We start from the raw sequence: 55164 nt of genomic DNA on the forward strand, positions 1-55164 counted from the left end.
TGCGGCCCGTGTGACCGGAGATATCCGTATCGACGGCGAAGACATCTATGACAAACGTGTCGATCCGGTGCAGCTCCGCGCCAAGGTCGGCATGGTGTTTCAAAAGCCAAACCCATTCCCCAAGTCGATCTATGACAACGTGGCTTACGGCCCGCGCATTCACGGGCTGGCCCGCAACAAGGCCGATCTTGACGACATCGTTGAACAGGCGCTGCGCCGTGGGGCGATCTGGAACGAGGTGAAGGACCGTCTGCACGCGCCGGGTACTGGCCTGTCTGGGGGACAACAGCAGCGTCTGTGCATTGCCCGCGCCGTGGCGACGGAGCCGGAAGTGCTGTTGATGGACGAACCATGCTCGGCTCTTGATCCGATCGCCACCGCGCAAGTCGAGGAATTGATAGACGAATTGCGCCAAAACTACTCCGTCGTGATCGTCACACACTCCATGCAACAAGCCGCGCGGGTGAGCCAAAAGACTGCCTTCTTCCACCTCGGCAACCTTGTGGAATTTGGCGACACCGACGACATCTTCACGCGCCCCCAAGACCCGCGCACCGAAAGCTACATCACCGGCCGTATTGGATAATATCATGTCAGATCAACACATTGCATCAGCATTCGACCGCGATCTGGAAGCCGTTCAGGCACAGATCCTCAAAATGGGCGGGCTGGTCGAAGACGCCATTCGCCGCGGCGCGCAATCGCTTGAAACCCGCGACGAAGAGCTCGCCAATGAGGTGCGGGCAGGGGACAAGGCCATCGACGGGCTGGAAGAACAGATCAACGAAAGCGCCGCTCGCGTCATCGCTTTGCGCGCGCCAACGGCGATTGACCTGCGTCTGACACTAAGCGTCATCAAGATTAGCGCCAACCTCGAACGTATTGGTGACTATGCGAAAAACATGGCCAAGCGCACTAGCGTTCTGAACCAAATGGAACCCGTCAGCGACAGCACCGGCGCAATCCGCCGCATGGCTGGCGCAGTTGAGGCGATGCTGAAAGACGCGCTTGATGCTTATATCCAGCGCGACGCTGAACTCGCGCGCGATGTGATCACCCGCGACGAAGATGTCGACCAGATGTACAACGCGCTGTTCCGCGAATTCCTTACCTTCATGATGGAAGACCCGCGCAGCATCACCGCCTGTATGCACTTGCATTTCATCGCCAAGAACGTTGAGCGTATGGGCGATCATGTGACCTCCATTGCCGAACAGGTCGTCTATCTGGTGACCGGTGAAACGCCCGAGGAAGATCGCCCCAAAGCCGACCGCACCTCGATCACCACGAAGGACTGAGAAGATGGACGTAACACGGCCACAGGTTTTGCTGGTAGAAGACGAGCCCGCGCAACGTGAAGTTTTGGCCTATAACCTCGAAGCCGAAGGCTTTGAGGTGCGCCGAGCCGAAGATGGCGAAGAAGCGATGCTTCTGGTGTCAGAAGCCGCGCCCGATCTGGTGATCCTCGATTGGATGATGCCCTTGATGAGCGGCATCGAAGTCTGCCGCCAGTTGAAGTCGCGGGAAAGCACGCGGCATATCCCGGTCATCATGCTCTCGGCGCGATCCGAAGAAGTGGACACCGTTCGAGGCCTCGAAACCGGTGCGGACGATTATGTGATCAAGCCATACAATCTGCGTGAACTCATGGCGCGTGTACGGACGCAACTACGCCGAACCCGGCCAGCGGCCGCAGGCGCGCTTCTCAGCTTTGATGACATACAGCTCGATCCAGAACGTCACCGTGTGAGCCGTGCGGGCAGCGAGTTAAAGTTGGGACCGACTGAGTACCGATTGCTGACAACGTTGCTGGAAAAACCCGGCCGGGTGTTCAGCCGTGATCAATTGCTCGATCATGTTTGGGGCCGCGATATCTATGTTGATACGCGCACGGTCGATGTCCATATCGCACGGCTACGCAAAGCATTGACCCGCGAAGGCGGTGGCGATCCGATCAGAACCGTACGTGGCGCGGGATACGCCTTAGGTTAAGCGATTTGGCGTATTTGCCTATGGGAAATATTTACATAATACTGATTATAAGTATCGTCCCATATTTTATATGGCCCCGTGTTGCGATCTTCTCGCCACAGTAGCACCTCATTGCTAGCTGACGCTGGACAGCGCCAGTTTCGCTCCGTTAACACTGTTTAGACGGTATTTAGCGAGTGATTATGGCCTCTGTACTTATTTTGAACGGCCCAAACCTGAACCTTTTAGGCACAAGGCAGCCCGAGGTATACGGGAAAACGACTTTGGCGGAAGTCGAAGCCCTTTGTGCAGCGGAAGCTGCGCGGCTTGGTTTGGATATGCAATTTGCGCAATCCAATCATGAAGGTGCGCTGATCGATCTGATCCATCAGGCGCGCGGTAAGCATGATGGCATTGTCCTAAACGCTGGCGCGTATACCCATACGTCAATCGCCCTGATGGACGCCATCGCCTCGGTCGAGCTGCCGGTGGTAGAAGTGCATCTGAGCAATATTCACGCCCGCGAAAGCTATCGCCATACGTCTTACATCGCAGCTGTTGCCTTGGGACAAATCTGCGGCTTTGGCGCGCATGGCTATGTTCTGGCCCTTCAAGCCCTTCAACAACGCGTTGTAAGCTGATGAATTTGCGCGACTATCTTCACCAGGTCGCGCATAGCCCGACGATCGAGGAACTCTGGGATGCCCATTCGCGGCAGATGGCTGACTACGGGTTTGATCGGCTTATCTACGGCTTTACGCGCTACCGAACCCCGACGTCGCTGGGCGATCCGGCGGATTTTGTAATCCTCAGCAATCATAGCTCCAAGTATCTTAACGGCTACCTGCACAGCGGGCTCTATCTGCATGCCCCGATGGTGCGTTGGGCGCTTAACAACGAAGGTGCCTGTAGCTGGGATTCATTGACCACTTCGGTCCGAGATGGCCGGACGGACGCAGAAAACCGCGTGATCGAATTCAACCGCAATATGGATGTCATCGCGGGCTATACAATCAGTTTTCGATCTATCTCGGCTCGGTCTAAGGGGGCCATTGCCCTTACGGCCAAAAGTGGGATGACCCAGCGGGATGTTGACGCGATCTGGTCGGAACATGGTGCGGATATTCAACTGATGAACGAGATCGCACATCTGAAAATCCTGTCCCTGCCCTATAGCAGCCCAAATCGAAGCCTCACACGACGTCAGTTGGAAGTGCTTGAGTGGGTCGGCGACGGCAAGACAACGCAGGACATCGCCCTTTTAATGGGTCTCACCTCAGCCACAGTGGAAAAGCACCTTCGCCTCGCGCGGGAAGCGCTTTCCGTGGAGACAACAGCACAGGCGGTTTTGAAGGCTGCATTCGCGAACCAGATGTTTGTCATGGATCCCTAATATATTAGGGTATGGAATACCTTACTGGAACCCAGAGTCGTAGATCGCCATGGTCCGCCAGTATCGCGGGTGTTCGCACCTGAGGTATGACGGGCCGTTAACCCTTGTAATACCAAGGCTCTTTTCGGGCCGCCGGTCTCAGTCAGGTATATTTCACCTGGCTGGCCGGGTTCTTTACTCTTTCCTCGTGAACGCTCAACGCGCCGCGATATAGCGTGCTAGTTCGGCTGGTGTTGTTTCATTGGTCGCAAAACGAAAAAGGCGGCGCATCGAAATGCGCCGCCTTTTTATCATTATAGCAGAAAGGCTTAGCCTTTTGCTGCTTTGGCCACCTCGGCGGCGAAGTCTTCTTTGACAACTTCGATGCCTTCGCCAACTTCAAGACGCACAAAACCAGTGATGGTTGCACCAACTTCTTCTGCGGCCTTGCCTACGGAGAGGTCAGGATTCACGACGAAGGATTGGTTCAGCAATGTCACTTCGGACATGTACTTCTGCATCCGGCCCACGATCATCTTTTCGATCACGGCTTCGGGCTTGCCGCTTTCACGGGCGATGTCGATCTGAACTTGCTTTTCTTTCTCGACAACGGCCGGGTCAAGGTCAGCTTCGGACAGCGACGCCGGGTTCACAGCGGCGATGTGCATCGCGACCTGCTTGCCGAACTCTTCGTTGCCACCGTTCATGGCGACCAGAACGCCGATCTTGCCCATGCCGGGCGCAGCTGCGTTGTGCACGTAGGAGACAACAGTCTCGCCATCAATGCTCTGCATACGGCGCAGGGACATGTTCTCACCGATTTTGGCGATCGCGTCGGTCAGCGTGGTTTCAACGGTCTTGCCATTGATCTCAGCCGCTTTCAGCGCTTCAACATCATCAACTTTCAGCGCTGCATCGGCGATGTTGCTGACCATGGACTGGAACTCGGCGTTTTTACCGACGAAATCGGTTTCGGAGTTCACTTCAACCGCGACACCGTGACCGCCTTCAACTTTAACGGCCACAAGACCTTCGGCTGCTGTACGGCCGGATTTTTTGGCCGCTTTGGCGAGACCTTTGGTGCGCAGCCAGTCAACGGCGGCTTCCATGTCGCCATTGCTTTCGGTCAACGCCTTCTTGGCGTCCATCATGCCTGCGCCGGTGCTGTCGCGCAGTTCCTTGACCATGGATGCTGTGATTGCCATCTCTTGGTTCTCCTTTGGAAATCGGGGGCAGGCCCAAGGCCCGCATCTGGTGGAAATCGGGGCAGGTTACCCTGCCCCGTGTTTCAGGTCCGTGACGCTTAGCCTTCGGCTTTTGCGACGGTCTCTTTCTTGGATTCGATGTCCAGCGGCGCGTCTTTGCCCATGGCATCGTCATGCAGAGTTTCTTCCGAAGCGTTGCCGATTTCGACGCCGGTGCTTTCGCCTGCGGTCATGGCTTCTTCTTCGGGTGCTTCTTCCATGGCGCCAAGGTCAACGCCTGCCGCACCCAGCTGAGCGGACATGCCGTCAAGTGCCGCACGGGCTGCTAGATCGCAGTAAAGCGAGATGGCGCGGGCCGCGTCGTCGTTGCCGGGAATGATGTAGTCGATGCCGTCGGGCGAGCAGTTGGTGTCAACCACGGCCACAACTGGGATGCCCAGTTTGTTGGCTTCGGCAATCGCCAATGCTTCTTTTTTCACGTCGATGACGAACAGAAGGTCAGGACGACCGCCCATTTCGCGGATACCGCCCAGCGATGCTTCCAGTTTGAACTGGTCGCGTTCCATGCCAAGACGCTCTTTCTTGGTCAGGCCTTCAAAGCCACGCTCGGACTGCTCGTCGATGCTCTTCAGACGGTTGATCGACTGCGAAACGGTCTGCCAGTTGGTCAGCGTACCGCCGAGCCAACGGTGGTTCATGTAATACTGTGCGCATTTCTCTGCGGCTTCGGCGATCGGCTGGGCAGCCTGACGCTTGGTGCCGACGAAGAGAACGCTGCCGCCTTTGGCGACGGTGTCACGGATCACTTTCAGCGCATCGTCCAGCATGGGAACGGTTTGCGTGAGGTCCATGATGTGGATGCCGTTGCGTGCGCCGTAGATGTACGGGCCCATGCGGGGGTTCCAGCGCTGTGTCTGGTGACCAAAGTGTACGCCTGCTTCAAGCAATTGGCGCATGGAGAACTCAGGAAGAGCCATGTCTTTATACCTTTCCGGTTTAGCCTCATCGGGGGTATGACAGCGACATGCTGCCAACCGGCGGACGTTCTGGGATTTCTCCCCAAAAGGCCCAACCCCGACTGCGGGTTCAAGTGGGGCGCGTATATGCCAGCATGCGTCGCAGCGCAAGGGGCTTATTGCGGGCCCGACCGGGGGTCTGCGTGCCCTGCCCGCACGATCGCTTCGCAGCGCTGCGCGAGCACCTTGCGTCCGGTGAAATCCGCCACGGGCAGCGGCGAATGATACACCACTTCGACCGCACCCTGCTGCCGCGCGGCCAGCGTCGTCAGCAAATGCACCCCGAAGGACATATCCCCCCACCATCCATAGAACCGCGCATCTTCGCCCTGTGGCGCGTGGTAGACAACGCTCACCGGCTGGACCGCAATCTCGTTCCGCAGTTCGGTATCGAAGAAGGCTTCAAAGAGCGTTGTCTTGAAGGGCAGCACTTGCAGACCATCGGTGCTGGTACCCTCGGGGAAGAACAACAGCTTATGCCCTGCCAACAAGCGCGTCCGGAAGACCTCTGTCTGGCTGCGCGCCTCGGCCCGGTCGCGACGGATGAAGACTGTCCCAGTTGCCCGCGCCAACCAGCCGATGCCGGGCCAGCCTGCGACCTCGGATTTGGAGACGAAATAGATCCGCTTGGCCGCGTTCAGCGCAAAGATATCCAGCCAAGACGTATGATTGGCCACCACCGCACCGCGCCGCTCCATCGGCGTGCCTTGCCTGATAAACCGCAGACCCAATATCCAGAACGCCGCGCGGCACACGGTCTGGGTTATATAAGGCGTAATGGGCCGGTGCAGCCCAAAGATTGGCCGCTCGATCAGTCGAAACGTCAGTAGAACAACCAAACCGCCAAAGACCAGTAGCGCCAAGGTTGTCCCGCGCAGAGCCACACACAGCATCCCTGTGAGGGTCAGGCGCAACTTTGGCGGCGGCTGATCGCTGTCCCACGTCGTGGTCATACAGCGCCGCCGTTATAAATCCGAGACTGGCGCGCATTCATCTGGTTCGTATCAAGGATCAGGCAGACATCCGTGGTGTTAAATGCGCGGTCGATATAAGCGCCCTGCCCCACACAACCGCCAAGACGTAGGTAGGCTTTGATCAGGCTCGGCACCGCGAGCATGGCTTTGCGACGGTCGAGATCGGCCTCTGAGATCAAATCCATCGGCGCAAATTCTCGGGCGCAGACGCGCAACTCCGAAGGTGCGAGATGCCGATGATGCAAGAGTGAGAGAGGCTCTGCCAAAGCTGCCGTATCCGTGCCATGAAAGCTCGCAACACCGAACAGGACCTCAATCTCATGCTCTGCCACATAGCGTGCCAAGGCCCCCCAGAGATGATGCATCGCAGCACCACCGCGGTAAGCCGGGTCAAGACAGGACCGCCCCAATTCCAACAGCTTACGCCCCGATTGTTTCAGCGGTGACAGGTCGTATTCCGCCTCCGAATAGAACCCGCCTGCCCGCTCGGCCATATCGCCACGCATCACGCGGTAGACCCCAGCTAGCTTGCCGTTTCGCAGATCCGTCAACAGTAGATGATCAAAGAACGGATCAAACCGGTCCCGCTCAAGCCGTGCCGCGTGGTCGACCATCGCGCCACCGCCGCTCAGCTCTTGGACAAAGACCTCATAGCGCAGCCGTTGCGCGGCCTGCACATCGGCGTCCGTTTGCGCCAGTCTGACCTGAAATTCTGCTGCAACGCCCCGCGGCATCGGCCAATCCTGTGCCTGAAAACAAGTTCTCCGCCTGATAGGCAATCAGCCCCAAAGGCGCAACACTTGCCAGATCAACCATCAGCCGTTACTCTATTTTAAGTTGCAAGATGCAATATTTTTTCCACTCTTAAGGATTTGGAAAGGGTCATCACTCATCAAAGACTGGCATTAGTTCTAAGCGAGAGCTGTCTATGACCACCTTACCTTGGTCGCGAAAGTTGACCGTTACCTTGCCCCCGATGTTGCTTTGCACTTGGCCTATACCCCAGTCGGGGTGTTGCGGATGCATGACCAACATGCCCGGGCTAAGCAGCGCATTCAGATCATCCATGATGTTTCCAATCTTTCAGGGAGGCCATGATGGGCCAGTATAACCTCGACCTGCCTGCGCTTATCGGCAGCCGTATTTGCCACGACTTGATATCGCCAATTGGCGCTATCAACAACGGACTTGAATTGTTAAATATGGCGGGCACCGGGGCCGCCTCGGGGCCAGAGCTAGAGTTGATCGGCCAAAGCGTCGAAAGCGCCTCTGCGCGGATACGATTTTTCCGCATCGCCTTTGGGGCCGCTGGTGATCAGACCATGGGTCAGGGTGAGGTGACGTCGATCCTACGTGACCTATACACTGCCACACGTATCGAGGTTGATTGGCAAATTACAGTATCTCAGTCACGCAACGATGTGCGAATGGCATTCCTTGCACTGCTGTGTATTGAGACGGCTTTGCACCATGGCGGGCGCATCACCGTCACCCAGCGGGAGGGCGAATGGCGGCTGCAGGCCGAGGCTGACAAGATCGCACTTGAGGATGATCTTTGGTCACTTCTATCGCAAGCAGATCAAGACAAGCAGCTTCAGCCCGCGCAGGTACAGTTTGCGTTACTGCCGATCCTCGCTCAGGCGCAGGGAAAAGAGGTCCGCCTACACAGCGCGAATACCGTTTTGACCCTGTCTTTCTAGGTTTCAGCTGCGGACCGTACCGTCACCACGCACAAGATACTTAAAGCTGGTCAACTGCGCCGCGCCAACCGGGCCACGGGCATGCAACTTACCTGTCGCGATGCCGATCTCTGCACCCATGCCAAACTCTCCGCCATCGGCGAACTGGGTAGAGGCATTGTGCATCAAGATCGCGGAATCCAATCCATTAAAGAACTCCGCAGCGGTTTTAGCATTCTCGGTCAAAATACAATCGGTATGTCCCGACCCATATCGGCGAATATGTTCCATGGCAGCCTGTGCGTCTGGCACCGTCCGCGCGGCGACGATCATATCAAGATATTCTTGGCCCCAGTCCGCATCGGTCGCCGGAACAGTGCCAGCAATACTCTGTAGCCCAGCATCTGCGCGCACTTCGACACCTGCGTCGATCAGGGCGCGGATCACACCATTGCCAATAGATTTTGCAATATCTTGATGGATCAGCAGGCATTCCGCCGCGCCACAGATCCCAGTGCGCCGCGTCTTGGCGTTCAACACAACCTTAAGCGCTTTTTCCGGATCGGCCTCAGCGTCGATGTAGATGTGCACAATCCCCTCGAGATGCGCAAAGACCGGCACCCGCGCTTCGCGCTGCACCAAGCCGACCAGCCCCTTGCCGCCACGCGGCACGATCACATCAATGGTTTCGGTCATGGTGAGCATCTCACGCACAGCGGCACGGTCGCGCGTCGGCACCAGTTGCACCGCATCTTCCGGCATCCCCGCATCCCGCAGCCCCTGCTGCAAACAGCGATGGATGGCACGGGAGGAATGAAAACTCTCGGATCCGCCGCGCAAGATCACCGCGTTCCCGGCCTTGAGGCAAAGTGCGCCCGCATCGGCCGTCACATTCGGACGCGATTCATAGATAACACCGATCACCCCCAAGGGCGTGCGGACGCGCTGAATGTTCAACCCAGTCGGCTGGTCCCATTCCGCGATCACCTCGCCCACCGGGTCAGTTTGCTCTGCGACTGAACGCAGCCCATCGACCATGCCGCGGATGCGGCCTTCGTCCAGCATCAAACGGTCCATCATCGCATCGGTCAGACCCTTCTCGCGCCCGAAGTCGAGATCTTTTGCATTGGCAGCGATAATTTCAGCGCGCTCTTTCCAAACGGCTTCGGCGGCACCGATCAATGCTGCGTGCTTGCGCTCCGCACTGGCGGTCGCCAGTTGCGCCGCAGCCGCCCGGGCACGCGCTCCGATATCGGCCATCAATTCAGGAATATTATCTATCTTTTTCATGGCCTTATGCCCCTGTCTTGATCTTATTCGCGCCTATAGCGCCATATCATCCCTGTGGATTAGTGCCGCGCGTCCCGGATAGCCCAAAACCGCTTCTATATCCGCGCTCTTATGGCCTTTGATCTGTTCAATCTCTGCTGCGGAATATCGGCTCAGACCACAGCCAACCGCATGCCCCGCAAGGTCATACATTGTAATACTGTCACCGCGCTCAAAGCGCCCTTTGACTGCCGTCACCCCTGCGGGCAACAACGACGTCCCCCGCGCCAAGGCAGCAACCGCACCGGCGTCGAGCGTTACACCGCCGCGAGGTTTCATCGCAGCAATCCAGCGCTTGCGTGCGGCCTGCGGATCGCTTTGGGCAGTGAACCACGTGGCATTCCCGCCCGTTTCCAATGCGGTAAGCGGGCGGAGGACAAAACCATCGGTGATCGCCATCGCACAACCTGCCGCAGTTGCGGTCCGGGCTGCCATCACCTTGGTCTTCATGCCCCCTTTAGACAGGCCCGACCCGGCATCTCCTGCCATCGCCTCAATCTCAGGCGTGATGCTGTCGATGACGTCATAGCGTTTCGCGCTTGGATCTTGCGTTGGATTCGCGCTGTAAAAACCGTCTACATCAGACAGAAGGATCAACTGATCCGCCCCCACCGTCACAGCGATCTGAGCGGCGAGCCGGTCGTTGTCACCAAAGCGAATTTCGTCGGTCGCGACTGTGTCGTTCTCGTTCACGATCGGCACCACCCCAAACGAAAGCAACTGCTCCAGTGTTGCGCGGCTGTTTAGATAGCGGCGGCGGTTAGCGCTGTCTTCCAAGGTGACCAAGACCTGCGCAGTCGTAATCTCATGCGGGGCCAGCACCTCTTCGTACGCGCGGGCAAGTCGAATTTGTCCAACTGCAGCGGCTGCTTGAGCCTGTTCCAATGCCAAGACGGTCGACGGTAACCCCAGAACGCCACGGCCAAGCGCGATAGAGCCTGACGACACCAGCACAACATCGCAGCCCAAGCCCTTGAGCCACAATACATCTTGCGCCAGCCCGACAAGCCAATCGCGACGCAATGCGCCGCTGTCGCGGTCCACCAAAAGGGCGGAACCGATCTTGATGACGGCACGGCGGGCGGTGCTTAGGGTTGCCAAGTCTCTTCTTCCTCAGAGGTGCGGAAACGCAGGCGGTCATTGTCGATATTCTGGCGCAGGGTGCGTAGCACCTCGATGACGCCCTCACCGGCCACGCCTGACATCATCATGACGTCGCCACCGCAGGATTTTTGCAATTCTTTTAAACGGGTTGCACGCTCTTCTTCATCCAATGCATCAACCTTGTTGAGCACTGTGACCCGCGGTTTCTCGGCCAGATCGCCGCCATAGGCCTCCAGCTCGCCGATGATCGTGTGATAATCTTCGGCCACAGTCTCGGATGTGCCGTCGATCAGGTGCAACAACACCGCGCAACGCTCTACATGGCCTAGGAAAAGATCGCCCAGCCCACGCCCTTCGGAGGCCCCTTCGATAAGGCCGGGAATATCCGCAACGACGAATTCAGTGTTATCGACGCCAACCACCCCAAGGTTCGGGTGCAGCGTGGTGAATGGGTAATCTGCGATTTTGGGCCGCGCGTTGGACGTGGCTGCCAAAAAGGTTGATTTCCCGGCATTCGGCAGGCCCAGAAGACCCACGTCAGCGATCAATTTCAACCGCAGCCAAAGCGTGCGTTCAACACCCTCTTGGCCGGGGTTTGCCCGACGGGGCGCTTGGTTCGTGGCGGATTTAAAGTGCAGGTTGCCCCAGCCGCCATTGCCGCCGCGCGCAAGCTGAACGCGCTGGCCCAGCTCTGTCAGATCGGCGATGACCGTCTCTTGATCCTCGTCGAGGATCTCGGTGCCCACGGGCACGCGCAGGATGATGTCGTCGCCATCCTTGCCGGTTCGCTGTTTGCCCATACCGGGTTGACCGTTTTTGGCAAAGAAGTGTTGCTGATAGCGAAAGTCGATCAGCGTGTTCAGCCCATCCACCGCCTCAGCCCAGACCGAGCCGCCCGTGCCGCCGTCGCCGCCGTCAGGCCCACCATATTCGATGTATTTCTCGCGCCGGAACGACACGCAGCCGCCCCCACCGCCACCGGATCGGATGTAGACTTTGCACAGGTCGAGAAACTTCATGGTCTTGCCTTTCAGGCACGGGAAACGGTCCTACAGCTTGCGGCTATAGGTCCATGTGGGTACGGCAGCATCGCGGGCCAAGCAATAGGTTTCCGCGTCGCCGAGATAGACAAACCCTGCATTGGTCAGCACCTTGGCCGAGGCCGGGTTGTCGTGAAAAACAGAGGCAAAGAGTGCGTCATTGCCCAATGGGTTGGCATCCACCAAAGCCTGCACCGCGTCAGAGGCCAGATGGGTGTTCCAGAAAGCAGGCGCGACCCAATAGCCGACTTCGGACTGGTTGCGGTCCAACCGGGTCAGGGAGATCACGCCCATCACTTCGGAACTCTCTGCGCGGGTGCCGTCCATGACCCAGACGTCCTCTTCACGGTCAGCAGACATGGCACGGGTGATATAGGCCTCAACACTGCCGGGCGGCAGCGGATGCGGGATCGAGGATGTCGCCTTGGCCACCCGCGGGTCGCTGGCGTACATCTCAATCATGCCCATATCCGACCGGCGCACCGGGCGCAGGTCAAAACGCTCTGTCTCAATAACCGGTTGGTTCACAATCGCTTCCAACTGCATTGTCATGCTCCTCCTCCGAACAGACTGAATTGGGGGCCTCTGGCCAGATTGGCCGCCCCTGCCCCGATCAGGCGCAAACGCCGCCCCGAGGCTTTGATACATTCGACATATTCCTCCCTGCCGAATGTAACGACTTTATCAAATTTAGACCCACGCCCTGAAAGGGCGGAAAAGCGGCCTTCCGGGTTTAAGCACCCTAAATCTGAAAACAAACACATGGGACTTATCCCGAAATAAGAAAAGGGACCGGCGGTATCGCCGATCCCTGATTTTTTCAAACCCTGTGGGGTACGGCTTATTCAGCGGCCTCCGCGCGTGGCAGAACCGAAATAAACGTGCGGTTTTTCAGACCCTTGTGGAAGGTCACAGCACCGTCGACGGTTGCGAAGATCGTGTGATCTTTGCCCATGCCAACGCCGTTGGCAGGCCAAAACTTGGTGCCGCGCTGACGCACGATAATGTTGCCAGGGATAACGGCTTCGCCGCCATATTTCTTAACGCCAAGGCGACGACCAGCTGAGTCGCGCCCGTTACGGGATGAACCGCCTGCTTTTTTATGTGCCATCTCGGTCTCTCCTTAGCCTTTGGTCTTTTCTTTGGCCTGATCGACCCAGCCTTCACGCTGGATACGGCCTTTGAAAGACAGTTTCTCGTCAACTTCAGCGATATCCGCTTCGGTCCATGCTGCGATCTGCGCGAAAGATGTGATCCCCGCTTCGTGCAGCTTCTTCTCAAGTGCCGGGCCAACGCCGCTCAGCTCTTTCAGGTCGTCGGAACCCGCGTCGGCTTTCTTCGCCTTGGGTGCGGCTTTTTCGGCCTTCGCTTTGGGCGCGGCGGCCTTCTTGCTTTTGGCTGGCTTTACAGCGTCATCGGATTTGCCGGTGATCGCAGCAACAGCGGCAGCGCTTACGGAGCCGGTACCGATGGCAGCAGCAACGCCCGACTTCTCTGCGCCGGAGGCGAGGATGTCGGTGATCTTGATCAGGGTCAGTTTCTGACGGTGACCTTTGGTACGCTTGGAAGAGTGCTTCCGGCGACGCTTGACGAAGTTGATAACCTTCTCGCCTTTGATCTGGTCAACGACTTCGGCCTGAACGCCTGCATCTTTAACCATAGGCGCGCCGAGCACGGGGCTGTCGCCGCCGAGCATCAGAACTTCGTTGAACTGGACCGTTTCGCCAGCATTGGCCGCAATACGTTCAACCCGTAGCATATCGCCGGATTGCACTTTGTATTGCTTGCCGCCTGTCTTGATGACCGCAAACATGCGTCTTCCTTTTCTGTCATCCGCGTTCTGTGGCCCCCGCTTGGGAGTTGTGGAATGGCTTTCCGGCCAATCCGCCTCGAACAGCGCGCCCATGGGGCGTCATTAAAAATAAATCCCTAAGACGGATTAACCGCCGGGATGCGGGCTTATCTTCGGAATGGGTGGGTAAGTCAAGCAGGTTTTCGAGCGCTGGATCAGCAAAGCTGTCAGAGGTTCTCAGCCACCATGTTCAATGCCACAGCACGGCCCAATGCGTAAGAGATGTCCTCATATGCGTGGCCAAAACCGTCGAAAAGTGCGCGATTCAGGGCACCCCCTGCATCGGTTTCGGAAAATGCGGCATAGCGTTCAATCTCGGCGTCGCTCAAGGGGTGATAGGCCAGCAGCATGTAGGCATGTGCCCAAACAGAGGTGTCCTCGGTCACCGCATCAAGGTCACCGCCAATTTCAGAGAGCAGGTCTTCATCGCTGTCTTCGAGCGCGCCGCCGTCGCGCATACCGCGTAGAAACTGAAAATTGCTATTAAGCGCCGTGCTAACGTTGCGGTCGACCATATCGGCAGATGTAATCAAGCGGCGGATCAAAGCAAGCCGTGGGTCATTATCCCCAGCCAGTACCCCATAGTTTGCCCGCGCGATCTGCTCGACTTCACGCTCGGCAATGGCGGCGCGGGCGGCATTTTCCAACGCGACGATCCGACCGCCCAGATCTGTAGTGTAAAAGTCGATTGCTTCCTCTACCGCGGAAGGGCTCATCGTTTCTTCGAGCGCGCGGCGCACGGCTTCTACCATCCGCTCGGGGTCATGGATGCGCTCGACCTGCAACGTCCAACCCGGACCGCCCTGCCCGCCTAGCATGTCTTGGTTCAACGTTTCTGCATGGGCCTGCCCCTCATCGCTTAGGATCGCTGCCGCTTCGCGCAGCTCCAACAGATCGACGAGAACGGTCATCCGCGCGTCGGCCCAAGCGGGCAGAGCCACAAGCCATAGAAGCGGGGCAAAAATCCATGCGCGCATCAGATATCCTGACTGGGTTGCATCGCCGCAAGGCGAGCGGCTACGGCCTCGAAACGGTTAGCCATGATCTCATATTGAACTGCGTTCATCAGGGTATAAACTTGCTGCATCTTCGGATGCTCCAGCGCATCGGCATAGGCCGCAAGGTCGTCGTCCGAGAAGGATTGATAGGTATAGGCGGCGTTGGCCAGCGCATTCGCGGCAATCTGAGCGCCTAAGTCATCCGCCTGTGCGCGCATCACCTCGCGCAAGTCAGGTTCTTCCATCTGCAATTCGATCACCCCGGCACCGGCAGCGGCGAGTAGGAACCGTATCTGCACCTCCTGAATGGCCCGAACGGATATTTCTTCGACATCGCTGGCAACATTTAACCGCCGCAAGGTCTCTAACCGGGGTGAATCTATCTGCTCTAGCCCCGCAATGATGGCTGCGCCGCTTTCGGCCTTCAGCCCGTCATCCTCTGTCATATGCGCTTTATTTTCTACGTTGACCAAACGCGTACCCAGATCGCTCGCGTAAAAGCTGGCGGCGTGATCCAACAGATCGTCGCTCAGCGTTTCGGCCAATATGTCCAACGCCATGTCATGCATCAACTCGGTGTCGAACACATCCCCAACCAGCCGTGACCATTCCGATCCAAAATCCTCGGTCTGAAGTCCCAGCATCTCGGGTGCAGAATCGGCAGAAAGCCGGATACTATCCAACGCGACGTCAAAGCCGGTCACTTCCAAAAACCGCTCCAGCGCACCGCGATCAGCTGCGCGCAATGGGTTGGCAAACGCGATCAACGCAATGAATGCCATAACGAAGGGGGCGATAATCAGACGATTTTGACGGAACACGGGCTGTCCTTTCGGAGAATTCTAACCTTAAACTTAGGCCTTCCCAGCCCCGGCGCAACGAAAATTCAATAACTTTTGGTTGATGCGCAAAACCCCTCTTGCCACTGCCAGAAAAGGCGACTAAACGGGCCACCCAGACCCCCGCGGAGAGGTGCCGGAGTGGTCGAACGGGGCGGTCTCGAAAACCGTTGAGCCTTCACGGGTTCCCAGGGTTCGAATCCCTGTCTCTCCGCCACTATTACCCTGACAAAGCTTATATCAATGCGGAATTCAGGGCGTAGTGCGCCCGCTTCTCGCGCAGCTTCGAATGGTGAAAAGCGTAATACTATGGCACCATTTTCACTTTCTGGCTGCGCCGATTATCCCCCCTATGGTCGTCGACTGTGTCCACTATCCTATAGTAAGAGCGTTTGACCGCGCCGAGGCGTAGAGCCGCGCTTTACGGCCCCAGCCCCCAGCGGCGCCGGCACCACGTCACTTCTGGAGGAGCACAGGGTGTCGCCACAAGATCAAAAGAACGTCGCCGCCGGGTCAGCCCCTATGGATATGCCGCCGTTCAGGTCGCCCATTATCAGCGGCACGGCAAAGGCATAATGCCAGATCGGAAATCGTACAGCTCACCCCTTGGAGAACTGTTGTTGAAAGGTACGAATGCGTGCTGCATTGACGCCTTGGTCACTGCGCCCCACCCGTGAAACGCCGCGCATGTCCACGCGGCTCCCGTTCTCGGCAGGGGTAACTGAAACGACAATATCGTCGGCGAAATAGAAGACAGATGTGCGCGCCGTGGCCTCGAACCGATGGCGGCTTGGGTCGGTCGCAACGATTTCCCACCTCATTTCGTCTGCCACCTGCAATGCCCGCTCAAAGGCTGCGTCCGTGCTCAGGCCGGTCTCAAGGGGCGCAATATCGGGATAGGCTGTCCCTTGTTGGTCCGCCACTTCCGCACCGCCGTATTCGAGCGTGTTGCGCGCACCCGCGCGGGTGTCATCCAGCACCTCGAAGGCCGGGGGATTGGCGGTATCAGTCGTGATGTCATGGATTGGCGCCGCGCGCGGTTGGGGGTTCACAGTGCTTGAAATCAGGGGAAACAGGACCCCCAGTCCAAGCAGCGCGACCACGCCGCCGATCGCAGCCCAACCCTTTTCGCCCCGGCCAAGATGGATGGCCAAAGCGATCAGCCCCGCGCTGAAGATGCCCACCCCGATTGCGTTGAAGTAGCTCCGGTAAAGCCCGAACCCTATGATCGGTTCCCAAAGCCCCAAGCGCGCTCCGAACAAGATCAGTGTAACGCAAATTAACCCAGCAACGGCGATCAGGGCGGCAATTTTTCCAGTATGTCTCACGTGTTCGGCCTTTCACGACCAGCGTTAATATGTGCTCAATTACTCGGCTGACCAGTCACGGCCGCCCCTGCCCCCGTCGCGATCTTCAACGTGGCCCAAGCCTGCGCCGCTTCATTCGTGGCCGAGGCCGCAGAGATCCTTGCGGCATTGGTGTTTCGGTCGGTTTCCAGCAGGTTCAACAGCGTGATGGCACCGTTTCGATAATTCTCCTGTGCCAATGTCAGCGCCCGGCTATAGTCACTGGCAGCAGTTCTCAACAGCTGCGCCCTCTGCCGCGCCCGCGACAGGTTGGACTGTGCCACCTGAACATCCTCGACCGCTTCGTTGATCGAGGCCCGCCATGCGATCTCGGCCTGTCGGGCGCCAGAGAGTTGCGCGTCACGGCTGGCTTTCAAGAGGCCCTGATTGAATACTGGAAGGGACAATTGCGGCCCGAAACTCCACGCATCTGTGGCGTCCGTACGGCCCACCGTTCCGGACAAGGACAAGGCCGGGTAAATCGCGGCCTCGGCGACGCCCACGTTGGCCACGGCAGCGGCCAAATCGGCTTCGGCGCTGCGCACATCGGGGCGATTGCGAAGCAGGTCCGCCGGTACGCCGGTGCGCGCATCCCCGGGGCTGGAGAGTTGAGGCGCGCCTTTTTGCATTTGTGCCTTGATCGGTCCCGCGGGTTCGTTCAGCAGTGTCGCGATGGCATAGACATTTGCGTCAAACAAGGCGGCGAATTGCGGCAAATCGGCACGCGCCGTCGAAAGCAAGGCCTGCGCTTCGGCCACTTCATATTCGGTGGCCGCGCCCGCATTGAACTGGCTTCGGGTGATGCTCACCGTCTCTTCGCGCGTAGCGATGGCGGTGCGCGTCAAGGCCATCGCCTCTTGGTAATAGCGCGCGTCGGAATAGGCAGCGATAAGTTCGGCCAGCCATGCAAGACGAACAGTCTCTTCCTCCGCCCGGGCGGCAGTAAGCGAGGCAACAGCGGCCTCGCGCTCGCGCCGGATACCACCGAAGAGATCAATCACCAGCGAGGCACCCAAAGACCCGCTTTCGGCAGTGCTCGTACCGCTGGTGCCGTCGCCGCCGGATGTGGTCACTGATCCGGTCAGCGATCCGTCCGCCGCAGCGTTTACCCCGGTTGTGCGCAACTCAGCTTGCGCTTGGCGTATGCGCTCACCCGCGGCAATCACATCAAGGTTCTGGGCAAGGCCACGCATAACAAGACTTGTTAGGTTCGAATCTTTGTAGTTCAGCCACCATTGCTGAGTGGCTACCGCGCCGATCTGCTCTGCATTGCCACCGACAAACCGGGTTTCCATGGCCACTTCGGGGCGCTGGTAATCAGTGCCGACAGCACAGCCCGCAACGAGCAGACCCAGCACGAGATAGTAAGGTTTCACTGAGTTTTCTCCACTCGCTTACGGAAAATTTCTGTTGTTCGGATTACGGCGACGTAGAAGACCGGCACCATCACGATCCCGATGACCGCCGAAAAGATGATCCCGCCGAGCATCCCCGTCCCGACTGATTTTTGCGCATTGGCCCCTGCCCCGGAGGCGAGCACCAGCGGCATGATGCCAAAACCAAAGGCAAGGGAGGTCATTAGGATGGGGCGCAGACGCTGGCGCGCTGCCATGACGGTGGCTTCCAGCAATACTTTGCCTTCCGCCCGAAGGGATTCCGCGAATTCAACGATCAGAATGGCATTTCGCGCCGCAAGGCCGATCGTGGTAAGCAGACCTACCTTGAAATAGACGTCGTTCGACTGTCCGAAATACCACGTTGTCACCAGCGCCCCCAGAATGCCCACGGGCACCGAAAGCATCACCGCAAAGGGCACGGCCCAGCTTTCGTAGAGGGCGGCGAGACAGAGAAAGACGACCAGCGCCGAGATCGTATAGAGAATGGCTTCCTGATCGCCGGACAACCGTTCTTGATAGCTCAGCCCCGTCCAAGCCGAGGCATAAGATCCGTCCAGATCAGCGGTAAGCTGTTCCATCACCTCCATCGCATCGCCCGAACTGATGCCCGCTGCCGCTTCGCCGGAAAGCTCCAGTGCGCGGGTGCCGCCATAGCGCGACAGCTTGGGCGTGATGGTTTCCCATTCGCGGCTGACAAAGGCCGACAGTGGTACCATCTCCGAACTGTCGTTACGCACATACCAATGGTCGATGTCATCAGGCTGCATGCGCCAGTCTGCACCGCCCTGTACAATGACCTCACGCAGGTTGTTGCCCAGAGGGAAGTCGTTGACATAGGTGCCAGAAAACACGGTCGCGAGCATGGTGTTCACGCTCGACAATGACACGCCCAGAGCCTCGGCCTTCTGTTGGTCGATACGCAGCTTCAACGATGGCTCCGTGGCCGCGTCGTTGCCGCGCAGGTTGGTCACGCGACCGTCCGCAAGCCCTGCCGCGACCAGTTTATCTGCGGCATCACTCAATGCTTCCTGACCCGCGCCTGACTGGTCGACGAGGTACATTGCAAAACCTGAAGAGGTACCCAGCCCCGGAATGGCAGGCGGTTGAAGCACAAAGATGCTGCCCAGTCGGGACTGGAAGAACTTGCCATTGGCCCGCATCATCAGATCAGCCGCATCAAGCCCGGGACGCTCTTCGTAGTCCTTGAGCCTGATGAACATCATCCCGTAGTTCTGACCAGAACCCCCAAAGCTGAACCCGACATTGGCAAAGACGCCATCAACCATTTCGGTCTCTTCGGTCAGCAAATACTGCTCGATCTGTTCAATCGTGTTGGCCGTTTGCTGGACTGTCGATCCCTGAGGCAGTTCGATCATGGTCATAAGCACGCCCTGATCTTCGGTCGGCAGGAACGACGACGGCAGACGGTCGTAGACCCAATAGGCTCCAAATCCGACGAGGGCCAATACCACCACCATACGGAAAGGCCGCATGGACAACCGCCCGACAAGCGAAGCATAGCCACCCGTCAGACGGTCAAGCCCGCCATTGAACCAGCGCAGCGGAAGCAGAGGCTTCTTGTCATGGTTCGGTTTGAGAAGCTGCGCACACATCGCAGGCGTAAGGATCAGGGCGACGAAAAGCGACAGCACCATCGCCGAAATGATCGTGACCGAGAACTGTTTGTAGATGACCCCCGTCGACCCATCCATGAAGGCCATCGGCAGGAACACAGCAGAAAGCACCATCACGATCCCGATGAGCGCCGAGGAAATCTCTCCCATACTCTTTTCCGTAGCGGCGACGGCGTCCAACCCCTCTTCTTCCATCACCCGTTCGACGTTCTCGACAACAACAATCGCGTCATCGACCAACAGACCAATGGCCAAGACCAATGCGAACATGGAAAGGGTGTTGATTGACATGCCGAAGGCGGACAAAACGCCAAAGGTTCCCAACAACACCACCGGCACGGCGATGGTCGGGATGATCGTCGCCCGCCAGCTTTGCAAGAAAAGGAAGATGACAAGAAAGACGAGGACAATCGCCTCGATCAACGTTTCATAGACTTGGTCGATGGATTCCTCGACGAAGGGCGAGGTGTCATAGGGATATTCGACCACTACGCCCTCGGGCAACGCGGAAGAAAGATTGCCCACCACGTCCCGCACCGCTTCGGCGGTATCCACCGCATTGGCACCGGTGGAAAGGTTCACCGCAAAGCCCGCCGCCGGATGACCATTAAAGCGGCTTACACTGCCGTAGTCCTCTTCGGCGAGTTCGATTGTGGCAACATCGGCAAGGTAAATGGCCGACCCGTCCGAGTTGGTCTTCAGCAGGATGTTCCGAAAGTCCTCAACCGTTCCAAGCTGGGACTGCGCCGAAAGAGAGACCGTGAACTGCTGGCCTTTCACCACCGGCTGCTCACCCAGACTGCCGACCGTCACGTTTGTGTTCTGCTCGGATACGGCTGAGGTTACGTCAGCGGAGGTCAGTTGATATTGGAACAGCTTTTCGGGATTCAACCAAATGCGCATTGCGTATTCGGTGCCGAAAACATTGATCGACCCCACCCCCGCCGTGCGCTGCACTGCGTCTTCAATCGTGCTGCTCAGCAGGTCGCCCAGTTCAAGCGAGGTATAGCTGCCGTCTTCACTGACCAGCGCTCCGACCATCAGGATCGAGCTGGTCGAGCGGGTCACCGAAACACCCCGGCTTGTCACGGCGTCAGGCAGTTGGGATTCGACCAGTTGCAGTTTATTCTGGACCTGCACCTGCGCCATGTCAGGATCAATACTGTCATCAAAGGTCAGCGATACACTCGCCGCACCTTCGCTGGAGGATGAGGTCATATAGGTGAGCCCGTCCAACCCCGTCAGCCCGTCCTCAATGACAGTGGTGACCGAATTCTCCACCGTTGCGGCTGAGGCCCCGGTATAGGTGGCGGAAATTCGAACGGTGGTGGGCGCGATATCAGGATACTGCGAGATCGGCAGACCCGTCATACTGAAAGCGCCCAGCAACATGGTGGCAATCGCCAGAACCCAAGCAAAAACAGGACGGTGGATGAAGAAACGCGCCATCAATCAATCCTCCGCCGCGGGGGCAGCGATATCCCGAGAAACGCCATCCTCGTCGATCGCCACGGCCACGGGGCTGACTTCTTGCCCTGCGCGGACGGATGAAAGGCCGTCCACGACGAGCCGATCGCCATCGTTCAGCCCCTCACGCACGATCCATGCGTTCTGATAGGTACCGTCATCTTCGAGCGTCACCTGTTCGGCCTTGCCGTCTTCACCGATAACATAAGCAGTCAGTTTACCTGAGTTGCCACGCGTCGCTGCACGCTGCGGAACAAGGTAGGCTTGCATCGTGCCAAGCACGATTTCCCCCCGCACGAACATGCCCGGAAGGATGATGTGATCAGGGTTGTCAAAGGTGAAACGGATGGTCACGGTCCCGGTGGAGGTCGAGACATTGTTGCCCGGTGTGACCAACTGCCCGGTACCGCGGTAGATGTCGCCGTTCTCTAACGTCAATGTCGCTTGAAGGGTGTCGTTTCGTTGCAGATCACCTTCGGCAATGGCGCTGCGCACCGACAGGATACGCGCGCTTGCCTCCATCATATCCACATAGATCGGATCTGAAGTGACGATGCTCGTCAAAGCGTCGGCCTGCCCAGCTGTAGCCAAATCACCCACCGAAACGGTTGATACATCTGCACGTCCGGCGATCGGGCTGGTCATGGTCGTCCACGACAGCTCGGTCTCGGCATATTCAACCGCCGCTTTGTTTGCATCAAGCGTGGCTTTTGCTTCGGCCAGACTGGCACGCGCCGCTTCGACCTCCGCCTCGGTGTAGCCGCGTCCGGCGAGTTGTTCGGCGCGGTCATAGGCCGCCTGCTTCACAGGCAGGTTGGCTTCGGCAGTGGCCAGATTGGCACGGGCTGTCGCGACAGCCGCGAGATAGGAGGCATCGTCGATCCGGAAAAGCGGATCCCCGACTTCAAGCAATTGTCCGGGCGAGTAGAGGATCTCTTCGATCACACCGCCGACACGCGGGCGCACTTCGACGTCTTGAAACGCAACGGCCCGGCCCGGCGTGGTCACAACGCGTGGGATTTCCTGCATCTGCAGGTCGATCACACCTACTTCAAGCGGCCCCGCGGTGGGCATGCCACCGGGAGGGCCGCCCTGCGCGCTCGCCATCGTGGCAGCCCCCGCAAACGCAAGCGCTGCGCCAAACATCTTCCAAACGCCGACTCTCATGTGCTTCTCGATCCTTGACTATCCAGCAGATTTTATGCCTTCTAGGCAGAAGTTGCACAGTACGCAAGGAATTCAGACATGACAGTTTCGTTACGAGAGCGAAGACGACAGCAGACGGCGCGTGAGATTCAGCTGGCGACGCTGGATCTGGCCGTTCAAAAAGGGTTAGAGAATGTGACGACCGAGGAGATCGCCGCTGCAACTGGCATCAGTACGCGGACTTTCTTTAACTATTATACCAACAAGGAAACGGCTGCGGTTGGGGCCCCGCCCCCCTTTTCGGAGGCTGCAAAAGAAGCGTTACGCAGCGGAAGCGGACCGCTTGCGGACGATCTCAAGTTATTTTTGGATCAACACTTCGCGGCGTTGACCAATGATGAACCAATCCTCCAGATGATCGGAACGGTTCTGCGCTCAAACGAAAAAGCGAGAGGTATTCTGCAAGGGTTCCTCATGATGGAGCGCAGAGAGCTTACAGAATGCCTGAGCCAACGCGTTAAGAACCCTCAAGCCGCCGCAGCACTTGCAAATTACACGACCGACGCCGTGGGCAGGGCAATCTTCCTCTGGGAACACGGAGAAGGACTGTCACTGGGTGCCGCGTTGGACATAGTTTGGGAAGGAACAATCGCCGCGGCGGCCCTGTTGACGCCGCCGTCCTGATTTTTCCGAGCATTGCCTCGGGCACTTCGGGCAAAGGATTCACTTCTGCGCCAACCCTAGTCCGAGTGCAGAGTGCCGAACGATCAGGCGAAGGTTTCCGCCACTATTTCTTTCGCGAACCCAGCGTCCAACACCCCGCGGTTCAGCAAGCGATACCAGAACGCGCCATGTATCAAGGCCGACAGTGTCTCCACGTTCCGCCCCGCCGAAAGCTCTCCACGGTCCTGCGCCCGGCGGAGCAAAGCGGTAATCATCTCCTCCCGAGGCAAAACGAAATTAGCATGAAACGACTTGTGAAACTTTGCATCCTGCTGAGAGGCCGCGATTAACGCGCGTAGGGTGTCCCCGTCGATGCGCAAGTGTTCGAAAATACGGATCAGGAAACCTTCGAGCAAGGTCCGACAATCCTCTGCCCCGTCCCAAGAAGGTTCGGCGGCATAGGTGTTGGTCTGCTCAAAAACGGCTTCGAGGACAAGATCAGCCTTCGTACTCCAGCGGTTGTAGAGCGTTTGGCGCGCCACGCCAGCCTGCTCAATGATTGCCGAAACCGAGACTTTCTCATAGCCCAGTTCCCGAACCAGACGTAGAGCCACAGCCTTCAATGCCGTGCTGGCGTCTTGATTTGCGGGCCGCCCGCTTGGCCTTTTTCCCGACATGCACAGTTCCTGTTCATAGATGCAGAATAGTCCGTGATTGATTGTTAGACGGCCGTCCACTAATTGCAAATAGACCGAAGTCTAATAATATCGCCGGAGCCAAGATGTCACAGATTTCCCTTACCCCGAAACGGGCCTTTGCCGTTACCGCCACCTTGGGCCTTTTGTCCCTCTTCCCCCCGTTGGCCACCGATATGTACCTCGCCGCACTCGGTGAGCTCGCGGCCTCGATGAACGCCACCCATACGGCGGCTGAACTTTCGCTTTCGATTTTCTTTCTCGGCCTCTGTTTCGGGCAGATCCTCATTGGCCCATTAACCGATACCTACGGGCGCAAGCGCCCGCTTCTTGTAGGGACCGTTCTGTTCACCGTCACCTCGATCGCACTGCCGCTGATGAATGACATTGCATGGTTCAATGCCCTACGGTTCCTACAGGCAATCGGCGCGAGTGCGGGAATGGTCGTCGGCCGCGCCATGGTGAAAGATCTTTATCAGGGGCAAAAGGCCGCGAAGGTTATGACCGTGCTGGTCATGTTGCTGACACTCGGGCCCATCGCGTCACCGACGATGGGCAGCCTGCTTCTCGAAGCCTTTGGCTGGCGGTCGATCTTTGCAACGATGGCGCTAATCAGCCTTGTGGCCTTGACCCTCTCCGTGGTCAGCCTGCCCGAAACCCTACCCGCTCAGGATCGACAGCCCGCGCCCATTCACGATGGCTTAAAAGCCGCGAAACGCCTCCTTTCGCAACGCGGGTTTGTCACGATGGCCTTGGTGGCGGGCCTTATCCAAAGCGGTATGTTTGCCTTTATCACAGGCTCATCGGGGGTATTCCAAGGGATTTTTGGGCTAAGCTCCATTGGCTTTGGCATCATGTTCGCGGTCATCGCGACCGCGTTAATTATCTTTGGCCGGATCAATGGGATATTGCTCAATCGTTTCAGCCCAGAACAAATTCTCAAAACCGTGTTGCCGCTCTTTGCCGCATCTACCATCCTGCTCACCCTGCTGTCTCAGACAGACTCCCTGTTGGTATTTGTCGTGCCCCTGTGGGTTTCGATCGGCTTGGTGGGCCTGCTTTCGGCAAATGCGATGTCCCTTGCAATGGAATTGACCAAGGCCGCGGCAGGGATGGGATCGGCGCTTCTGGGTGCCATCCAGTTTGCCCTCGCCTTCGCCGTTTCCAGCTTCGTGGCCGTAGGCGGAGCATCCACCGCCTTGCCAATGGCTCTTGGGCTCGCAATTCCAGCCTGCGCGGCGTCCCTGCTATATTTCGTTGCGAGACGCTCCAGTGGGTCTGAGAATTCAATTGTGGAGCTATAGAGGCTTTGCTCATTAAGAAAAGCCGCTTGGAGACATCCTGCACAGTAAACTTAACTCCCGTTTCAGCGGCGCACAGGGAGGTGCCAGATTTGGGAGGAACGGCAGAGAAAAACTGTTGAGGTCGGATTGCCCCGTCCTAGAGCAGACCTTGGCCCCGACCGAAGGTCCGTTCACCGCCCGTGTCGTAGGGCAAGATCGGCTGCTTTACTATTCGTGGTTCAAGCCAAATGCTGCTTCACCCCACCGTTAGATGTCGGGTCATCCATGCCTTCAAGAAGAGGGCTCCAGCTATTCGCCGCCCCTCTTGCTTCGCAGAGATCAGCGTCGAGGGCGGCGAATAGTCAGTGCAGCCGTTGGTATGGCTACATTCCCCGCATAAAGTCGCTACGTCTCAACAAAGGCGCGCGGCTTAGAAGGCGAAACGTAGGCTTCCGATTTGCTATGCGGCTCTAGAACTGATCGAACGTTTGGTAAGTGATCTAAACGACGTGCTGGTTGTTTAGACCTTTGCTAGCTAGATTGCCTTGTCAGTAAGCTTGTAGCGCTCTTTCGTAGCGTGACGCGACGCGCTATCCAGCGCGCTTTACGTGAACGAAACCCCCAGTTTCATTTTCCAATACCCCATGTTCGGCAGAAGTTGGCTTCGTCATGGCCTCCAAAAGAACCGGCACAGAGGTCCAATAGGGAATGTACCATTCCTGATCCACTTCAAGGATCAGCACCCGGTCCTTGGCAGCGTTATAGGCACCGATCAATGAGACATGCGGCCCATCCCAATCACCGGTAACCACACCCTGATTAAAGTATATTAGAAGTACATCCTCTGCCGTACTTTCGTTGGCGGCCAATATCGCACGCAGTTTTTCGAGGGTCGCTTCGTCAGCAGTCGTGGGCTTAAAGGTTTCTACTTGGTAGTCAGCCATATCAAGAGCAGCGAGCGTCTTGTCAGTGTATTCCACCAATTGGCTAAAGGTGACCCCGTCCCCGCCCTCCGCCGAAAGCCCGGCCCAAGTGGAATCCTCAAGTGTTTCAAGCAGTGTCGTTTGGGTCAGCACCGTATCTTCGGCCAGCTTCGGGAGGCCTCGTAACCCGTTGACAGCAGCGGTAACGGCCGCGATCGAACAGGCAGAGCTTGAAAACTGTGGCTTCACAAATGGCGAGTAGGCCCAGTAATCCGGAGCTGAGCTCTGCCGCAAATAGTCGGTCTCTTCCGGAAGTGAAGTTGCATTGGGGCCAAGTTTGGGCGCGTTTTCGTCGGCCATGGCTGAAGAAAGAACGCCGCAGAAGGCGGCACCACTAAGAAGGGCCACCCGAGCAAGGGAAACTAAAGTCATAAGTAAATTTTCCTGGATATACGGATGAAGAAACCGTACCACCGCCCTCTTACCTGTCAACGCAAATAAAATGTGGTCAAGCTAAGCTCTCCGCTGAGCCCGCGATTGGAAAAATCCTTTAGCCACCAATTTCTTAGGCGTTCTGTCCTAAGTTCTTTTCGAAGGTCAGACCTTTGGTGATTCAAGTTGGGATTGCGGTGCGCTGCCAGCCATTGGGTGAAGAGCATCGTATAGCCGCGAGTTACACTGAGCTAAAGCCTATTCTCGTGTTGCGCCGAGATGGATTGATCTGCCCTTTCAGAGGTTCGATTGGACTGGCGACAAGTAGTTTGGCGCGTTGCTGGGCCTTAAGCGCCGCGCTGCATGCCTCGAACTAGGATCTGGCGGCTCGGAATTGAACAGAGATACCGAGCCTCACTGGACCAAACGTTCAGATCAGCGGCAATCGATTGCCCGATCATCGCTGCCTCGACGTTTGACGTACTTCATCCGAAATAACTCCAAATGACATGGGTCAAGTTGTTGTTTCTCGACCTCTCCGCATAGAGCTCCTTCTTTGGCAGCCGTCAGTCCTACTTAAGCACGGCAGAGACTGTAAACGCAGGCAACGTCCTGCGCCGACCCAGCAGTGCCCAGCCGTGAATATACTGTAGCGCAGACGAAACACTGAGGCTCTTACAAAAAACCTCACTTGCTCTGAGGCCGCTGCCTCCCTAAGTCGCAATCAGCATGAAGCGAATGGCCTCATGCAATGGAGATTTTATGCAAGAGCCCCGGGCCCGCGCCCGTTCCTGAACCTTCCCAGCCGGTAGGCCTCAGGAGCAACTGACACATCAAGAACACTCACGCGCTTTGCTGAGTGATCCTGTTTCTGTGCTCTCATAAAATCGAGACAATCCATTGAATATATCAAAGCACGAACAGCGTGTTTTGCACGAACTCGCCCTTGGTGGAGCTATCCACTATGAACGGTGCGACAAGGGCAAGATCCGCGAAATCACCTGTTTTACACGCGAGGGACACGTCCTGACGGACTGCCCGCTCGACCTGTTCCAACGGCTGAGACGACGCCGCTTCATCCGCTCGCAAAACGGACGCCCCTACCGCGTGACGCGGCTGGGGATCACCTCTGTGCGTGCGCAACTTAACCAACGCTAAAAGGATCAAAGACAATGAATGATACAACTGAAACCATCCGCCTCTACCTCGCCGAGGACGTTGAGGCGGTAATCGACATCTGGCAGCGGGCGAACGCCTTGGCCCATCCGTTTCTTTCCAAAGACTTCGTCGCCGAGGTGCATCAGGCGATGCGGGACGTCTACCTGCCCAACGCCGAATCCTATGTTCTGGAAAAGGGTGGGAACGTTGCCGGCTTCATTGCACTTATCGGCAATGAGATCGGCGGCCTGTTTCTCGATCCAGCGTTGCATGGGCAAGGCCATGGCCGGGCATTGGTGGACCACGCGGTCTCACTCAAGGGCCCACTGTCCGTAGAGGTTTTCCGCGAAAATAAAATCGGGCGGCCCTTCTATGAGCGCTACGGGTTCGATTTCGTCGCCGACGAGTTGCACGCGCCGTCCGGTCAGGTTAGCCGCAAAATGGCGATGCCGGGCGCGTAATCTCACGAATATACTGCCCGCCCCCGTGAGTGGGGGGCGGGCAAACCAACCTTCGTCGTGCGATCCCAAGCGGTTCCGTTCGTGACGATAGTGCTGTGTGAACTGTGCCTTATGGAGCGTAATGCGCCCGACACCCATGCAAACTTTCGGCGGATGATGTTGAGTTGAAATGCAATCCGCATTCTTACTCTGCGGGCCATGAATATCTGCTCAACGCCCGTCTTTCGCAGCCGAATTCGCTGCGATTGCGAAATGCTCGACCAGTTTGCTTGTTAGGTTGGGCTCTAAACTCTCCTATGGCGGTAAAGCAATATAAGAACCACTTAGTTTCCGGCAATGCGGTCTTGCCTGCCGTTCGACTGGTGGATTAGACCCCCTCCGTGATAACTTCCCAGAATGAATATCTTAGTTTCTCTTTCCGGGCTTCCTGGGGTCGGCAAAACGACCTTGGCAAAGAAACTGGCGGCGCTTACTCCGGCTATCCATCTTCGTGTAGATTCCGTTGAAACGGCTCTGAAACGAAGCATTCTAAGTATTCATCCCGCAGAGGATGCAGGCTACTTGGCACTCGCAGCTATTGCGAAAGACAACCTTTTGCTTGGCTTCGACGTTATTACCGATACGGTCAATCCCATCGAAATTTCACGACAACTATGGACGAAGACCGCTTCCGATGGCGCGGCTCACCTGTTGAACGTCGAAGTAATCTGTTCGGATAAAGCGCTTCATCGAAAACGAGTCGAGACGCGTATCAGCGATATCAAAGGGCTTGTCGTTCCCAACTGGCACGAGGTCTTTAAACGGACCTTTGAGCCGTGGAAGTGCGATCGCTTAATCGTGGATACCGCCCTTAACTCAGTTGACGAATGCGCAATTATGATCGCAAAGGAAATGGACCGTTTGAGGGATGCGCCTCAGTAAGTTTAGTTCCCATGCCGACCTACGCTGCGGGCAAAAGTGTCTCAAGCTGTCGACGATCACCGCGCCGAATGCCGCCTCAAGACCTTTGCGGCCCAGACGGTACATTGGGTACTCTACGTCGCCATTCTCATACTGCCCCTTTCGGGCTGGGTAATGCATTCGGCCGAAGTGAGCTTTGCGGGGATCGTGTTGGCAGCCATGGTCGCGGCACATATCGGTGGCACTTTCGAACTATCTGTCGCTCTCCAGTCATCGGTTGAGAATCTCCGACATCCGCTCTCGTGCACGGGTAGGCAGCGCAGACGGCAGGGGCGCTGCGTCATCGACCTCCCCCACGTCGACGATCATTACCATCCCCATAGCGTAATGCGGCGAGCACTTGATGCCGTAGCGTCCCTCGATCTCGAAACTGACCGATTCTTCTTCGTCGATTTCTCCAATGAAACGCTCGGCCCCTTCGGGCAACATCTCGGAAATAGACGCGGCGTTGTGGCCGTGCTGTGCTGGCAGGAAACGGACCGTGTCGCCGGGAGCGATTTGCAGATGGGCGGGCTCGTAGACCATCGCGCCGGTGTCTCCGCGCGTCAGCATTTTCACATCATGGGTTTCGGCGTATCCGAGGGACGGCAGAAGGGTGATCAGTGCGGTCAGAAGTCGCATGGGTGATCCTTTACAGAGCATGAGAAAAGTGGAGGCGTGACGAGCCATCCGGAACCGCATGGCGCATGGCCGACACGCCGAAAACTTCGGCAAGCAGCGGCTCGCTCAAAACCTCGGTCGGAGAACCAATGGCGAAAAGCCGACCTCCGCTGAGCACCCCGATCCGGTCGCAGGCCATAGCCTGGTTGAGATCGTGCAGCGCGACGACGCGGGTTATCGGTAGGCTCCCGACAAGTTCCATGAGTGAAAGCTGATGGCGGATGTCGAGGTGGTTGGTGGGCTCGTCGAGCAGCAGGAGATCGGGTGTCTGCGCAAGCGCGCGGGCGATGTGGACGCGCTGGCGTTCACCGCCCGAGAGGGTATGCCAGAGGCGATCAGTGAATGCGGTCATCTCCACCGCTCCAAGGGCGTCCGACACCGCAGCATCATCGACCCCGCGCCACCCGCGCAGAGGCGAGAGGTAGGGCGTCCGCCCCAGTTCAACTGCTTCGAGGACGGTCAGGCGATCCGTCGTATCGGCTTGCTGCTCAACGAAGGCGATGCGCTGCGCGCGCGTCCGGGCCGGAATTCTTACAAGGTCCGCACCTTCGGCCAGGACGCGCCCGATGGAAGCCCGGTGCAGCCCGGCCAGACAGCGCATCAGCGTCGATTTGCCCGAACCATTTGGGCCGATCAAGCCGAACAACTCTCCAGGCTCGATCCGGAGCGTGATGTCCTGAAGGAGCGGCGTGCGATGCACGCGCGCCGACAGGGCCTCTACCTCTATCCTCATCGGCGCGCACCTCGAACGAGGATCAGCGCAAAGGCAGGGGCACCGACGAGCGCGGTCACCACTCCGATGGGGAGGACCTGACCCGGGACTATGACGCGGCTGATCACATCGGCCGCGACAAGGAACACTGCCCCGGCAAGAGCAGATGCCGGCACCAGGCGATCGTGGCGCGTGCCTACGAGAAACCGCATGGCATGGGGGACGACCAGCCCCACAAAGCCGATTGCCCCCACCTTCGAGACGAGAACGCCGACCATGATCGCGGTCGCGGTGATCAGGCTACCGCGCAGGGCTGGCACGTTGATCCCGAGCGACGCCGCCCCGTCCGCCCCGAAGGTGAAGGCATCAAGCCCGCGCCGGTGCCAAATGCAAAGGCCCACCCCAGCAAGGGAGACCAGCGTACAGGCCATAACATCTTCCCATCGAATACCAGAGAGGTTGCCCATCAGCCAGAACATGATGCCGCGCGCCTGCTCGGCATTGGCCGAGCGGGCAATGGTGAAGGCCGTCAGTGCATTGAACATCTGCGATCCGGCAATGCCCGCAAGGATAATCGCGGCCGCAGCCTGTGTGGCACGGCCGCCACCCGCCCCTCCGCTCACGGCATGGGCCAAGACCACGACGCAGCCGAATGCAAGAAGCGCACCGGTCAGTGCCCCGAACGACATGGAAATCACGCCGCCGCCGACGCCCGCGACCGTTACCAGAACCGCCCCGGTCGAGGCACCCGCCGAAAGGCCCATAAGGTAGGGATCGGCCAGCGGATTACGCAGGAGCGCCTGAAGCACGACGCCTGTCAGCGCTAGCCCCCCACCGCAACAGGCGGCGACAATGGCCCGAGGGAGGCGATAGCTCCAAATGATCCCCGCCTCGATCCCGTCCACGGGATAGCTCGCGCCCCAAAGGTGGTTCGCCAACGTTTGAAGGACGGTGGCGAAGGGCAGCCGTGTCTCGCCGATTGCCGTCCCGGCGAGAATGGTGAGACCGAGGATCAGTGGCGCCGCCCACAGGCGCCGCACCGGCGCGACCCGTGGCTGCGCGGCCACCATCGTCATTCGAACGACATCTCCGAGAGCGCCTCAGACAGCGTCTCCAGCCCGTAAATTGAGCGCATCGTCGCGCTCATCGCATGGGCGTCCATCTGCACGATCCGCCCCTTTTGCACGGCCGTCATTTGGCTTGCCACGGGATCGTTGCGCAAGAACTCCAGCTTCTTCTCGACATTATCGGCCGGAAAACGGCGGCGGTCCATGTAGGCGATGACGATGACGTCCGGATCAGCGCGGGCGATGCTCTCCCAGCCGACCGTCGGCCACTCCTCGTCCGAAGCGATGACGTTCTCGATACCGAGAGCGCCCATCATGTAGCCCGGCGCGCCGAGCTGCCCGGCGACATAGGGGTCAATCTCCAGATCGGCGGATGAAAACCAAAACACTGCCGACAGATCGTCCGGCAGTTTGAGCCCAGAGGCCCTGGCGATGGCATCTTCCTCCGTGGTTTGTAGCTCGGCGACCAATTCCTCGCCCGCGTCTTGCACGTCGAAGATCGTCGCGAGTTCGCTGATGCCTTTGTAGACCGACGCGGTCTTGAAGGCGCCGGTTCGGGTGCCATCGCCACCGGTGGAATTGTCTTTGGTGTCGCAATCGGCAGGCATGATGTAGGTGGGGATGCCGATGTCGTGGAACATCTCGCGCGTGCCCACTATCCCGCTTTCTCCGACGTGCCATTCATATTGTACGGCGACCAGACCGGGCTTCTTCGCGACCACGCTCTCGAAGCTCGGGTCGTTATCGGCAATCCGCTCGATCCCGTCGTTCACCGCGGTGAATTCAGGCAGGACCGGGTTGAACCAGACCGAAGTGCCCGAGACCTTTGGCGCAAGACCAAGAGAATAGAGGATCTCTGTCGCAGACTGGCCAATGGTCACGGCACTGTCCGGAGCGGCGTCGAAGGATATTTCGACACCACAATTCGTGAGATTGAGGGGGTAGTTTGTTTCCTGCGCTTGCAGGGGAAGTGCGGCGCTGGCCACCAAAGTGGCCGCAATCAAGGTCTGTCTCATCCGATCCGTCCCGTCAGATAGGACCGTCAGGGGCAAGACGCGAAACGAAATATGGCCAGGGCGGCCATGTCGAGTTTCCCGCCCCGGTACACCCCGTCCGGTCGTGGTTTCATATCCGTCGGCAGGTCTCCTGACTGGCGGGTTACAGCACCTCTCGCCTTCCCGGGGTAATCCCAGTGGCATTTTGAGAGGCGCTCGCCGCCTACAGTTGCGGGGGCAGTTCCGTTTCCCGGCTGTGACCGGAACGGATTCCCTTTCAATTCCCGAAGGAAACCGACGCCGAAATCAGTGACAGGTTTTTCAACCGGTGGCAATCACTGGTTGCGCATGGGATTCTCAAATCATCCGGCGGACCAGCGCCGAAGAACAACCACTAGCGAACTTCGCTGCCCCTCACCCTAAGTAGATCTGCCCTGAGGGATATTTCACCTTAGGAACGCTGCGTGTGGCGAGGAAAAAGCCGATTGCCAAGGGCCCGACCCGCCCGACGAACATGATCAACATGAGGATAAAGCGCCCGATGCCATCTAACTCCGCCGTAATACCGCGCGACAGGCCGACCGTTCCGAAAGCGGATGTAACCTCAAAGGCAATATCGGTGAACTGGCCGTCGTGGTTAATTGTCATGACGAAAACCCCCGTCAGGACCAGCAGCATGGAGATCGTGGTGAGAGCCAAGACTTTCATCACCTCGTCCAGCCCCAAGGACCGGCCAAAGGCGTGTAGCGTCGTCTGACGTCGAAAGAATGCGATCGTGGCAAGCAGCAAAACAAAGAGCGTGGTCACCTTGATCCCGCCCGCCGTCGAAGTGCTGCCGCCCCCCACCAGCATCAGCGTCATTGTCAGCAAAGAGGTGCTGTCATGCATGCCGCCGGTGTTGATCGTGTTGAAACCGGCGGTCCGCGGCGTGGTGCCTTGAAACCAACTTGCCCATAGTTTCTCAATGACACTCAAGGGGCCGAGGGTCTCAGGATTGCCCCATTCCAGCAGGCCAAACATGACACTTCCCCAAGTGATCAGCAGTGCCGTGCCAACCAGCATCAGCTTGGAATGCAGGGTCAGTTTACGCCAATTCCGGCTGCGATACACATCGCCCACCACAATAAACCCAAGTCCGCCAAGGATGAAAAGCGCAGGGATCACCAGATTGATGATCGGGTTTCCCACCCATTGCGACAGGCTATCGGGATGCAGGGCAAACCCGGCATTGTTGAAGGCTGAGATCGAGTGAAAGACCGCCTCCCACAGCCCGGCCCAGCCGAACTCAGGCACAAAGACCAAGGCCAGAAGCGCTGCACCCACCGCTTCGCAAGAAACCGCGATGATCAGGATCATACGGGCGATATAGGACAGGTTTGACAGGGATGTCTGGTTCAGGTCCTCGCGCAGGATCAGCCGTTGCGGCATGCCGATAGGAATACCAAGCGCGCCCAGCAACAGCACCGCAAAGGTCATCAGGCCAAGACCGCCAAGCTGGATCAACGCTGCGATCACCGCTTGACCAAAGCCCGTGAATGTCGCCCCGGTATCGGCGAGCACCAGCCCCGTGACCGTTACTGCGGAGGTCGAGGTGAAAAGCGCCTCGCCCAGACCGATATCACCGTGATGCGAAATCGGCAGCCAGAGCAGAATGGCCCCCAGAATGATGAATGCCATATAATAGAGCGACAAAAGCGCAGGCGGCGGCATCCGCAGGGTCTTTTTCCGCCGCAAAAGGGACCGAAACGACAGGGGCATTGTCAGAGGCTAGCCGCAAAGCTGTGCAGGTCTTTGCGCTGGCCCAACAGCAAGAGCAGATCATCACACTGCAACTGACATTCGTCTCCATCCTGCCCGATGAACTCGCTCCCCCGCATGACGCCGATGCAGCGCAGATTATAGGTTTTCCCATGCGGCAGTTCGGTCAGACGTCTGCCCTCAAGGCTTTCTGGGATGCGAAAGTTCACGACATGGTATCCATTGCCGAGGCTGACATAGTCCCGCAAAAGTGGGTTGTGCAGGATCTGCGCGATATGCTGGCCAATCTCGACCTCTGGATGCACGATCCTGTCCACGCCGAGCTTCTTCAATATGCGGTGGTGAGTTCGGGTCGTGGCCTTGGCCCAGACGACCTGAACGCCCACGAGTTTGAGGTTCATCGCCGATAGAATGCTCGCCTCTAGGTCCGACCCCATGGCCACCACGGCGGTATCACAGTCCCCAAAACCGGCATCACGGAGCGCTGCATCATCGCGGGCGTCCACAATCATGGCCTGCGACAGGGTATCGGCGAGGTTGGCAACGCGAGCCTCTGAGATGTCGATGCCGATGACGTGGTTGCCGAAACGTTGCAATTCCTTCGCAACGGAGCTTCCGAAATTGCCCAAACCAACGACACCAAATGTGCGTCTTTTGATTTTCGTCACGTTACTGTCCATTCAAACTGACCGTCGCGGAACATTGCCGCAACGCAGAATGATGTCAATGAAGGGGAGCGCTTTTGGGTTTCACATTTATGCGCGGTGAAGGCGCTTTAGTTTTACCGACCGACCACGCTTAGGTCTCCTCCGACCGATCCGTCGCGGGCGTCGGTTTCGGGCTTAGTTGCGAAATTTCGGCGTAGCTATCCTCGGACAAGTCCAAGCCCATCGCATCCAGCGAAGGCTGCAACTGGTCAACATTTCGGCCAGAGATAAGCGCTGACGTCACCGCCGGGTGCCGGGCAACCCACGCCACGGCAAGGGTGGTGGCCGCAATACCCAGACGCTGCGATAGCGTGGCCAAATCGCGCGCAACCTCGTGCATCCATGGCTGCCCATAGCGTGCGGCATAGGTCTTGTCGTCTTGCAAACGCCCCTCGGCACCTTTGGCGTATTTTCCGGTCAACAAGCCCCCACCCAAGGGCGAAAAAGGACTAACGGCAATGTCTTGGTCCGCGCAGGCCGGAAGAATTTCGACCTCTACCTGTCGTTTCACAAGGTTATACATCGGTTGGCAGACATCAATCTGGGTGCCGATCGCCTTACACACCGCTTGCGCCTTCATGATCTGCCAAGCCGCAAAGTTCGACACGCCGATATAGCGTATCAGCCCTTGAGACTGCATCTTGGCCAAGGTGGAAAATGTCTCTTCAAGAGGTGTTTCAGCGTCAAAACGGTGTAGGTAATAGATATCCACCCCATCCACGCCCAGCCGTTTGCGGCTTTCATCCAAGGCGGCGTATAAGTTGCCCGAAGTGGCGGGCCGATCATTGGGGGCTTTCGTACCGATGATCAGATCATCGACATTTGATCCCAAGATCTGCCCCAACATGCTTTCAGACGCGCCGCCATTATAGCTATAGGCCGTATCGAAGTGATTGATCCCCGCCACGACGCAGGTCTCAAACATCTCTTTGGCGTTGCCCACATCCGCCGTACGGCCAAATTGCATGGCGCCAAATCCCAATCGCGAGATGGGGGTTCCGTTCTTGGTTTGAATGCGGGTCATGGTGGAGCTTTCGGTTTGAGAAGGGAGCCTCGGGGGCCTAGATCAAGCGGAGGACAGCTTTGGACCAAGGTCCAACCGCACGATGTGATCCGCCTTGTCACGTGGAAAGGATGACATGACCAAGGGATCATGTCCGGGCACAATCAATTCCGGTCGGCTGGCGAGCCGCTCGATCGTTGTAAAACCCTCCAACATGTCCTGCATATCGACCACGATTGGAAAGGGTTTGCGGCTTTGGAAGTTCTCATAAAAATGCGCAGCGTCAGAGGCCAGCACGAGCCAGCCCGCCGATGTGAGCACCCGCACCGCTTGCAGCCCCCGGCTATGCCCCCCGATACGGTGGACCGTGACCCCCTCTGCGACCTCGGCATCCCCATCATGGAAGATCACCTTGCCGGAGTAGAGACGTTTGACCGCCTCACAGATATGTCCTGAAGAAAAGGGCATCCGCAGCGTATCATGGCACATGCAAGGCCCCGTGGCATAGGCCATCTCAGCCGCTTGGATATGCAATTGCGCATTGGGGAAAAGATGCAGGCCGCCTGCGTGGTCGTAATGAAGGTGCGTCACGATCACGGTCTCGACTGCTTCGGGTGTGATGCCCAAGGGCGCCAAGGCACTGCGCGGATCAAGCTGGATCGGGCGGCCGCGCGCGTCAGCTTCAGCCGCATCATAGCCCGTATCAACGAGGATCACCCGCTCTCCTTGGCGTAAAACCCAGATGAAATAATCCATCGGGTGGGCCACGTCGTGCCGGTCATCAAAAACAAAGCTGTCGCCTCTCACCCGCGCGTTGCGATCTGCGTATTTGACCGCATGAACCTCCCATTCACTCATGATGCTACAGTGCTCCAGCTCGTTACGTCTTTGCTTACCACCATATCAGCCGTGGCCGCGCTAAATGCTTTGAAATGGGCGCTGTCACAGTGTGCGTCAAAGGCCGCGCTGTCCGTGTAAAGTTCATAGAGAAACACCTCATCAGGCCTATCCGCGTCGGTAAGCACGTCGAAGCGGTGGCAGCCCGGTTCACGCTTTTTAGAGGTATCGGCGTTATCGAGCATCAGAGGCATGAAATCCTCCATCTGTCCTGTTGCGATACGAAAGGTCACGCAGATGGCAAACATTATCTATTCCTCAATTTTGCGAATGTCCGGCGGACCACGGGCAACTGCCCGGCAATCAGCGCCACGTTCAGCGCCAGCAGAACCGCCGCGGTTGGACGCGTGAAAAAGCCTGACAGGTCGCCATCGCTCAGCAGCAAGGAGCGGCGGAAGGTTTCATCGAATAGTCCGCCCAGAATAACGCCAATGACCAGCGGTGCGATCGGATATCGCATCAGGTTCATAAAGTAAGCCAGCGCACCCACGCCCAGCATGAGGTAGAGATCATTGATCCCGCCTCCCACGCTAAAACTGCCAATGGTGGTCAAGATCAGCACGACGGGCAGAAAAACAGTCTGCGGCAGGCGCAGGATCTGAATGAAAACCCGCGCAGTGAACAGGCCCATGATGAACATGGTCAGCGACGCCAGCACCATGATCGCGCAGACCCGCAGAATGATTGAGGGATCAATCGTCGGCCCGGGGATGATGTTGTTGATCTTAAACGCCCCCATCAACGCGGCCGCGGGAGGAGAACCGGGAATACCCAAGACCAGCAACGGGATCAGCGCACCGCCGATGCAGGCATTATTTGCCGTCTCAGACGACAGTAGCCCTTCGATTGATCCCTTGCCGAAGTTCTTGCCATCTTGGCTGGCCGATTTACCAACACCGTAGCTGACCCAACCGGCCACGTCCTCGCCCACGCCCGGCAGCGCACCCACTCCCGTGCCGATCACGCCAGAGCGGGCAATGGTGGGCATATGCCGCCGGATGGCTGCGAGGTTGGGCAGGATACGTCCCTTGAGCGCGATGACTTTGCCCGCATCAATCTGACGCAGCCCATCAATAATCTGCGGGATCGCAAAGGCCCCCATCAGCACCGGCACGACCTGAAATCCCGACAACAGATAAGACCAACCAAAGGTATAGCGCGGCTCGCTCAGCAACGGATCAAGCCCGACCATCGCCATCGCCAGTCCCGCAAGCCCTGCGATCCAGCCTTTAACCACAAGGTCTTCGGACATCAGTGTACCGGACAGCAAGATCCCAAAGAGCGCCAACAGCGCCTTTTCAGGGCTGGCGATGGATTGCGAAATCAACAAAAGCGCCCAGACAAAGACCAACAGGGCAGCCGTCCCGATGAGTGTGCCGATGAAGCTGCCCGTGGTGGTCAGCCCCAAGGCCTCGGCCCCCCGTCCCTGTTTCGCGAGTGGGTGGCCGTCCATCGCCGTGGCCGCGCTGGCTGCCGTGCCGGGAATGTTCAGCAATATCGAAGGGTAAGACCCGCCGTAGATTGCGCCCACATAGGCGCCCAACAGGGCAATCAGCGCATAATCAAGCGGAATTTTATTACCAAAAAAGCCGGTAAGGATCGTGACCGCCAAGGTCGCCGTCAGCCCCGGCAACGCGCCAAAGACAATGCCCAGAAAAACCGAAATGATGATATAGGGATAGGTGATCGGATCCGTGACGAGGGCAGCAAAAGCCCCACCGAAACCTTGCAACTGGGAAAGGAAAAATTCCATCAGTTTCTCCAAAGCGGACGAAGAGTGACGTAGTAGTGATACTCAATTTTTGAAAACAGCAGCCCGCCCCGGTTTGGCACGTTTTGCCGAAATCCAAAGGCCATGGCGGTCACAAGTATCAGCGGGGTCAGCACCGCAACCCAAGGTGTCGCCCGCGCAATACGGCTGCGATCATGTGCAAACATCCAGAGGGTCAGCAGCACCCATGCGGCCATCACCAGCCAGTCGTCATCATGAGGTTTGTTCCACTCTGCCTGCGGAAAGTGCATAAAGAGTGCGTAAATCCCGGGCAAAATCACGGCAACTGCCGACTGCAGCATCCGCTCGACCCGACCCGCGTGAAATCCGTAAATCAGCGCAGTAATCACAAGACCACTGGCAAGGATGAAATCCACACGCGGAACGAGAGCAAAAATGAACATGCCCATGATGACCGCGATTGAACCGATGCGGATAGCCTCTTGGCGGTCCCAGCCAAGACCCACGGCGGAAAATGCCCGTTTTGCGCCCCCTGCCTTGATCGCGATGCGCAGCAACACCAATCCCAGTAGGAGCATTGCAAACCAGATGCCAAAAGGAACGATGGCAGCGGAGTTATACCACTCTGCCCCACTCACCCCGGCGCGGTTCTCTCCCAGAAAGGGAATGAAACTTGTGCGCCAGAGAAAGAAAACCGCGCAGCAGATCAGCGCGAGAGCGCCCCAGAAATCGCGGGCACGCAGCATCTCTAGATCTTTGTCCAGTTCTGCCTGCAGTTTTTCGATACCCATTTTGCTCCCCCTCAATCGGCAAAGCGGGGCGCAGATGCGCGCCCCGATCCATCTTGTTTTCAGTGATTGTTAAGGCTTTTCAATGCCAAGGCTTTCCGGGTCGACAGTGGTCGAACCGAGTTCTTTCAGCGTATAGGCAAAGGTGCTTTCCAGCTTAGAGAAAATTGCCTGTGCTTCATCGCCGGACTGGCCACCGATATCGTAGTAGTTCGCCGCTGCCCACTCAGCCACTGTATCTGACGCCATCGCCTTATCGAATGCGTCGGTCAGCGTGGCCTTCACGTCGTCGGATGCAGAGTTCGCAACGCCGAAACCGATAGATTGCTTGAGCGGAAGATAGGCTTCTAGCCCGTCATACATGTCAAATGCAGATGGGATTGTGGTCTCGCCCAACTTGCCTTCTTCGGGTGTCAGCATTGCCAGCGGACGCAGCTTGCCACCTTCGATCAAGGGCGCCTGCTCGGCCAGGGAAGTCACGACCAGTTCCACTTCACCCGCCATCGCGGCTTCTTGGCCCGCAGCGGAGCCCTCATAGGGAATAAACTTGAACGACACTTCCGCGCCTTTTTCGATGGCCAGCAGGTTCAAATGGTGGATCGACCCTGCGCCCGAAGCGGCGGCGGGAATAGAACCCGGCTCTGCCATCGCGGCATCCATAAGCTCTTGTAGCGTGCTATAAGGGCTGTCTGCGGGGACCGAGATCAGATCGGGCGAGCCACCGATGATGAAGGGATACCAAAAATCAAACTTCTGATCCCAGCCGCCCTGAACGGCGGCTGTCACATTGGATTCAGAGATGCCCGCCAGTGTATAGCCGTCGTCGGGTTGGTTCTGGACAAAGACCATACCGTTGGATCCAGCCACGCCACCTGTCTGGTTGGTCACGTTGATCGAAACCGGCAGATGTTTCTCCATCTCGGCCATGATCATCCGGTTGATGCTGTCGGTGCCGCCACCCGCGCCCCAAACAACAACGTCAGTAATATCGCGGAATGGGTATTCTTGCGCCTGCGCTGACGCGGTCAGCCCGGTGCTTAGAGCCGCGGCAAGCGCGACCAGTGCAAATTTGGTTTTCATCTCATCCTCCCAATGGATACGGTGCCTATTGCATTTATCTGCGTATGCATTAACAAATGTGTTGTCAACTCACACGTCAGACTAAAGGGGCGTTTCTACACTTTTGCCCAGCCCGGACTTGGTCGCGAGACGCACCTGAAATCTGCGGTGCTAACAAGATTGGGCGTGACCGACGCAATGGGTTAAGCACCCCCCAAAGGCCGCGCTGAGAAAGAAAAGGGAAGAATGACATGACTTTACGGATCGCTTGTCTGGGGGCTGGCTATTTCAGCCAGTTCCACATCAGCGGATGGCAACGCATGGAGGGCGTGACCCTCGTTGGGGTCGCGGATCGTTCGCCCGAAAAAGCAGAAGCCTTTGGCCTCCCAGCCTTTGACAATATCGACGCCCTTTTGGCAACAAACCCCGATATCGTCGACATCATCCTCCCCCCCGCGGGGCACGCAGAAGCCATTCGCAAGGCGCTCGCCCGAAGCCCGCAAGCGATCATTTGTCAAAAACCCTTCTGCACATCATTGCAAGAAGCCCGCGAGATCACCCAACTGGCCGAAGATGCAGGCGTGCCACTTGTCGTGCATGAGAACTTCCGCTTCCAGCCGTGGTACCGCAAGATCAAGGCTGCTCTTCAGGCAGGACGGATCGGCACCACGCTGCAGGCCAGCTTTCGGTTACGCCCGGGTGATGGCCAAGGCCCAGACGCCTACCTTGCCCGCCAGCCGTATTTCCAAAAGATGGAGCGCTTCTTGATCCATGAGACAGGCGTTCATTGGGTCGATACTTTCCGGTATCTCTTTGGTGAACCAAGTCATGTCTACGCTGATCTGCGCCGTGTGAACCCGGTGATTGCAGGCGAGGATGCGGGTTACGTTACTTTTGACCATCCCGGTGGTGTAAGAGCCCTCTTTGACGCCAACCGCAGTCTGGATCACGCTGCCGACAACACCCGCCGCACCATGGGCGAGGCGCTGATTGAAGGGACCGAAGGAACGCTTACGCTCTATGGTGACGGGTCGATCTGGGTCCGCCCCTTCGGCGCGCTAAAGGCTGAAGAAATTTCGCCCCCCGACCAGCATGAAGGCTTCGGTGGGGATTGCACAAAAGCCCTGCAAGAACATGTTGTATCGGCGCTGCTGAATGGCACCGCACTAGAAAATGAGGCCCGCGATTATCTGCGTGTGATCGAGATTGAGCATGCAATCTATCGCTCTGCCGACGAAGGCCGCAAATTGGAGGTCTAGGCTTGCCGAATCTCAGGCGATACGCCTGCCCGGCGTATCGCTTTGCTCAAAACCGCGAAAGGTTGTTCTGTTCTAGCAATGAGATCAACAATGCTTTCGCCTTCACCCGATGCTCATGGTGCAGGTCACGGGCGCGCTCTGGCTCCGCGTTGCGGATCGCATCATAAAGCGCGCGGTGGTTTTCGTTCGAGGCGTGGGGCAGCGGGCGCATGTAGAGGGTCAGCAACCGCACGCGATGCACCTGCGTGCTGTACATCGCAATCACCTCCTCCAGACGCCGACTCCCCGACAGGGACACCAGCCCCTGATGGAACCGATCATCCGCCGCCGCCCATTCTTTGCGGTCTTCTTGCAGCAGAGCGCTTTCCATTTGCGTTAGGCTCTCATCCAACCCACGCAACTCCTTTTCTGGATAGGCCATCTCAGCGGCCTTAAAGGCGGCCAACGGCTCAAGCTCAATCAGGATGTCATAGATTTCCACCATGTCAGCGATGGTCAAAGGCAGAACGCGGATACCATGCCGAGGCCGGATTTCGACCAAGCCACGGGAGGCGAGAATTACCGCAGCTTCGCGGATCGGGGTGCGCGAAACGCTCAGCATCTCCCCAAGTTCGGCTTCTAGGTAGTTGGAGCCGGGCGGCAGTTCGTTGTTCGTGATCATCCCCTGAAGAATGGCCGCAACACGAGCAGCCTGCGAGACCGGTTTCTCGGCCTCTGCCGACTTGACCTTGCTCGAATTCATTCCAACCGCTCCCTCTCGTTCAGCGCCACTACAAGATAACCCGAAACCCATTGACTATCAATGCATCAACGCATACGCAGATAAATACGTGGCGAAGTGATGCCGTGCGAATTGCAGACTGAGTGGGAGCATTACAACGTGTTTTGTCGAACCAGAGCGGCACAACAAAAGTGCACGGTTTGTCCCTCAGCTGTGACGTTCGTCAGAGGTGCACGCACGTTCGTGTGGGCCGCCTTCGACCAAAGTGAAATTTTAAGTCCAAGGAAAACGACATGGCTTCTGGTTTGAAAATCGCCCTTATCCGTGGGGATGGGATCGGTATTGATGTCGCAGATGCGACCATCGAAGTCGTCAATGCAGCCTGTGAAATAGGCGGCGCCCCTGCTCTTTCCTATGACGAGATCAACGCCGGCGCGGGCTACTACGCTGAAACCGGCCATGACATCGAGCCCGGTGGCGAAGAACGCGCAGGGGAGGCAGATGCCATCTTCCTAGGTGCGATCGGCCTGCCCTCGATCCGCCATGATGATGGCACAGAAATCTCACCTCACCTGCGCCTGCGCGACCGCTTTAGCCTTTACGCTGGCATTCGTCCCATCAAGGCCTACCCCAACGCGCCCCAACGGCTGGCCGATCCTCGTGCGGCGCAGATCGATATGGTGATCCTGCGCGAGTCCACCGAAGGCCTGTTCTATTCCGCCGCTGCCCATAAACGCAGCGAAGTGATCGGCGATACAGAGGTGCGCGACACCCTGCGCATCACCCGCGCAACAACAGAAAAGCTTCACAACTTCGCGTTTAAACTGGCCCAGAAACGCAAAGAGCGCGGCAAGCCCGGTCGCGTGACTTGTGTCGATAAGGCCAATGTCTTCACGTCGATGGCTTTCTTCCGCAAGATCTTTGACGAGATCAAACCGAACTACCCCGACATCGAGGCCAATTATAACTACGTCGACGCCCAGGCGCTTGATCTGGTGCGGCGTCCTTGGGATTTCGATATCATGGTAATGGAGAATATGTTCGGCGACATTCTGTCTGACTTGGGCGGTGGCTTGGTCGGCGGCATGGGCATGGCGGCCTGCGCCGAGATTGGCGATGATAACGGTCTTTTCCAGCCAGCCCACGGCAGCGCCCCCGACATCATGGGTCAGGACAAGGCCAACCCCCTTGCCGCGATCCTCAGCGGCGCTTTGATGCTGGACTACCTTGGCGAACGCTCTGGAGACAGCCGCTATAATGACGCGGCAGCCCTGATTGACGCGTCAGTCGACAAAGGGTTTGCCGCCAATGCGCTGCGCCCGATGGAGTTCGGCGGCGACATGGGCACCCTCGCAACAACACGCGAAGTCGTGGGCGGCCTCAAAGGGTAATCCGACGCGGCCCACACTGCGGATGTGCGGGCCACAAGCGAATTACCCTGCGATTGTCACGATCGGCCGCGCTTGCCCAGGTCTGCTTATCGCGGCTTGCGCGCCGCGCTACTGATTTGAAAGGATATTGAAATGCCCATCGTTCTTGGCGCCATTGCCGATGATTTCACCGGTGCCACCGACCTTGCCAACACGTTGGTCAGTGAAGGTATGCGGGTGGTCCAGATCATCGGGGTGCCCGGCCCTGAAGAGACCTATGGCGATGCCGACGCGGTTGTCGTGGCGTTGAAATCACGGACAGCACCGGTGGAGGAAGCAATCGCAGACTCCTTGGCCGCGTTAAATTGGCTCCAGTCCGAAGGCGCCGAGCAAATCTTGTTCAAATATTGCTCTACCTTCGATTCGACAGCCCAAGGGAACATCGGCCCTGTCGCCGATGCGCTACGCGAAGCGATGGGTTGCGAACTCGCGCTGATCTGCCCCGCTTTTCCCAAGAATGGCCGCACGGTCTACAATGGCGTCCTCTTTGTCGGAGAGTTGCCCCTAGCGGAAAGCCCGATGAAGGATCACCCGCTAACACCAATGCGCGATTCCAACCTGATGCGTCTGATGGATGCGCAGTCCTCTGGGCAAGTTGGGCTGATCCCCGCGCCGATCGTTCAGCAAGGCGCCGAAGCGATCCGTGCAAAAATAGCCGCGCTGATCACCGAAGGCATCTCTTACGCAGTCATCGACGCGCTGGATGAAAGCGACCTTCGGACCATTGGCAAAGCAGCGGAGGATCACAGCTTGATCACCGGTGGCTCGGGCATCGCACTGGGCCTGCCGGACAATTTTCGGGCGCGGGGCAAAATCACCTCGGGGCGGCAAACCACCTTCGCTGCAACCGAAGGGCGCACCTTGATTCTGGCAGGCAGCTGCTCAACCGCGACCCGCGCACAGCTTGCGCAAGCCAAAGAAAAATGGCCCCATGCCAAAGTCGAAATTGATAAAGTCGCGGCGGGAGATGATGTGGTCATCGAATTGACGGATTGGGCCAAGGCCCAGCCTGCTGACAGCCCGGTGATTATTTACGGCTCGGCCGATCCAGTAGAGGTGGACGCCATCCAAAAACGTTACGGCGTTGCCGCCTCTGGGCAGATGATGGAAGACACGCTAAGCGCCCTCGCCCTGCGCCTTGCCGATGCAGGCTTTCACCGGCTGGTGGTCGCCGGAGGGGAAACCTCTGGCGCGGTCGTCTCAGCCCTGGACATTAAAATGCTAGAGATCGGCCCCGAGATTGCACCCGGCGTACCATGGACCCAAGCCTTGGGCCCCCGCCCCTTAACACTGGCGCTGAAATCTGGGAACTTCGGGCAGCCCAGCTTTTTCGAAGATGCCCTGAAGGTGCTCCCATGAGTGACGCGAAAATCCGGGAAGACATCGTGCGGCGCGCCGCGTCGCTTTATAATCGGGGGCTGAGTTTCGGCTCATCTGGTAATATCAGCGTGCGCGTCGACGACGGCTGGTTGATGACCCCAACCGGTTCCTCCATGGGAGACCTCGACCCGGCGCGCCTGTCTCTGCTTGACCCCGAAGGCCGCCACATCTCAGGCGATGCCCCCACCAAAGAAGCGTTTTTGCATATGGCCATGTATGCCAAACGGTCCGGCGCGTCGGCCATCGTGCATCTGCACTCCACCCATTCCGTCGCCGTAAGCTGCCTGAAATGCATTGATCAAAAGGACGTTTTACCACCCTTGACGGCCTATTACGTCATGCGGGTCGGCAAGCTGCCCCTCGTGCCCTACTTCGCGCCGGGGGATCTCGAATTAGCCAAGGCAGTCGGTGAAATGGCCTCGGACCACCATGCGGTTCTGCTAGCGAACCACGGGCCGGTCGTTTCAGCTAGATCGTTGTCGGATGCTGTTTATGCCACCGAGGAGTTGGAGGAGACCGCGAAGCTGTTTCTCGCCCTACAAGCAATGGAGACGCGGCCCCTCACTGCCGATCAGGTCGCGGATCTGCAGCGCCGATTCCCGTCCTGACGCTAGCTGGCTTACAGCAGAATGCGGCGATACTGGGTCGTCTCGATTAGACCAATTTCGGGATACCAACTTCAAAGACCGTCAGACGCGGCCGTATAGGTCGAAGACTTTGAGACTAGCCCCGCGATGGTTCCTTTGAGGACTTGACCCACGCGCAGCGGGTCAAGTCGTTCTGCAATCAGCGCGCTAGGCGAGATTTTACCAAGAGGTAATAACAGTGCCCTGATAGCTCTCATCGATGAAAGTTTTGATTTCATCGGAATGATAGGCTTTAAGCAGCGTTTCAACCCATGCGGCTTCCTCGTCGCCTTTACGCACAGCGATGACGTTTACATAAGGGTTCTCGGCGCTTTCCATTGCGATCGAATCTTCCTTCGGGTTCAGACCAGAGGCAATCGCATAGTTGGTGTTGATCAGAGCAGCCGACAGGTCGGCCAACGAACGCGGCAGTTGGGCGGCGTCGAGTTCTTTGAAAGACAGATCTTTCGGATTCTCGGTGATGTCGAGCACAGTTGGCACCAGACCAGCGGCCTCATCAACCTTGATCATGCCCAGTTCTTGCAGAACCAAAAGTGCGCGACCGCCGTTAGTTGGGTCATTTGGGATGCCGAATGTGGCCCCCTCTTCCAGATCGGCGATATCGGTGATCTTGTCGGAATAGACACCCATCGGGGTAGTGATGGTATTGCCCACAACGCTGAGCTCAAACCCGCGGTCTTTCATCTGCGCCTCAAGATAGGGCACGTGTTGGAAGGAGTTGGCCTGAATGTCGCCATCGGCGAGCGCTTGGTTCGGCACGACGTAGTCAGAGAATTCGATCACGTCGATGTCCAGCCCCATCGGCTCAGCGATGCGGGCAACCTCTTCCATGATCTCGGCGTGTTCACCGGGGGAAACGCCGACCTTAATCTCTTCGGCAGCAAGGCCCGTGGCCATGAGCGCCAGAACGGAAGTAAGCGTGGTAAGACGAAGCATAGTAGTCTCCTTAGATTGAGAGATCAGATGTTTAAGGTAAGGATTATTGCCCACCGCTTTTAGTGGCGCGTTTATCCACGGCGGTCGCGATACGCTCCCCGATGGACTGCACAAGCTGCACCAAGACGATGAGAATGATAACAACGATGGCCATGACGTCAGGCATAAACCGCTGATAACCATAGCGAATACCCAGATCACCAAGGCCTTCACCGCCAACAGCACCGACCATCGCGGAATACCCGATCAAGCTGACGATGGCGAGCGTCAGGCCCAGTGTGATGCCGGGCAGTGCCTCGGGGAGCAGCACTTTGCGGATAATCTGCACCGGTGTCGCGCCCATCGCGCGGGCGGCTTCAATCAGGCCGGAATCGACTTCGCGAATGGCGTTTTCAACCAGCCGCGCGATGAAGGGCACCGTTGCGATGGTCAAGGGTACAACGGCGGCGGTGGTCCCGATCGAGGTGCCCGCGACCATGCGGGTGAAAGGGATGATCGCCACGACAAGGATAATAAACGGCACCGAACGCGTGGCGTTCACCACCAATCCGAGGATTTTGTTCACCCAAGGTGCCGACAGCAGTTCACCGCGCTGCGACGTCGCCAGAAACAGCCCCAGCGGCAGGCCGAACACCGTGCCAAGTATCGCTGAGATGGCAACCATATAAAGCGTCTGCCCGGTCGCTTCGATCAACAAGTTAATAAGGTTAGCCGACATAGCCCAGCACCTCCGTCAGAAGCCCGTGTTGTTTCAAAAATGCGCGCGCTTGGGCGGCCTGCGGCATTGGCATCGACACCAAAAGGTTGCCAAAGGGGCGTGTGCCGATTTCTTCAACAGCGCCAGCCAAAATATTGACGGGTGTGCCCATTTCCTTGGTCAATCGCGCCAGCATAGGATCCGTCGCATGCGCACCTGCAAAGGTCACGCGGATTACCTCTTCGCCGCCTGAGGCGGGTGCGGTCTGCGTCAAGCGGTCTCTGACAAAGGCGGGCAGCGTGACCCCGGTCACCCCCGACAGGAACGACCGCGTCGTCTCATGTTGCGGTGCGGTGAAAATATCGTAGGTCGCCCCGTGTTCAACGATGCGGCCAGCCTCAATCACTGCCACATGGCTGGCGATGTCACGCACCACGGCCATTTCATGGGTGATCAGCAGAACCGTCAGCCCCAAATCGCGATTGATGTCTTTCAGCAGCGACAGAACCGTCTGTGTTGTTTCAGGGTCGAGCGCCGAAGTCGCCTCGTCCGAGAGCAGCACTTTCGGCCCAGTGGCCAAAGCGCGGGCGATGCCGATACGTTGCTTTTGCCCACCCGAAAGCTCTGCCGGATAGCGGCCCGCCTGCGCGCTTAGGCCAACCCGTTCGATCAGGTCCGCCACGCGCGGCTTGATCTGTGCCGATGGTACCCCCGCAACTTCGAGCGGCAGCGCGATATTGCCTGCCACAGTGCGCGAAGACAGCAGGTTAAAGTGCTGAAAAATCATGCCCACGTCACGGCGGATCGCACGAAGTTTGCCGCCTTTGGCGGTGCCCACGTCCTCGCCTCCGACCAATACTTTGCCCGATGTGGGCCGCTCTAACCCATTGACCATGCGCAGCAAGGTAGACTTGCCCGCGCCCGACCGCCCGATGATCCCGGTGATCGAACCGGGCGCAACATCAAGAGAAATCCCCTCAAGCGCATTGACGGTCGCCCCGCCCGCTTTGGTATAGGCCTTGCCGACCTTGTCAAAGGCGATCGAGGCGCCTTGGATCATGTTATCAGTCATTGTCCGTCCGGATTGGCTTGGGTTTCGGGTAGCGCCCCGTAGACAGAAACACGGGCCGCGATGCAAGGCACGATCATGCATATCTGCTTTGCTTTTCGGCCTTAACGTAGGGCGGCGCATTCCGCTCTTGTGCCCTGAGGGTCAGAAGATGATTATATTCACGAATCGGAATGGATACTGGGAGGGGATAAGATGAAGCTCAATAGACGAATGGTGATTGCCGGGATGGCCGGTGCAGCCTTTGCCCATGGTCCGCTGCGCGCCTTTGCCACAACCTCGGCCCAGACCGGCGACTACGCATTTTTAAGCGTGAGCGATGGCAATCTGGTCCTGCCGCGCAGTTTTTTCTTCGACGGCTTGCCGCAGGAAGAATTGGCGCAGGCCCTAGCGCCGTTCAACCTGCCCCACGATCAGTTGGAGCCGCCCTGCAACTTGGCCCTTCTGCGCAATAAGGAACGTTTAGTGCTTTTCGATGCGGGCTCGGGCCCCGCATTCATGCCCTCGGCCGGAACGCTGTTGGACAGACTTGAGGCTCTAGGCGTTACGCCCGATCAGGTGACGGATGTCATTTTTACCCATGGGCACCCCGATCACCTTTGGGGCGTGCTGGACGACTTCGATGATCTGGTATTCCAAGAGGCACGTTATCACATGGGACAGGTCGAATGGGAGTATTGGCGCGATCCAAAGACCGTTGAGACGATTGGCGCGGCACGCACGGCCTTCGCCGTGGGCGCGGCACGTCGGCTTGACGCGATCGAAGATCGGATGAACCATTTTGTTGATGGCGCAGAAGTTCTGCCCGGCATTATGGCTCACGCAAGTTTTGGCCATACGCCGGGGCATATGTCTTTTGAGGTGGGCGGCGACAGTGATGCGCTGATGATCGGCGGCGATGCCATCGGCAACCACCACCTTGCCTTCGCCCGGCCCGGTTGGGCCAGCGGATCAGATCAAGACCCGGAACTTGGTGCACAGACCCGCCAGCGGTTGCTCGACAAGCTTGCCCATGAACAGACGCTACTGATGGGTTTCCACCTGCCGAACGGCGGCTTGGGCCGGGTCGCACGGGATGGGAACACATATCGTTTTGTAGAGGCGGATCAATGATGCGCTATTTGCTAAGCACCGCCCTGCTGATCGCCACCAATGCCACAGCCAGCGAGGATATCGCCGATAAATATCCCGCCTCTCTGCTTTATGACAAACCGTACGAGGTGATTCCCGGTGTCTTTTCCGCCATCGGTGCGACAGCCCCGCCGACTTACGAAAACGCGGGCCATAACAACAACCTGAGCTTTATCGTCACCGGCGAAGGCGTCGTCGTCATTAACGGTGGCGCGGCCTATGGGCTGGCAGAGGCGCTGCATGAAGAGATCAAGGCCGTGACCGATCAGCCGGTAAAGCTGGTGTTCAACGAAAACGGTCAAGGCCATGCGGTTCTGGGCAACAGCTATTGGGCTGAGCAAGGCGTGCCCATTGTCGCCCATGTGGACGCGGCGCATGAGGTCGAAAGCTTTGGCGGCAGCATTCTGGAAGGGATGCAGCGCTATAACCGTGACCGTGCCGAGGGCACGGAGGTTCAGCTCCCGACGGAGACATTCGCGGACGAATATATCGTCGAGATGGGCGATTTCCGGATCGAAGCACGCCACCTTGGCCCGGCCCATAGCCCCGGCGATATCGTGATCTGGTTGCCAAAGCAGCGCCTCGTCATTTCGGGCGATATGGCCTTTCACGAACGCATGTTGCCGATCTTTCCCGACACGATGACCGCTGAATGGATCGAGACATGGGAAACCGCCTTTGAGCCGCTAGAGGCGACCTATGTGATCCCCGGCCATGGCCATCCGACCAATATGGATCAGGTACGGCGCTACACTCATGACTACCTCGTTTATCTGCGCGAACAGATCGGCGCGCATTTAGATGCAGGTGGTGGGCTGGCCGAGGCCTATTACGTCGATCAAACACCCTACAACGGATTGGACACCTTCGAGGAATTAGCCACCAAGAACGCAGGCCGGGTCTTTGAGCAGATGGAGTTCGAGTAAGCTAACGGTTACTTCCCGGCGAGGCTAAAGGGCTGGTTGGCCGCCCCATCGCGGTACCAGCGCATGATCTTTCGGCGCTCTTCTTCTTCCATGAAGGACACATTTGCAGGCGGCATGGCGTTGGTCACCCCCGCCTGCAAATAGATCTGCCGCGCGGCGCGCGCGATGTCAGCAGGTGTTTCCAGCAGCAATCCCTTGGGTGCGCGGTGAATACCGTCATAGAACGGTTCGCGCGCATGGCACATAGCGCAGCGGCCCGGCACGATATTTGTCACATCCTCAAACCCTTGAGCGTTGGCAAACATCTGTTCAGTTTCGGTCAGGGGTCGCGCTTCGGCCGCTTCGACATCCTCCTGCATGAGCGGCGCGGTCGACAGCCACATAATCGCCACGAACAGCAGTGCGGTCACGCCCCACGTCCAATGCGGCCCCTTCCCCGTGGCGTGCATCGTGTTGAAATAATGCCGGATTGTCACGCCCATCAGAAACACCAACGCCGCGATCAGCCAGTTGTATTCGGTCGCAAACGCCAGCGGGTAATGATTGCTCAGCATCAAGAAGATCACCGGCAGCGTCAGGTAGTTGTTGTGGGTTGAACGCAGTTTGGCGATCTTGCCGTATTTAGCGTCCGGTGTGCGGCCCTCTTGAAGGTCTTTCACCACGATGCGCTGGTTCGGCATGATGATGAAAAACACATTCGCCGTCATGATCGTAGCGGTGAAGGCCCCCAGATGCAGCAGCGCGGCACGGCCCGTGAACACTTGGTTATACCCCCAAGCCATCGCCACCAGCAGCACAAACAACAGCAACATCAACGCCGTGGGCCGGTTTCCAAGCTGCGATTTGCACAGAAAGTCATAGATCAGCCATCCCAGCATCAGCGAGCCCGCCGAGATCAGGATGCCTTGGAAGATCGAAAGGTCGGCCTTGGCGGGATCAATCAAGTAAAGCTCTGCCCCGGCCCAATAGACCACCATCAACAGCGCCGCCCCCGACAGCCATGTCGAATAGCTTTGCCATTTATGCCAGATCAGATGCTCGGGCATGTTCTCCGGGGCCACCAGATACTTCTGAATGTGGTAGAACCCGCCGCCATGAACCTGCCATTCCTCGCCAAAAGCGCCAGCGGGCAGATGCGGCACTTTGCGCAGACCCAGATCAAGCGCGATAAAATAGAATGACGCGCCAATCCACGCCATGGCGGTGATAACATGCACCCAGCGGACGGCAAAACCGATCCAATCCCACATGATGGCGATGTCGTGCATGGTGTTCTCTCCGGATGATTCACCGGCCAGACTATTCAATCGCGGATTTTACCGCTAGATTTGTCATTCCCTAAACTCTATCAAAAGTTCCCGATAAATGTCCTATTTCGACAACATTCGCACCTTTGTGCGCGTCTATGAACTTGGCAGCATGTCGGCAGCAGCCCGCGATCAGCGCGTTTCGCCTGCTGTTGCCTCGGCGCGGATCACCCAGTTGGAGGGGCATTTGGGCGTACGGCTGTTCCAGCGCACCACGCGCAGCCTATCGGCGACGGAACAGGGGCGGATTTTCTATGATGGCGCTTGCAAGATCCTTGCCTCCGTGGCCGAGGCCGAGGCGGGGATCGATGACGTTACCGACAACCCACGCGGCACGCTGCATGTCGCGGCCCCGCTGGGTGTCGGTCGTCGGCTGATCGCGCCACATGTGCCTGAGTTTGCGGCAGACTACCCTCTGGTCGATGTGCGTCTGCGGTTAAGTGATAGGAAACTCGACCTCACTGCCGAAGGACTTGATGTGGCATTTTTCCTTGGCCGACCCGAAGATTCCACGTTGCGCATTCGTAAGGTCGCCGATTGCGAGCGCGTGCTCTGCGCCAGCCCGGCGTATCTTGCTGTGCATGGCCACCCCCGCACGGGGGGCGAGATTGATCGGGGCCAGCACAATTGCCTGAACCTGCGCTTTCCCGGCGCGACCGAGTTTCAATGGCAACTACAAGGACCGGAAGGCGCAATAAAATATGACGTACGGGGCCGGTTTGAAAGCGACGATGGCGATGTGCTTACCGATTGGGCACTGGCAGGTGCCGGCATTGCGATGAAACCACTGTTTGAAATCGCCGATCACCTGCGCAGTGGCGCACTGGTGCGGGTAGTCGAAGACACACCGCCCCTGCCCGTGCAGATGGCCTGTCTCTATACTCACCGCCGCCACCAAGATCCGAAAACCCGGCTGTTCATGGAATTCATGATCGCCCGTATGGAAGACGCGCTGAAGGCGGGAGAGGCTTAGCTGCCGCGGTAGGTCGAGTAGCCAAAGGGCGAAAGCAGCAGCGGGACATGGTAATGCGCGGCATCCGACATGCCAAAACGCAGCGGCACCACATCCAGAAAACGCGGTTCCTCAGCGGGTGTGCCATTCGCGTCAAGGTAGTCGCCACAGTGAAACAACAGCTCATAGGTGCCGATCTTGAATTCCTCAGCGGGCAAAATCTGCTCATCGGTGCGGCCGTCCGCATTGGTGGTCACGCTCCGCAGATGGGTCCGGGCCTCGCCCTCCAAACGGAACAACTCGATCTTCAGTCCCGCCGCGGGGCAGCCACGTGCCGTGTCCAAAACATGTGTTGTTAGATAGCCTGCCATCATACCCTCCGTGCTTAACCCTTGATCGCCCGGCGTGTGCCCGAACGAAAGGGTCCTTTTCACGATAGTCTTTCAGGAATTAATTGAAAGCAATGCAAGACCTTCCGGTTTAGACAGAGAACGACAGAAGGAGAATAACATGACTCGCTACCCCCGCGACATGCAGGGTTACGGCCCCACCCCCCCCGATGCGCAGTGGCCCGGCGGCGCCAAAATCGCAGTGCAATTGGTGCTGAACTACGAAGAAGGCGGGGAAAATAACATCCTGCACGGCGATGCCGCATCCGAAGCCTTCTTGTCAGAGATCGTCGGCGCCGCGCAATGGCCGGGGCAGCGACATGCCAATATGGAATCGATTTATGAATACGGTGCACGCGCCGGGTTCTGGCGTTTGCATCGGCTATTAAAAGACCTGCCCATCACCGTCTACGGCGTCGCCACAGCGTTGGCCCGTTCGCCGGTGCAGACCGCCGCGATGATCGACGCAGGCTGGGAAATGGCGACCCACGGGCTGAAGTGGATCGAACACAAAGACATGCCAGAGGATGAGGAACGCGCCGCCATTGCCGAGGCGATCCGCCTGCATGCTGAGGTAACGGGCGCTGCCCCGCGCGGTTTCTATTGCGGGCGCTCATCCGAGAATACAATCCGGCTTGCCGCCGAAACCGGGCAGTTCGCCTATGTCGCCGACGCCTATGCCGATGACCTGCCCTATTGGGTTGAGTTCGATGGCCACGATCAGTTGATCGTACCCTACACACTCGATGCCAACGACATGCGCTTTGCCACGCCGCAGGGCTTCAATTCTGGTGCGCAGTTCTTTGACTATCTGAAAGCGAGCTTTGACGCGCTTTACCGCGAAGGGGCCGAGGGTGCGGCGAAGATGATGTCGATTGGCCTGCATTGCCGCTTGATTGGCCGTCCCGGTCGGGTAGAGGCGCTGCGCCAGTTCATCGAATACGCTCAAAGCCACGAAGGCGTCTGGTTCGCCACCCGTGAACAAATCGCAGACCATTGGGCCGCAACGCACCCGCACCAGCGCCGCGAGCGCCCCAGCCAGATGGAGCGCGAAACCTTCGTTGCCAAATACGGTAGCATTTTTGAGCATTCGCCTTGGATCGCCGAGGGCGCCCATGCGCTGGAGCTTGGCGCGGGTCATGACAGTGCCGTGGGGCTGCACAACGCGCTGGCCCGGATTTTCCGATCGGCCTCAGACGCGCAACGCCTCGGCGTTTTGCAAGCGCACCCCGATCTGGCAGGCAAGCTGGCACAGGCCAAACGCCTGACCTCTGAAAGCACGTCCGAGCAGGCAGCAGCCGGATTGGACGCGCTGACGGATCAAGAGCGCGAGACCTTTACCCGGCTTAACAAAAGCTATGTCGAGAAACACGGCTTTCCCTTCATCATCGCCGTCCGCGACCATGATAAGACAGGTATCCTCGCGGCTTTTGAGCGTCGCATCGATAATGACCGCGACACCGAATTTAAAGAGGCCTGCCGACAGGTCGAACGCATCGCACAGCTGCGGCTGAAAGACATGCTGCCATGAGCCGCCAACTTGTCCTCCAGCCCCTCACAGCCAAGGCGTTCGCCCCGTTTGGCGAGGTGCTGGAGGTGCGCGGCGCGCCCGATAAGATCATCAATCAGGGCATGTGTGGGCGGCATCATGATTTGGCTGATTTGGATTTCGGCCAAGGCCGGGCGGGCATCAGCGTGTTTGACGCCACACCCCGCGCCCTGCCCTTTACCCTTGATATGGTAGAGCGGCATCCGCTTGGCGCGCAGGCTTTTTTGCCGATGCATCAAAACCCCTATCTGGTCGTCGTCGCCCCCGATAACGCTGGCCAACCCGGCCCCTTGCAGGCGTTTCTCGCAGGCCCCGGTCAGGGCGTGAACTATCGCCGTAACACTTGGCACGCGGTCTGCTGCCCGCTGAGCGCCCCCGGTCTTTTCGCCGTGGTCGACCGGATCGGCGAAGGCGACAATTTGGAAGAACATTGGTTCGATCAGCCGTGG

Annotated in this window: 57 protein-coding genes, 1 tRNA gene and 1 riboswitch (2 of these 59 running past the window's edge); of the genes, 21 read left to right on the forward strand and 37 right to left on the reverse strand. The window is 58.1% G+C overall.

Translation table 11 applies throughout. The annotated features are described in order from the left end of the window. From pstB to ACSQ16_RS11325, 5 genes are all read left to right on the forward strand, one after another. Positions 1 to 586 carry the 3' portion of a phosphate ABC transporter ATP-binding protein PstB gene (pstB, locus tag ACSQ16_RS11305; RefSeq protein ID WP_093926197.1) on the forward strand. 212 nt of this gene lie to the left of the window's left edge, so 586 of the gene's 798 nt are visible here — the last part of the coding sequence; its start codon lies off the left edge, out of view; it ends in the stop codon at positions 584 to 586. A gap of 4 nt (positions 587 to 590) precedes the next feature. Beyond that, complete coding sequence (phoU, locus tag ACSQ16_RS11310) at positions 591 to 1298, forward strand: phosphate signaling complex protein PhoU (RefSeq protein WP_093926198.1); 708 nt, start codon at positions 591 to 593, stop codon at positions 1296 to 1298. A gap of 4 nt (positions 1299 to 1302) precedes the next feature. Continuing rightward, positions 1303 to 1992: a phosphate regulon transcriptional regulator PhoB gene (gene phoB, locus ACSQ16_RS11315; protein WP_093926199.1), complete on the forward strand. Its 690-nt coding sequence runs from the start codon at positions 1303 to 1305 to the stop codon at positions 1990 to 1992. A gap of 182 nt (positions 1993 to 2174) precedes the next feature. Beyond that, entirely contained in the window at positions 2175 to 2612 is a 438-nt protein-coding gene (gene aroQ, locus ACSQ16_RS11320; protein ID WP_243260494.1) for a type II 3-dehydroquinate dehydratase, read from the forward strand. Beyond that, complete coding sequence (locus ACSQ16_RS11325; RefSeq protein WP_243263106.1) at positions 2612 to 3364, forward strand: LuxR family transcriptional regulator; 753 nt, start codon at positions 2612 to 2614, stop codon at positions 3362 to 3364. The genes aroQ and ACSQ16_RS11325 overlap by 1 nt, the downstream gene beginning before the upstream one ends. 308 nt (positions 3365 to 3672) lie before the next feature. Here the strand turns inward: ACSQ16_RS11325 and tsf are convergent, their stop codons facing one another. From tsf to ACSQ16_RS11350, 5 genes are all read right to left on the reverse strand, one after another. Beyond that, positions 3673 to 4548 carry a translation elongation factor Ts gene (tsf, locus tag ACSQ16_RS11330; RefSeq protein WP_093926202.1) on the reverse strand — a complete coding sequence of 292 codons (876 nt, stop codon included), beginning with the start codon at positions 4546 to 4548 and terminating at the stop codon, positions 3673 to 3675. A 98-nt stretch (positions 4549 to 4646) separates the two neighbouring features. Continuing rightward, on the reverse strand, positions 4647 to 5525 hold the full coding sequence (gene rpsB / locus ACSQ16_RS11335; protein ID WP_093926203.1) for a 30S ribosomal protein S2: 879 nt from the start codon (positions 5523 to 5525) through the stop codon (positions 4647 to 4649). A gap of 155 nt (positions 5526 to 5680) precedes the next feature. Further along, positions 5681 to 6517: a lysophospholipid acyltransferase family protein gene (locus tag ACSQ16_RS11340; RefSeq protein WP_243263105.1), complete on the reverse strand. Its 837-nt coding sequence runs from the start codon at positions 6515 to 6517 to the stop codon at positions 5681 to 5683. Then, positions 6514 to 7272, reverse strand: a complete 759-nt coding sequence (locus ACSQ16_RS11345; RefSeq protein WP_435988492.1) for a GNAT family N-acetyltransferase — start codon at positions 7270 to 7272, stop codon at positions 6514 to 6516. The genes ACSQ16_RS11340 and ACSQ16_RS11345 overlap by 4 nt, the downstream gene beginning before the upstream one ends. A 151-nt stretch (positions 7273 to 7423) precedes the next feature. Continuing rightward, positions 7424 to 7606, reverse strand: coding sequence for a DUF3553 domain-containing protein (locus tag ACSQ16_RS11350; protein ID WP_093926206.1), 183 nt, complete (start codon positions 7604 to 7606; stop codon positions 7424 to 7426). A 29-nt stretch (positions 7607 to 7635) separates the two neighbouring features. Between ACSQ16_RS11350 and ACSQ16_RS11355 the strand changes: the two genes are divergently transcribed. Continuing rightward, positions 7636 to 8238 (forward strand): histidine phosphotransferase family protein, encoded by a 603-nt coding sequence (locus ACSQ16_RS11355; RefSeq protein WP_243263104.1) that lies wholly within the window; start codon positions 7636 to 7638, stop codon positions 8236 to 8238. Between the two features lie 3 nt (positions 8239 to 8241). Here the strand turns inward: ACSQ16_RS11355 and ACSQ16_RS11360 are convergent, their stop codons facing one another. The 8 genes from ACSQ16_RS11360 to ACSQ16_RS11395 all read right to left on the reverse strand — a co-directional run bounded on the left by ACSQ16_RS11360 (position 8242) and on the right by ACSQ16_RS11395 (position 15322). Continuing rightward, positions 8242 to 9507: a glutamate-5-semialdehyde dehydrogenase gene (locus tag ACSQ16_RS11360; RefSeq protein ID WP_243263103.1), complete on the reverse strand. Its 1266-nt coding sequence runs from the start codon at positions 9505 to 9507 to the stop codon at positions 8242 to 8244. Positions 9508 to 9540: 33 nt separating this feature from the next. Beyond that, positions 9541 to 10647, reverse strand: coding sequence for a glutamate 5-kinase (gene proB / locus ACSQ16_RS11365; RefSeq protein ID WP_243263102.1), 1107 nt, complete (start codon positions 10645 to 10647; stop codon positions 9541 to 9543). After that, the gene (gene obgE / locus ACSQ16_RS11370) at positions 10635 to 11669 is read right to left on the reverse strand and encodes a GTPase ObgE (protein WP_317406206.1); all 1035 of its coding nucleotides are present in this window, start codon (positions 11667 to 11669) and stop codon (positions 10635 to 10637) included. The genes proB and obgE overlap by 13 nt, the downstream gene beginning before the upstream one ends. 30 nt (positions 11670 to 11699) lie before the next feature. Further along, on the reverse strand, positions 11700 to 12236 hold the full coding sequence (locus tag ACSQ16_RS11375) for a GNAT family N-acetyltransferase (protein WP_243263166.1): 537 nt from the start codon (positions 12234 to 12236) through the stop codon (positions 11700 to 11702). A gap of 295 nt (positions 12237 to 12531) precedes the next feature. Next, positions 12532 to 12801 (reverse strand): 50S ribosomal protein L27, encoded by a 270-nt coding sequence (gene rpmA / locus ACSQ16_RS11380; protein ID WP_007119633.1) that lies wholly within the window; start codon positions 12799 to 12801, stop codon positions 12532 to 12534. A gap of 12 nt (positions 12802 to 12813) precedes the next feature. Further along, on the reverse strand, positions 12814 to 13503 hold the full coding sequence (locus ACSQ16_RS11385) for a 50S ribosomal protein L21 (protein WP_243263100.1): 690 nt from the start codon (positions 13501 to 13503) through the stop codon (positions 12814 to 12816). A gap of 206 nt (positions 13504 to 13709) precedes the next feature. Further along, positions 13710 to 14519, reverse strand: a complete 810-nt coding sequence (locus ACSQ16_RS11390; RefSeq protein ID WP_243263099.1) for a DUF2059 domain-containing protein — start codon at positions 14517 to 14519, stop codon at positions 13710 to 13712. Then, complete coding sequence (locus ACSQ16_RS11395; RefSeq protein ID WP_243263165.1) at positions 14519 to 15322, reverse strand: DUF2059 domain-containing protein; 804 nt, start codon at positions 15320 to 15322, stop codon at positions 14519 to 14521. The genes ACSQ16_RS11390 and ACSQ16_RS11395 overlap by 1 nt, the downstream gene beginning before the upstream one ends. Positions 15323 to 15506: 184 nt before the next feature. On the opposite strand from ACSQ16_RS11395, the gene ACSQ16_RS11400 reads away from it, so the two are divergent. Next, positions 15507 to 15596, forward strand: a tRNA-Ser gene (locus ACSQ16_RS11400). A gap of 382 nt (positions 15597 to 15978) precedes the next feature. On the opposite strand, the gene ACSQ16_RS11405 is transcribed toward ACSQ16_RS11400, so the two are convergent. Genes ACSQ16_RS11405 through ACSQ16_RS11420 form a run of 4 tightly spaced genes read right to left on the reverse strand, consistent with a single transcriptional unit; the run spans position 15979 to position 22390 of the window. Continuing rightward, positions 15979 to 16707: a DUF1499 domain-containing protein gene (locus ACSQ16_RS11405; RefSeq protein ID WP_243263098.1), complete on the reverse strand. Its 729-nt coding sequence runs from the start codon at positions 16705 to 16707 to the stop codon at positions 15979 to 15981. A 35-nt stretch (positions 16708 to 16742) separates the two neighbouring features. Continuing rightward, complete coding sequence (locus ACSQ16_RS11410) at positions 16743 to 18101, reverse strand: efflux transporter outer membrane subunit (RefSeq protein ID WP_243263097.1); 1359 nt, start codon at positions 18099 to 18101, stop codon at positions 16743 to 16745. Next, entirely contained in the window at positions 18098 to 21205 is a 3108-nt protein-coding gene (locus ACSQ16_RS11415; RefSeq protein ID WP_243263096.1) for an efflux RND transporter permease subunit, read from the reverse strand. The genes ACSQ16_RS11410 and ACSQ16_RS11415 overlap by 4 nt, the downstream gene beginning before the upstream one ends. A 3-nt stretch (positions 21206 to 21208) precedes the next feature. Then, on the reverse strand, positions 21209 to 22390 hold the full coding sequence (locus tag ACSQ16_RS11420; protein WP_243263095.1) for an efflux RND transporter periplasmic adaptor subunit: 1182 nt from the start codon (positions 22388 to 22390) through the stop codon (positions 21209 to 21211). Positions 22391 to 22468: 78 nt separating this feature from the next. On the opposite strand from ACSQ16_RS11420, the gene ACSQ16_RS11425 reads away from it, so the two are divergent. Further along, positions 22469 to 23053: a TetR/AcrR family transcriptional regulator gene (locus tag ACSQ16_RS11425; protein WP_243263094.1), complete on the forward strand. Its 585-nt coding sequence runs from the start codon at positions 22469 to 22471 to the stop codon at positions 23051 to 23053. 83 nt (positions 23054 to 23136) lie between these two features. Here ACSQ16_RS11425 and ACSQ16_RS11430 read toward each other — a convergent pair whose 3' ends face one another. Further along, entirely contained in the window at positions 23137 to 23709 is a 573-nt protein-coding gene (locus ACSQ16_RS11430; RefSeq protein ID WP_243263093.1) for a TetR/AcrR family transcriptional regulator, read from the reverse strand. A gap of 104 nt (positions 23710 to 23813) precedes the next feature. Between ACSQ16_RS11430 and ACSQ16_RS11435 the strand changes: the two genes are divergently transcribed. After that, positions 23814 to 25031: a multidrug effflux MFS transporter gene (locus tag ACSQ16_RS11435; RefSeq protein ID WP_243263092.1), complete on the forward strand. Its 1218-nt coding sequence runs from the start codon at positions 23814 to 23816 to the stop codon at positions 25029 to 25031. A gap of 569 nt (positions 25032 to 25600) precedes the next feature. Here the strand turns inward: ACSQ16_RS11435 and ACSQ16_RS11440 are convergent. Continuing rightward, positions 25601 to 26365: a phytochelatin synthase family protein gene (locus ACSQ16_RS11440; RefSeq protein ID WP_317406207.1), complete on the reverse strand. Its 765-nt coding sequence runs from the start codon at positions 26363 to 26365 to the stop codon at positions 25601 to 25603. Between the two features lie 900 nt (positions 26366 to 27265). Here ACSQ16_RS11440 and ACSQ16_RS11445 point away from each other — a divergent pair. From ACSQ16_RS11445 to ACSQ16_RS11455, 3 genes are all read left to right on the forward strand, one after another. Further along, the gene (locus tag ACSQ16_RS11445; RefSeq protein ID WP_093926257.1) at positions 27266 to 27523 is read left to right on the forward strand and encodes a YjhX family toxin; all 258 of its coding nucleotides are present in this window, start codon (positions 27266 to 27268) and stop codon (positions 27521 to 27523) included. A 14-nt stretch (positions 27524 to 27537) separates the two neighbouring features. Next, positions 27538 to 27984: a GNAT family N-acetyltransferase gene (locus tag ACSQ16_RS11450; protein ID WP_243263090.1), complete on the forward strand. Its 447-nt coding sequence runs from the start codon at positions 27538 to 27540 to the stop codon at positions 27982 to 27984. A gap of 396 nt (positions 27985 to 28380) precedes the next feature. After that, positions 28381 to 28905, forward strand: a complete 525-nt coding sequence (locus ACSQ16_RS11455; RefSeq protein ID WP_243263089.1) for an AAA family ATPase — start codon at positions 28381 to 28383, stop codon at positions 28903 to 28905. Positions 28906 to 29154: 249 nt separating this feature from the next. Here the strand turns inward: ACSQ16_RS11455 and ACSQ16_RS11460 are convergent, their stop codons facing one another. The 12 genes from ACSQ16_RS11460 to ACSQ16_RS11515 form a co-directional block, all read right to left on the reverse strand. After that, positions 29155 to 29565 carry a pseudoazurin gene (locus tag ACSQ16_RS11460; RefSeq protein ID WP_435988493.1) on the reverse strand — a complete coding sequence of 137 codons (411 nt, stop codon included), beginning with the start codon at positions 29563 to 29565 and terminating at the stop codon, positions 29155 to 29157. A 10-nt stretch (positions 29566 to 29575) separates the two neighbouring features. Continuing rightward, the gene (locus ACSQ16_RS11465; protein ID WP_243263087.1) at positions 29576 to 30337 is read right to left on the reverse strand and encodes an ABC transporter ATP-binding protein; all 762 of its coding nucleotides are present in this window, start codon (positions 30335 to 30337) and stop codon (positions 29576 to 29578) included. After that, the gene (locus ACSQ16_RS11470) at positions 30334 to 31386 is read right to left on the reverse strand and encodes a FecCD family ABC transporter permease (RefSeq protein ID WP_435988796.1); all 1053 of its coding nucleotides are present in this window, start codon (positions 31384 to 31386) and stop codon (positions 30334 to 30336) included. The genes ACSQ16_RS11465 and ACSQ16_RS11470 overlap by 4 nt, the downstream gene beginning before the upstream one ends. A 2-nt stretch (positions 31387 to 31388) precedes the next feature. Next, complete coding sequence (locus ACSQ16_RS11475) at positions 31389 to 32399, reverse strand: ABC transporter substrate-binding protein (protein WP_243263086.1); 1011 nt, start codon at positions 32397 to 32399, stop codon at positions 31389 to 31391. Between the two features lie 103 nt (positions 32400 to 32502). Next, positions 32503 to 32692: riboswitch (cobalamin riboswitch) on the reverse strand. A 100-nt stretch (positions 32693 to 32792) separates the two neighbouring features. After that, entirely contained in the window at positions 32793 to 34088 is a 1296-nt protein-coding gene (locus ACSQ16_RS11480; RefSeq protein WP_243263085.1) for a TrkH family potassium uptake protein, read from the reverse strand. A 50-nt stretch (positions 34089 to 34138) separates the two neighbouring features. Further along, positions 34139 to 34804: a potassium channel family protein gene (locus ACSQ16_RS11485; RefSeq protein WP_243267851.1), complete on the reverse strand. Its 666-nt coding sequence runs from the start codon at positions 34802 to 34804 to the stop codon at positions 34139 to 34141. Between the two features lie 130 nt (positions 34805 to 34934). Beyond that, positions 34935 to 35867: an aldo/keto reductase gene (locus ACSQ16_RS11490; RefSeq protein WP_243263084.1), complete on the reverse strand. Its 933-nt coding sequence runs from the start codon at positions 35865 to 35867 to the stop codon at positions 34935 to 34937. A 42-nt stretch (positions 35868 to 35909) separates the two neighbouring features. Then, positions 35910 to 36704: an N-acyl homoserine lactonase family protein gene (locus ACSQ16_RS11495; protein WP_243263083.1), complete on the reverse strand. Its 795-nt coding sequence runs from the start codon at positions 36702 to 36704 to the stop codon at positions 35910 to 35912. Further along, positions 36701 to 36991, reverse strand: a complete 291-nt coding sequence (locus tag ACSQ16_RS11500) for a putative quinol monooxygenase (RefSeq protein WP_243263082.1) — start codon at positions 36989 to 36991, stop codon at positions 36701 to 36703. The genes ACSQ16_RS11495 and ACSQ16_RS11500 overlap by 4 nt, the downstream gene beginning before the upstream one ends. Then, a complete protein-coding gene (locus ACSQ16_RS11505) occupies positions 36991 to 38496 on the reverse strand; it encodes a tripartite tricarboxylate transporter permease (RefSeq protein WP_243263081.1) in 1506 nt (501 codons plus the stop codon). The genes ACSQ16_RS11500 and ACSQ16_RS11505 overlap by 1 nt, the downstream gene beginning before the upstream one ends. Continuing rightward, positions 38496 to 39266 (reverse strand): hypothetical protein, encoded by a 771-nt coding sequence (locus ACSQ16_RS11510; RefSeq protein WP_243263080.1) that lies wholly within the window; start codon positions 39264 to 39266, stop codon positions 38496 to 38498. Before ACSQ16_RS11510 ends, ACSQ16_RS11505 begins: the two co-directional genes overlap by 1 nt. A 69-nt stretch (positions 39267 to 39335) precedes the next feature. Further along, positions 39336 to 40343 carry a Bug family tripartite tricarboxylate transporter substrate binding protein gene (locus ACSQ16_RS11515; protein WP_243263079.1) on the reverse strand — a complete coding sequence of 336 codons (1008 nt, stop codon included), beginning with the start codon at positions 40341 to 40343 and terminating at the stop codon, positions 39336 to 39338. A 230-nt stretch (positions 40344 to 40573) separates the two neighbouring features. On the opposite strand from ACSQ16_RS11515, the gene ACSQ16_RS11520 reads away from it, so the two are divergent. Continuing rightward, positions 40574 to 41581 (forward strand): Gfo/Idh/MocA family protein, encoded by a 1008-nt coding sequence (locus ACSQ16_RS11520; RefSeq protein WP_243263078.1) that lies wholly within the window; start codon positions 40574 to 40576, stop codon positions 41579 to 41581. 46 nt (positions 41582 to 41627) lie between these two features. Here the strand turns inward: ACSQ16_RS11520 and ACSQ16_RS11525 are convergent, their stop codons facing one another. Then, positions 41628 to 42323: a GntR family transcriptional regulator gene (locus tag ACSQ16_RS11525; protein WP_093926272.1), complete on the reverse strand. Its 696-nt coding sequence runs from the start codon at positions 42321 to 42323 to the stop codon at positions 41628 to 41630. Positions 42324 to 42595: 272 nt separating this feature from the next. Between ACSQ16_RS11525 and ACSQ16_RS11530 the strand changes: the two genes are divergently transcribed. The 3 genes from ACSQ16_RS11530 (at position 42596) to otnC (ending at position 45720) form a co-directional block, all read left to right on the forward strand. Beyond that, positions 42596 to 43693, forward strand: coding sequence for an isocitrate/isopropylmalate dehydrogenase family protein (locus tag ACSQ16_RS11530; RefSeq protein ID WP_243263077.1), 1098 nt, complete (start codon positions 42596 to 42598; stop codon positions 43691 to 43693). Positions 43694 to 43825: 132 nt separating this feature from the next. After that, entirely contained in the window at positions 43826 to 45091 is a 1266-nt protein-coding gene (gene otnK, locus ACSQ16_RS11535; protein WP_338116698.1) for a 3-oxo-tetronate kinase, read from the forward strand. After that, positions 45088 to 45720 (forward strand): 3-oxo-tetronate 4-phosphate decarboxylase, encoded by a 633-nt coding sequence (gene otnC, locus ACSQ16_RS11540; RefSeq protein WP_243263076.1) that lies wholly within the window; start codon positions 45088 to 45090, stop codon positions 45718 to 45720. The genes otnK and otnC overlap by 4 nt, the downstream gene beginning before the upstream one ends. A gap of 198 nt (positions 45721 to 45918) precedes the next feature. On the opposite strand, the gene ACSQ16_RS11545 is transcribed toward otnC, so the two are convergent. The 3 genes from ACSQ16_RS11545 to ACSQ16_RS11555 are packed head-to-tail and all read right to left on the reverse strand — an operon-like array spanning position 45919 to position 48464. Next, complete coding sequence (locus ACSQ16_RS11545; protein ID WP_243263075.1) at positions 45919 to 46695, reverse strand: MetQ/NlpA family ABC transporter substrate-binding protein; 777 nt, start codon at positions 46693 to 46695, stop codon at positions 45919 to 45921. Between the two features lie 43 nt (positions 46696 to 46738). Next, entirely contained in the window at positions 46739 to 47413 is a 675-nt protein-coding gene (locus ACSQ16_RS11550; RefSeq protein ID WP_243263074.1) for a methionine ABC transporter permease, read from the reverse strand. After that, on the reverse strand, positions 47403 to 48464 hold the full coding sequence (locus tag ACSQ16_RS11555; RefSeq protein WP_243263073.1) for a methionine ABC transporter ATP-binding protein: 1062 nt from the start codon (positions 48462 to 48464) through the stop codon (positions 47403 to 47405). Before ACSQ16_RS11555 ends, ACSQ16_RS11550 begins: the two co-directional genes overlap by 11 nt. Before the next feature lie 192 nt (positions 48465 to 48656). Here ACSQ16_RS11555 and ACSQ16_RS11560 point away from each other — a divergent pair, with 192 nt between their 5' ends. Together ACSQ16_RS11560 and ACSQ16_RS11565 are read left to right on the forward strand one after the other, a co-directional pair. Beyond that, positions 48657 to 49574, forward strand: coding sequence for an MBL fold metallo-hydrolase (locus ACSQ16_RS11560; protein WP_243263072.1), 918 nt, complete (start codon positions 48657 to 48659; stop codon positions 49572 to 49574). Beyond that, entirely contained in the window at positions 49571 to 50518 is a 948-nt protein-coding gene (locus ACSQ16_RS11565; RefSeq protein WP_243263071.1) for an MBL fold metallo-hydrolase, read from the forward strand. Before ACSQ16_RS11560 ends, ACSQ16_RS11565 begins: the two co-directional genes overlap by 4 nt. A gap of 8 nt (positions 50519 to 50526) precedes the next feature. Here ACSQ16_RS11565 and ACSQ16_RS11570 read toward each other — a convergent pair whose 3' ends face one another. After that, positions 50527 to 51786, reverse strand: a complete 1260-nt coding sequence (locus ACSQ16_RS11570) for a urate hydroxylase PuuD (RefSeq protein ID WP_243263070.1) — start codon at positions 51784 to 51786, stop codon at positions 50527 to 50529. Positions 51787 to 51883: 97 nt separating this feature from the next. Between ACSQ16_RS11570 and ACSQ16_RS11575 the strand changes: the two genes are divergently transcribed. Then, positions 51884 to 52798 (forward strand): LysR family transcriptional regulator, encoded by a 915-nt coding sequence (locus ACSQ16_RS11575; protein WP_243263069.1) that lies wholly within the window; start codon positions 51884 to 51886, stop codon positions 52796 to 52798. On the opposite strand, the gene uraH is transcribed toward ACSQ16_RS11575, so the two are convergent. Next, positions 52795 to 53148, reverse strand: coding sequence for a hydroxyisourate hydrolase (gene uraH / locus ACSQ16_RS11580; RefSeq protein WP_243263068.1), 354 nt, complete (start codon positions 53146 to 53148; stop codon positions 52795 to 52797). The two genes, ACSQ16_RS11575 and uraH, sit on opposite strands and share 4 nt — an antisense overlap. Positions 53149 to 53287: 139 nt before the next feature. Between uraH and puuE the strand changes: the two genes are divergently transcribed. Both puuE and ACSQ16_RS11590 read left to right on the forward strand, forming a co-directional pair. Beyond that, a complete protein-coding gene (gene puuE / locus ACSQ16_RS11585; RefSeq protein WP_243263067.1) occupies positions 53288 to 54697 on the forward strand; it encodes an allantoinase PuuE in 1410 nt (469 codons plus the stop codon). Beyond that, positions 54694 to 55164, forward strand: the 5' portion of a protein-coding gene (locus ACSQ16_RS11590; RefSeq protein ID WP_243263066.1) for an ureidoglycolate lyase. 24 nt of this gene lie beyond the right edge of the window; 471 of the gene's 495 nt are visible here — the first part of the coding sequence; the start codon lies at positions 54694 to 54696; its stop codon lies off the right edge, out of view. The genes puuE and ACSQ16_RS11590 overlap by 4 nt, the downstream gene beginning before the upstream one ends.

The sequence above is a fragment of the Sulfitobacter sp. SH24 genome (assembly GCF_965641895.1).
GTDB classification, from domain to species: domain Bacteria; phylum Pseudomonadota; class Alphaproteobacteria; order Rhodobacterales; family Rhodobacteraceae; genus Sulfitobacter; species Sulfitobacter dubius.

Excerpts from the sequence above, each read along its gene's own strand:
- ACSQ16_RS11360 (WP_243263103.1), bottom strand. The coding sequence starts at position 9,507 with ATGAAAAAGATAGATAATATTCCTGAATTGATGGCCGATATCGGAGCG.
- ACSQ16_RS11350 (WP_093926206.1), bottom strand. The coding sequence starts at position 7,606 with ATGGATGATCTGAATGCGCTGCTTAGCCCGGGCATGTTGGTCATGCAT.
- ACSQ16_RS11450 (WP_243263090.1), top strand. The coding sequence starts at position 27,538 with ATGAATGATACAACTGAAACCATCCGCCTCTACCTCGCCGAGGACGTT.
- ACSQ16_RS11480 (WP_243263085.1), bottom strand. The coding sequence starts at position 34,088 with ATGCCGCCGCCTGCGCTTTTGTCGCTCTATTATATGGCATTCATCATT.
- ACSQ16_RS11375 (WP_243263166.1), bottom strand. The coding sequence starts at position 12,236 with ATGCAGTTGGAAGCGATTGTGAACCAACCGGTTATTGAGACAGAGCGT.
- tsf (WP_093926202.1), bottom strand. The coding sequence starts at position 4,548 with ATGGCAATCACAGCATCCATGGTCAAGGAACTGCGCGACAGCACCGGC.
- puuE (WP_243263067.1), top strand. The coding sequence starts at position 53,288 with ATGACTCGCTACCCCCGCGACATGCAGGGTTACGGCCCCACCCCCCCC.
- ACSQ16_RS11425 (WP_243263094.1), top strand. The coding sequence starts at position 22,469 with ATGACAGTTTCGTTACGAGAGCGAAGACGACAGCAGACGGCGCGTGAG.
- ACSQ16_RS11390 (WP_243263099.1), bottom strand. The coding sequence starts at position 14,519 with ATGCGCGCATGGATTTTTGCCCCGCTTCTATGGCTTGTGGCTCTGCCC.
- phoU (WP_093926198.1), top strand. The coding sequence starts at position 591 with ATGTCAGATCAACACATTGCATCAGCATTCGACCGCGATCTGGAAGCC.
- ACSQ16_RS11470 (WP_435988796.1), bottom strand. The coding sequence starts at position 31,386 with ATGGTGGCCGCGCAGCCACGGGTCGCGCCGGTGCGGCGCCTGTGGGCG.
- ACSQ16_RS11420 (WP_243263095.1), bottom strand. The coding sequence starts at position 22,390 with ATGAGAGTCGGCGTTTGGAAGATGTTTGGCGCAGCGCTTGCGTTTGCG.
- ACSQ16_RS11495 (WP_243263083.1), bottom strand. The coding sequence starts at position 36,704 with ATGAGTGAATGGGAGGTTCATGCGGTCAAATACGCAGATCGCAACGCG.
- ACSQ16_RS11500 (WP_243263082.1), bottom strand. The coding sequence starts at position 36,991 with ATGTTTGCCATCTGCGTGACCTTTCGTATCGCAACAGGACAGATGGAG.
- ACSQ16_RS11355 (WP_243263104.1), top strand. The coding sequence starts at position 7,636 with ATGGGCCAGTATAACCTCGACCTGCCTGCGCTTATCGGCAGCCGTATT.
- aroQ (WP_243260494.1), top strand. The coding sequence starts at position 2,175 with ATGGCCTCTGTACTTATTTTGAACGGCCCAAACCTGAACCTTTTAGGC.
- ACSQ16_RS11520 (WP_243263078.1), top strand. The coding sequence starts at position 40,574 with ATGACTTTACGGATCGCTTGTCTGGGGGCTGGCTATTTCAGCCAGTTC.
- ACSQ16_RS11325 (WP_243263106.1), top strand. The coding sequence starts at position 2,612 with ATGAATTTGCGCGACTATCTTCACCAGGTCGCGCATAGCCCGACGATC.
- rpsB (WP_093926203.1), bottom strand. The coding sequence starts at position 5,525 with ATGGCTCTTCCTGAGTTCTCCATGCGCCAATTGCTTGAAGCAGGCGTA.
- ACSQ16_RS11550 (WP_243263074.1), bottom strand. The coding sequence starts at position 47,413 with ATGTCGGCTAACCTTATTAACTTGTTGATCGAAGCGACCGGGCAGACG.
- otnC (WP_243263076.1), top strand. The coding sequence starts at position 45,088 with ATGAGTGACGCGAAAATCCGGGAAGACATCGTGCGGCGCGCCGCGTCG.
- ACSQ16_RS11465 (WP_243263087.1), bottom strand. The coding sequence starts at position 30,337 with ATGAGGATAGAGGTAGAGGCCCTGTCGGCGCGCGTGCATCGCACGCCG.
- uraH (WP_243263068.1), bottom strand. The coding sequence starts at position 53,148 with ATGGCAGGCTATCTAACAACACATGTTTTGGACACGGCACGTGGCTGC.
- ACSQ16_RS11490 (WP_243263084.1), bottom strand. The coding sequence starts at position 35,867 with ATGACCCGCATTCAAACCAAGAACGGAACCCCCATCTCGCGATTGGGA.
- ACSQ16_RS11565 (WP_243263071.1), top strand. The coding sequence starts at position 49,571 with ATGATGCGCTATTTGCTAAGCACCGCCCTGCTGATCGCCACCAATGCC.
- obgE (WP_317406206.1), bottom strand. The coding sequence starts at position 11,669 with ATGAAGTTTCTCGACCTGTGCAAAGTCTACATCCGATCCGGTGGCGGT.
- ACSQ16_RS11435 (WP_243263092.1), top strand. The coding sequence starts at position 23,814 with ATGTCACAGATTTCCCTTACCCCGAAACGGGCCTTTGCCGTTACCGCC.
- ACSQ16_RS11460 (WP_435988493.1), bottom strand. The coding sequence starts at position 29,565 with ATGCGACTTCTGACCGCACTGATCACCCTTCTGCCGTCCCTCGGATAC.
- ACSQ16_RS11430 (WP_243263093.1), bottom strand. The coding sequence starts at position 23,709 with ATGTCGGGAAAAAGGCCAAGCGGGCGGCCCGCAAATCAAGACGCCAGC.
- ACSQ16_RS11530 (WP_243263077.1), top strand. The coding sequence starts at position 42,596 with ATGGCTTCTGGTTTGAAAATCGCCCTTATCCGTGGGGATGGGATCGGT.
- ACSQ16_RS11345 (WP_435988492.1), bottom strand. The coding sequence starts at position 7,272 with ATGCCGCGGGGCGTTGCAGCAGAATTTCAGGTCAGACTGGCGCAAACG.
- ACSQ16_RS11570 (WP_243263070.1), bottom strand. The coding sequence starts at position 51,786 with ATGCACGACATCGCCATCATGTGGGATTGGATCGGTTTTGCCGTCCGC.
- rpmA (WP_007119633.1), bottom strand. The coding sequence starts at position 12,801 with ATGGCACATAAAAAAGCAGGCGGTTCATCCCGTAACGGGCGCGACTCA.
- ACSQ16_RS11525 (WP_093926272.1), bottom strand. The coding sequence starts at position 42,323 with ATGAATTCGAGCAAGGTCAAGTCGGCAGAGGCCGAGAAACCGGTCTCG.
- ACSQ16_RS11560 (WP_243263072.1), top strand. The coding sequence starts at position 48,657 with ATGAAGCTCAATAGACGAATGGTGATTGCCGGGATGGCCGGTGCAGCC.
- ACSQ16_RS11415 (WP_243263096.1), bottom strand. The coding sequence starts at position 21,205 with ATGGCGCGTTTCTTCATCCACCGTCCTGTTTTTGCTTGGGTTCTGGCG.
- otnK (WP_338116698.1), top strand. The coding sequence starts at position 43,826 with ATGCCCATCGTTCTTGGCGCCATTGCCGATGATTTCACCGGTGCCACC.
- phoB (WP_093926199.1), top strand. The coding sequence starts at position 1,303 with ATGGACGTAACACGGCCACAGGTTTTGCTGGTAGAAGACGAGCCCGCG.
- ACSQ16_RS11555 (WP_243263073.1), bottom strand. The coding sequence starts at position 48,464 with ATGACTGATAACATGATCCAAGGCGCCTCGATCGCCTTTGACAAGGTC.
- ACSQ16_RS11385 (WP_243263100.1), bottom strand. The coding sequence starts at position 13,503 with ATGTTTGCGGTCATCAAGACAGGCGGCAAGCAATACAAAGTGCAATCC.
- ACSQ16_RS11515 (WP_243263079.1), bottom strand. The coding sequence starts at position 40,343 with ATGAAAACCAAATTTGCACTGGTCGCGCTTGCCGCGGCTCTAAGCACC.
- ACSQ16_RS11510 (WP_243263080.1), bottom strand. The coding sequence starts at position 39,266 with ATGGGTATCGAAAAACTGCAGGCAGAACTGGACAAAGATCTAGAGATG.
- ACSQ16_RS11545 (WP_243263075.1), bottom strand. The coding sequence starts at position 46,695 with ATGCTTCGTCTTACCACGCTTACTTCCGTTCTGGCGCTCATGGCCACG.
- ACSQ16_RS11475 (WP_243263086.1), bottom strand. The coding sequence starts at position 32,399 with ATGAGACAGACCTTGATTGCGGCCACTTTGGTGGCCAGCGCCGCACTT.
- ACSQ16_RS11440 (WP_317406207.1), bottom strand. The coding sequence starts at position 26,365 with ATGACTTTAGTTTCCCTTGCTCGGGTGGCCCTTCTTAGTGGTGCCGCC.
- ACSQ16_RS11455 (WP_243263089.1), top strand. The coding sequence starts at position 28,381 with ATGAATATCTTAGTTTCTCTTTCCGGGCTTCCTGGGGTCGGCAAAACG.
- ACSQ16_RS11505 (WP_243263081.1), bottom strand. The coding sequence starts at position 38,496 with ATGGAATTTTTCCTTTCCCAGTTGCAAGGTTTCGGTGGGGCTTTTGCT.
- ACSQ16_RS11575 (WP_243263069.1), top strand. The coding sequence starts at position 51,884 with ATGTCCTATTTCGACAACATTCGCACCTTTGTGCGCGTCTATGAACTT.
- ACSQ16_RS11395 (WP_243263165.1), bottom strand. The coding sequence starts at position 15,322 with ATGGCATTCATTGCGTTGATCGCGTTTGCCAACCCATTGCGCGCAGCT.
- ACSQ16_RS11340 (WP_243263105.1), bottom strand. The coding sequence starts at position 6,517 with ATGACCACGACGTGGGACAGCGATCAGCCGCCGCCAAAGTTGCGCCTG.